This window comes from Pseudomonas sp. HC1(2025), from assembly GCF_058742075.1.
Genome location: NZ_CP196017.1, coordinates 5,071,112 through 5,126,135, shown reverse-complemented (window position 1 = coordinate 5,126,135; position 55,024 = coordinate 5,071,112). Strand labels below are relative to the sequence as shown.

Annotated in this window: 54 protein-coding genes (2 of these 54 cut by a window edge); 30 read left to right on the top strand and 24 right to left on the bottom strand. The window is 62.1% G+C overall.

The genetic code is table 11. The features are described from left to right. The 4 genes from ACSSVH_RS22990 to ACSSVH_RS22975 form a co-directional block, all read left to right on the top strand. Positions 1 to 920, top strand: partial view of a hypothetical protein gene (locus tag ACSSVH_RS22990; protein WP_262376925.1) — the 3' portion only. Its footprint begins 178 nt before the window's first position; 920 of the gene's 1,098 nt are visible here — the last part of the coding sequence; its start codon lies beyond the left edge, outside the window; its stop codon occupies positions 918 to 920. Positions 921 to 1,176: 256 nt separating this feature from the next. Beyond that, positions 1,177 to 2,526, top strand: a complete 1,350-nt coding sequence (gene mpl / locus ACSSVH_RS22985) for a UDP-N-acetylmuramate:L-alanyl-gamma-D-glutamyl-meso-diaminopimelate ligase (protein WP_492633780.1) — start codon at positions 1,177 to 1,179, stop codon at positions 2,524 to 2,526. After that, entirely contained in the window at positions 2,523 to 3,152 is a 630-nt protein-coding gene (gene ubiX, locus ACSSVH_RS22980) for a flavin prenyltransferase UbiX (RefSeq protein WP_169951254.1), read from the top strand. The genes mpl and ubiX overlap by 4 nt, the downstream gene beginning before the upstream one ends. After that, positions 3,145 to 3,429, top strand: coding sequence for a YceK/YidQ family lipoprotein (locus ACSSVH_RS22975; RefSeq protein ID WP_169951252.1), 285 nt, complete (start codon positions 3,145 to 3,147; stop codon positions 3,427 to 3,429). Before ubiX ends, ACSSVH_RS22975 begins: the two co-directional genes overlap by 8 nt. A gap of 126 nt (positions 3,430 to 3,555) precedes the next feature. On the opposite strand, the gene ACSSVH_RS22970 is transcribed toward ACSSVH_RS22975, so the two are convergent. The 3 genes from ACSSVH_RS22970 to ACSSVH_RS22960 form a co-directional block, all read right to left on the bottom strand. Further along, complete coding sequence (locus tag ACSSVH_RS22970; protein WP_170041668.1) at positions 3,556 to 4,197, bottom strand: oxidoreductase; 642 nt, start codon at positions 4,195 to 4,197, stop codon at positions 3,556 to 3,558. 29 nt (positions 4,198 to 4,226) lie between these two features. Then, a complete protein-coding gene (locus ACSSVH_RS22965; protein ID WP_169951246.1) occupies positions 4,227 to 5,945 on the bottom strand; it encodes a C13 family peptidase in 1,719 nt (572 codons plus the stop codon). A gap of 138 nt (positions 5,946 to 6,083) precedes the next feature. Beyond that, positions 6,084 to 6,539 carry a MaoC family dehydratase gene (locus ACSSVH_RS22960; RefSeq protein ID WP_169951243.1) on the bottom strand — a complete coding sequence of 152 codons (456 nt, stop codon included), beginning with the start codon at positions 6,537 to 6,539 and terminating at the stop codon, positions 6,084 to 6,086. A 206-nt stretch (positions 6,540 to 6,745) separates the two neighbouring features. Between ACSSVH_RS22960 and ACSSVH_RS22955 the strand changes: the two genes are divergently transcribed. The 4 genes from ACSSVH_RS22955 to ACSSVH_RS22940 all read left to right on the top strand — a co-directional run bounded on the left by ACSSVH_RS22955 (position 6,746) and on the right by ACSSVH_RS22940 (position 8,747). Beyond that, positions 6,746 to 7,108: a CidA/LrgA family protein gene (locus ACSSVH_RS22955; protein ID WP_057438999.1), complete on the top strand. Its 363-nt coding sequence runs from the start codon at positions 6,746 to 6,748 to the stop codon at positions 7,106 to 7,108. Then, entirely contained in the window at positions 7,105 to 7,821 is a 717-nt protein-coding gene (locus ACSSVH_RS22950; RefSeq protein WP_076964939.1) for an LrgB family protein, read from the top strand. Before ACSSVH_RS22955 ends, ACSSVH_RS22950 begins: the two co-directional genes overlap by 4 nt. A 21-nt stretch (positions 7,822 to 7,842) precedes the next feature. Next, complete coding sequence (locus ACSSVH_RS22945; protein ID WP_169951240.1) at positions 7,843 to 8,433, top strand: LON peptidase substrate-binding domain-containing protein; 591 nt, start codon at positions 7,843 to 7,845, stop codon at positions 8,431 to 8,433. Positions 8,434 to 8,540: 107 nt separating this feature from the next. Beyond that, positions 8,541 to 8,747, top strand: coding sequence for a hypothetical protein (locus tag ACSSVH_RS22940; protein WP_169951231.1), 207 nt, complete (start codon positions 8,541 to 8,543; stop codon positions 8,745 to 8,747). Between the two features lies 1 nt (position 8,748). Here the strand turns inward: ACSSVH_RS22940 and ACSSVH_RS22935 are convergent, their stop codons facing one another. Together ACSSVH_RS22935 and ACSSVH_RS22930 are read right to left on the bottom strand one after the other, a co-directional pair. After that, positions 8,749 to 10,065, bottom strand: coding sequence for a bifunctional DedA family/phosphatase PAP2 family protein (locus ACSSVH_RS22935; protein ID WP_169951229.1), 1,317 nt, complete (start codon positions 10,063 to 10,065; stop codon positions 8,749 to 8,751). 159 nt (positions 10,066 to 10,224) lie between these two features. Continuing rightward, entirely contained in the window at positions 10,225 to 10,908 is a 684-nt protein-coding gene (locus ACSSVH_RS22930; protein WP_492633779.1) for a DNA-3-methyladenine glycosylase, read from the bottom strand. A 177-nt stretch (positions 10,909 to 11,085) separates the two neighbouring features. Here ACSSVH_RS22930 and ACSSVH_RS22925 point away from each other — a divergent pair, with 177 nt between their 5' ends. The 13 genes from ACSSVH_RS22925 (at position 11,086) to ACSSVH_RS22865 (ending at position 23,583) form a co-directional block, all read left to right on the top strand. Beyond that, entirely contained in the window at positions 11,086 to 12,351 is a 1,266-nt protein-coding gene (locus tag ACSSVH_RS22925) for a glutamate-5-semialdehyde dehydrogenase (RefSeq protein ID WP_170041672.1), read from the top strand. After that, positions 12,351 to 12,995, top strand: a complete 645-nt coding sequence (gene nadD / locus ACSSVH_RS22920) for a nicotinate-nucleotide adenylyltransferase (RefSeq protein WP_169866005.1) — start codon at positions 12,351 to 12,353, stop codon at positions 12,993 to 12,995. The genes ACSSVH_RS22925 and nadD overlap by 1 nt, the downstream gene beginning before the upstream one ends. Positions 12,996 to 13,065: 70 nt before the next feature. Beyond that, positions 13,066 to 13,560 carry a ribosome silencing factor gene (rsfS, locus tag ACSSVH_RS22915; protein ID WP_032861691.1) on the top strand — a complete coding sequence of 165 codons (495 nt, stop codon included), beginning with the start codon at positions 13,066 to 13,068 and terminating at the stop codon, positions 13,558 to 13,560. Positions 13,561 to 13,569: 9 nt separating this feature from the next. Further along, entirely contained in the window at positions 13,570 to 14,037 is a 468-nt protein-coding gene (gene rlmH, locus ACSSVH_RS22910) for a 23S rRNA (pseudouridine(1915)-N(3))-methyltransferase RlmH (RefSeq protein ID WP_029292262.1), read from the top strand. 15 nt (positions 14,038 to 14,052) lie between these two features. Then, positions 14,053 to 15,948, top strand: coding sequence for a penicillin-binding protein 2 (mrdA, locus tag ACSSVH_RS22905; RefSeq protein ID WP_169951222.1), 1,896 nt, complete (start codon positions 14,053 to 14,055; stop codon positions 15,946 to 15,948). 31 nt (positions 15,949 to 15,979) lie between these two features. Next, positions 15,980 to 17,083 (top strand): rod shape-determining protein RodA, encoded by a 1,104-nt coding sequence (gene rodA / locus ACSSVH_RS22900; protein ID WP_169951409.1) that lies wholly within the window; start codon positions 15,980 to 15,982, stop codon positions 17,081 to 17,083. 17 nt (positions 17,084 to 17,100) lie between these two features. Further along, entirely contained in the window at positions 17,101 to 18,111 is a 1,011-nt protein-coding gene (gene mltB, locus ACSSVH_RS22895) for a lytic murein transglycosylase B (protein WP_169951220.1), read from the top strand. After that, entirely contained in the window at positions 18,111 to 19,106 is a 996-nt protein-coding gene (locus ACSSVH_RS22890) for a septal ring lytic transglycosylase RlpA family protein (RefSeq protein WP_099168342.1), read from the top strand. Before mltB ends, ACSSVH_RS22890 begins: the two co-directional genes overlap by 1 nt. A 183-nt stretch (positions 19,107 to 19,289) precedes the next feature. Continuing rightward, positions 19,290 to 20,447, top strand: coding sequence for a D-alanyl-D-alanine carboxypeptidase family protein (locus tag ACSSVH_RS22885; protein ID WP_029292257.1), 1,158 nt, complete (start codon positions 19,290 to 19,292; stop codon positions 20,445 to 20,447). An 85-nt stretch (positions 20,448 to 20,532) separates the two neighbouring features. Next, on the top strand, positions 20,533 to 20,808 hold the full coding sequence (locus tag ACSSVH_RS22880) for a DUF493 domain-containing protein (protein ID WP_029292256.1): 276 nt from the start codon (positions 20,533 to 20,535) through the stop codon (positions 20,806 to 20,808). Continuing rightward, positions 20,808 to 21,455, top strand: coding sequence for a lipoyl(octanoyl) transferase LipB (gene lipB, locus ACSSVH_RS22875; protein ID WP_169951215.1), 648 nt, complete (start codon positions 20,808 to 20,810; stop codon positions 21,453 to 21,455). The genes ACSSVH_RS22880 and lipB overlap by 1 nt, the downstream gene beginning before the upstream one ends. Before the next feature lie 25 nt (positions 21,456 to 21,480). Continuing rightward, positions 21,481 to 22,482, top strand: coding sequence for a lipoyl synthase (gene lipA / locus ACSSVH_RS22870; protein ID WP_162237654.1), 1,002 nt, complete (start codon positions 21,481 to 21,483; stop codon positions 22,480 to 22,482). Between the two features lie 168 nt (positions 22,483 to 22,650). Beyond that, positions 22,651 to 23,583 carry a S66 peptidase family protein gene (locus ACSSVH_RS22865; RefSeq protein WP_492633778.1) on the top strand — a complete coding sequence of 311 codons (933 nt, stop codon included), beginning with the start codon at positions 22,651 to 22,653 and terminating at the stop codon, positions 23,581 to 23,583. A gap of 95 nt (positions 23,584 to 23,678) precedes the next feature. On the opposite strand, the gene ACSSVH_RS22860 is transcribed toward ACSSVH_RS22865, so the two are convergent. From ACSSVH_RS22860 to leuS, 5 genes are all read right to left on the bottom strand, one after another. Next, the gene (locus tag ACSSVH_RS22860) at positions 23,679 to 25,004 is read right to left on the bottom strand and encodes a lytic murein transglycosylase (RefSeq protein WP_492633777.1); all 1,326 of its coding nucleotides are present in this window, start codon (positions 25,002 to 25,004) and stop codon (positions 23,679 to 23,681) included. A 61-nt stretch (positions 25,005 to 25,065) separates the two neighbouring features. Continuing rightward, entirely contained in the window at positions 25,066 to 25,230 is a 165-nt protein-coding gene (gene arfA, locus ACSSVH_RS22855; RefSeq protein ID WP_492633776.1) for an alternative ribosome rescue factor ArfA, read from the bottom strand. Between the two features lie 235 nt (positions 25,231 to 25,465). After that, positions 25,466 to 26,503 carry a DNA polymerase III subunit delta gene (gene holA, locus ACSSVH_RS22850; protein WP_492633775.1) on the bottom strand — a complete coding sequence of 346 codons (1,038 nt, stop codon included), beginning with the start codon at positions 26,501 to 26,503 and terminating at the stop codon, positions 25,466 to 25,468. A gap of 39 nt (positions 26,504 to 26,542) precedes the next feature. Then, positions 26,543 to 27,148: an LPS-assembly lipoprotein LptE gene (locus ACSSVH_RS22845; RefSeq protein WP_057960695.1), complete on the bottom strand. Its 606-nt coding sequence runs from the start codon at positions 27,146 to 27,148 to the stop codon at positions 26,543 to 26,545. A gap of 90 nt (positions 27,149 to 27,238) precedes the next feature. Beyond that, positions 27,239 to 29,845, bottom strand: coding sequence for a leucine--tRNA ligase (gene leuS / locus ACSSVH_RS22840; RefSeq protein ID WP_492633774.1), 2,607 nt, complete (start codon positions 29,843 to 29,845; stop codon positions 27,239 to 27,241). Positions 29,846 to 30,107: 262 nt separating this feature from the next. Between leuS and ACSSVH_RS22835 the strand changes: the two genes are divergently transcribed. Continuing rightward, positions 30,108 to 30,425 (top strand): hypothetical protein, encoded by a 318-nt coding sequence (locus ACSSVH_RS22835; protein WP_169951196.1) that lies wholly within the window; start codon positions 30,108 to 30,110, stop codon positions 30,423 to 30,425. An 84-nt stretch (positions 30,426 to 30,509) separates the two neighbouring features. After that, positions 30,510 to 31,271 carry a YdcF family protein gene (locus tag ACSSVH_RS22830; RefSeq protein ID WP_169951193.1) on the top strand — a complete coding sequence of 254 codons (762 nt, stop codon included), beginning with the start codon at positions 30,510 to 30,512 and terminating at the stop codon, positions 31,269 to 31,271. Between the two features lie 134 nt (positions 31,272 to 31,405). Here the strand turns inward: ACSSVH_RS22830 and lnt are convergent, their stop codons facing one another. The 5 genes from lnt to miaB form a co-directional block, all read right to left on the bottom strand. Beyond that, positions 31,406 to 32,929, bottom strand: coding sequence for an apolipoprotein N-acyltransferase (gene lnt / locus ACSSVH_RS22825; protein WP_492633773.1), 1,524 nt, complete (start codon positions 32,927 to 32,929; stop codon positions 31,406 to 31,408). 8 nt (positions 32,930 to 32,937) lie between these two features. After that, positions 32,938 to 33,777, bottom strand: a complete 840-nt coding sequence (locus ACSSVH_RS22820) for a CorC family transporter (protein ID WP_169951188.1) — start codon at positions 33,775 to 33,777, stop codon at positions 32,938 to 32,940. 42 nt (positions 33,778 to 33,819) lie between these two features. Then, positions 33,820 to 34,278 carry an rRNA maturation RNase YbeY gene (gene ybeY, locus ACSSVH_RS22815; protein ID WP_169951186.1) on the bottom strand — a complete coding sequence of 153 codons (459 nt, stop codon included), beginning with the start codon at positions 34,276 to 34,278 and terminating at the stop codon, positions 33,820 to 33,822. After that, complete coding sequence (locus ACSSVH_RS22810; protein WP_169951184.1) at positions 34,271 to 35,275, bottom strand: PhoH family protein; 1,005 nt, start codon at positions 35,273 to 35,275, stop codon at positions 34,271 to 34,273. The genes ybeY and ACSSVH_RS22810 overlap by 8 nt, the downstream gene beginning before the upstream one ends. 237 nt (positions 35,276 to 35,512) lie before the next feature. Further along, on the bottom strand, positions 35,513 to 36,841 hold the full coding sequence (gene miaB, locus ACSSVH_RS22805) for a tRNA (N6-isopentenyl adenosine(37)-C2)-methylthiotransferase MiaB (protein WP_170041675.1): 1,329 nt from the start codon (positions 36,839 to 36,841) through the stop codon (positions 35,513 to 35,515). A gap of 132 nt (positions 36,842 to 36,973) precedes the next feature. On the opposite strand from miaB, the gene ACSSVH_RS22800 reads away from it, so the two are divergent. Beyond that, positions 36,974 to 37,300 (top strand): DUF1820 family protein, encoded by a 327-nt coding sequence (locus ACSSVH_RS22800; RefSeq protein WP_003215457.1) that lies wholly within the window; start codon positions 36,974 to 36,976, stop codon positions 37,298 to 37,300. A 118-nt stretch (positions 37,301 to 37,418) separates the two neighbouring features. Here ACSSVH_RS22800 and ACSSVH_RS22795 read toward each other — a convergent pair whose 3' ends face one another. The 4 genes from ACSSVH_RS22795 to ACSSVH_RS22780 form a co-directional block, all read right to left on the bottom strand. Further along, entirely contained in the window at positions 37,419 to 37,973 is a 555-nt protein-coding gene (locus tag ACSSVH_RS22795) for a tetratricopeptide repeat protein (protein WP_492633772.1), read from the bottom strand. 225 nt (positions 37,974 to 38,198) lie between these two features. Continuing rightward, complete coding sequence (gene hemL, locus ACSSVH_RS22790; protein WP_169951180.1) at positions 38,199 to 39,482, bottom strand: glutamate-1-semialdehyde 2,1-aminomutase; 1,284 nt, start codon at positions 39,480 to 39,482, stop codon at positions 38,199 to 38,201. Between the two features lie 17 nt (positions 39,483 to 39,499). Further along, positions 39,500 to 40,123: a thiamine phosphate synthase gene (thiE, locus tag ACSSVH_RS22785; protein WP_170041677.1), complete on the bottom strand. Its 624-nt coding sequence runs from the start codon at positions 40,121 to 40,123 to the stop codon at positions 39,500 to 39,502. A gap of 18 nt (positions 40,124 to 40,141) precedes the next feature. After that, the gene (locus ACSSVH_RS22780; protein WP_492633771.1) at positions 40,142 to 40,939 is read right to left on the bottom strand and encodes a hydroxymethylpyrimidine/phosphomethylpyrimidine kinase; all 798 of its coding nucleotides are present in this window, start codon (positions 40,937 to 40,939) and stop codon (positions 40,142 to 40,144) included. Between the two features lie 287 nt (positions 40,940 to 41,226). Between ACSSVH_RS22780 and ACSSVH_RS22775 the strand changes: the two genes are divergently transcribed. From ACSSVH_RS22775 to ACSSVH_RS22760, 4 genes are all read left to right on the top strand, one after another. Further along, positions 41,227 to 43,596 carry a hybrid sensor histidine kinase/response regulator gene (locus tag ACSSVH_RS22775; RefSeq protein ID WP_492633770.1) on the top strand — a complete coding sequence of 790 codons (2,370 nt, stop codon included), beginning with the start codon at positions 41,227 to 41,229 and terminating at the stop codon, positions 43,594 to 43,596. Positions 43,597 to 43,684: 88 nt separating this feature from the next. Further along, positions 43,685 to 45,334, top strand: coding sequence for an acyl-CoA dehydrogenase family protein (locus ACSSVH_RS22770; RefSeq protein ID WP_492633769.1), 1,650 nt, complete (start codon positions 43,685 to 43,687; stop codon positions 45,332 to 45,334). A 208-nt stretch (positions 45,335 to 45,542) separates the two neighbouring features. Beyond that, positions 45,543 to 47,006 carry an AMP nucleosidase gene (gene amn / locus ACSSVH_RS22765; RefSeq protein WP_029292211.1) on the top strand — a complete coding sequence of 488 codons (1,464 nt, stop codon included), beginning with the start codon at positions 45,543 to 45,545 and terminating at the stop codon, positions 47,004 to 47,006. Between the two features lie 70 nt (positions 47,007 to 47,076). Beyond that, positions 47,077 to 47,712 (top strand): pseudouridine synthase, encoded by a 636-nt coding sequence (locus ACSSVH_RS22760; protein WP_262376926.1) that lies wholly within the window; start codon positions 47,077 to 47,079, stop codon positions 47,710 to 47,712. Here the strand turns inward: ACSSVH_RS22760 and ACSSVH_RS22755 are convergent. After that, a complete protein-coding gene (locus tag ACSSVH_RS22755; protein ID WP_038448064.1) occupies positions 47,707 to 47,916 on the bottom strand; it encodes a DUF2788 domain-containing protein in 210 nt (69 codons plus the stop codon). The two genes, ACSSVH_RS22760 and ACSSVH_RS22755, sit on opposite strands and share 6 nt — an antisense overlap. Positions 47,917 to 48,143: 227 nt before the next feature. Next, positions 48,144 to 48,623 carry an Lrp/AsnC family transcriptional regulator gene (locus tag ACSSVH_RS22750; RefSeq protein WP_003176264.1) on the bottom strand — a complete coding sequence of 160 codons (480 nt, stop codon included), beginning with the start codon at positions 48,621 to 48,623 and terminating at the stop codon, positions 48,144 to 48,146. A 417-nt stretch (positions 48,624 to 49,040) separates the two neighbouring features. Here ACSSVH_RS22750 and ACSSVH_RS22745 point away from each other — a divergent pair, with 417 nt between their 5' ends. After that, entirely contained in the window at positions 49,041 to 50,048 is a 1,008-nt protein-coding gene (locus tag ACSSVH_RS22745; protein WP_432754661.1) for a DUF6515 family protein, read from the top strand. Here the strand turns inward: ACSSVH_RS22745 and ACSSVH_RS22740 are convergent. Together ACSSVH_RS22740 and ACSSVH_RS22735 are read right to left on the bottom strand one after the other, a co-directional pair. Then, positions 50,045 to 50,938, bottom strand: coding sequence for a cation diffusion facilitator family transporter (locus ACSSVH_RS22740; protein ID WP_169951167.1), 894 nt, complete (start codon positions 50,936 to 50,938; stop codon positions 50,045 to 50,047). The two genes, ACSSVH_RS22745 and ACSSVH_RS22740, sit on opposite strands and share 4 nt — an antisense overlap. 15 nt (positions 50,939 to 50,953) lie before the next feature. Next, the gene (locus ACSSVH_RS22735) at positions 50,954 to 51,373 is read right to left on the bottom strand and encodes a polyribonucleotide nucleotidyltransferase (protein ID WP_169951165.1); all 420 of its coding nucleotides are present in this window, start codon (positions 51,371 to 51,373) and stop codon (positions 50,954 to 50,956) included. Between the two features lie 235 nt (positions 51,374 to 51,608). On the opposite strand from ACSSVH_RS22735, the gene hrpB reads away from it, so the two are divergent. Beyond that, positions 51,609 to 54,116, top strand: coding sequence for an ATP-dependent helicase HrpB (gene hrpB, locus ACSSVH_RS22730; RefSeq protein WP_432754660.1), 2,508 nt, complete (start codon positions 51,609 to 51,611; stop codon positions 54,114 to 54,116). 142 nt (positions 54,117 to 54,258) lie between these two features. Here hrpB and ACSSVH_RS22725 read toward each other — a convergent pair whose 3' ends face one another. Further along, positions 54,259 to 55,024 carry the 3' portion of an endonuclease/exonuclease/phosphatase family protein gene (locus tag ACSSVH_RS22725; protein WP_169951161.1) on the bottom strand. 323 nt of this gene lie beyond the right edge of the window, so 766 of the gene's 1,089 nt are visible here — the last part of the coding sequence; its start codon lies beyond the right edge, outside the window — the gene reads right to left on this strand; it ends in the stop codon at positions 54,259 to 54,261.

Below are 55,024 nucleotides of genomic sequence, written 5' to 3'. Positions count from 1 at the left end.
ATGGTTCTATGCGTGTTAAAAGAGGGTTTAAAGTCCGTGGTTTTCCCAGGGGAATGACCTCGGTCAGTCTTAATTCGCCCAAAATCCCAACTATTGGGCTCGAAGGCAAGTTTGTACCTACATCAAGTTTGGGCCCCCGTGTGCCTGTCGGCCCTCGCAACAGCAAGGCAATCAGTGACTTCAGGGAGATTGCGTTCAAGACGCAGCACCCCGGCTCATCGCTCTCTGGGCCGGCAAAGCCCGTGGTCGCACAACCCAAGACATTTGGTGATGTGGCAGCCAACCTGATTGCGGCAGATCGTCTAGTCAAGGCGGGTGTGTTTAAGACCGATACTTCCCTGAAGACTGTTACCCGTGATGCTTTTGTGAATGCTTCTATAAATGGGCTTGTCAGCACGCCGTTGAGTGTTGGCACTTACGCGGGGTCTGTTTGGAGTGGTGAAAGTATCAAGGGCAGTTTTACCGCTTCTACCCCATTACTACCTCCTGCTCACCTGCCAGCCCCGAGTAAACTCCCTAATGGCGTGGCGGCAGCAGGTAGTACTGGGTCGCAAGACGCCTCAATGGTGAGTTTGCGCCTGGAAAACGCCGAGATAAAATATTTGTATGCGGCTAATACGATCCAGACGTTAGCTGAAGGTGGCGAAGCCGCGGCTCTTGGAAAAAGCCCGAACTGGCCAACCGAGACCGATGCTCGCCTTGACACTCTCGAGAAACTGTACGGTGCAGCAGAGAAAAACCTGGAGGCGGTCGCCACGCAAAACGATTTTGTTTTCAGGCCCTACAAAGCAGAAGCGACGCCCGGGACCCAAGATGCTGCTGGACGATTAGACGCGCTTGATAAAAGGAATGAAGCGATCAATAAAGGGATTGGCAGGTTAGTGGCCATTCGAGAGTTGGAGACGCAGCGCAAAGAATGAGGGTTTTTAAGTAAGGCTTTCTTGTTTTCGATTCGTTAGTTTGAGTGTGATTGTATATTTCCTTGAGTCGCTTTCCAGGCCCCGGTGTTGTAGGGAAGTCCCGAACTCCGGGCCTGATTTCAGCTTATAAACACCCAATGGCGGTGGGTCCCGGCTAGCCACGATCAATGAATGAAAAGATCGCACGTCAATCGCTAAAAGAGTGCGATTTTTCCCACCCTACGCTAACCTGCCTCGATGTTTTACGAGGTCGACTATGCACATTCATATTCTCGGTATTTGCGGCACCTTCATGGGTTCGATGGCGGTCCTGGCCAAAGAGCTGGGCCATCATGTCACCGGCTCCGATGCCAACGTCTATCCGCCCATGAGCACGCAATTGCAGGCCCAGGGCATCGAGCTGACCCAAGGTTACGACCCGGCGCAGTTTGATCCGGTGCCGGACCTGGTCGTGATCGGCAACGCGATGTCCCGTGGCAACCCCGCCGTGGAATACGTGCTGAACAAAGGCCTGCCTTATGTTTCCGGACCGCAATGGCTGGCTGACCATGTGCTGCAAGGCCGTTGGGTGTTGGCGGTGGCCGGTACCCATGGCAAGACCACCACCAGCAGCATGCTGGCATGGGTGCTGGAACACGCGGGCATGAGCCCCGGCTTCCTGATTGGCGGCGTACCGCAGAACTTCTCGGTGTCGGCGCGCCTGGGCGATACCCCGTTTTTTGTTATCGAAGCCGATGAATACGACAGTGCGTTCTTCGACAAACGCTCCAAATTCGTTCACTACCGCCCGCGCACGGCGATCCTGAACAACCTGGAGTTCGATCATGCGGATATCTTCCCCGATCTGCCGGCCATCGAGCGGCAATTCCACCACCTGGTGCGCACCATTCCCAGCGAAGGCCTGGTGATTCATCCCACCACCGAGCCGGCCCTGCAGCGCGTGATCGAGATGGGCTGCTGGACCCCGGTGCAAACCACCGGCGTGGGCGGGCAATGGCAGGTCAAGCTGTTGAGCGAGGATGGCTCCAAATTCGAAGTGCTGTTTGAGGGCGAGGCCCAGGGCATTGTCGATTGGGACATGACCGGCCAGCACAACGTTGCCAACGCCTTGGTGACTCTGGCGGCAGCCCGGCATGTCGGCGTGGTGCCGGCCATGGGCATTGCCGCGCTGAGCGCGTTCAAGAGCGTCAAGCGGCGTATGGAAAAGGTCGCTGAAGTGAATGGGATTACCATCTACGACGACTTTGCCCACCACCCCACGGCGATTGCCACCACCCTCGACGGCCTGCGCAAGCGTGTCGGCGATGCGCCGGTGATCGCGATTATCGAGCCACGCTCCAATTCCATGAAACTGGGCGCGCACCGTGATGGCCTGCCGGAAAGCGTCAGCGATGCCGACCAGGTGGTGTGGTACGCGCCGGCCAACCTGGGTTGGGACCTGGCAGCCGTGGCCAGGCTTTGCACCGTGCCCTCGATTGTCAGCGACTCCCTGGAAGGCATCATCGAACGGGTCAAGAGCCAGGCCAAGCCCGGTACCCACGTGGTGATCATGAGCAACGGCGGCTTTGGCGGCCTGCACGGCAAACTCGCCGAGGCGCTGCGATGAACGGGCCGGAGCGCATCACCCTGGCGATGACCGGCGCGTCCGGCGCACCTTATGGGCTGCGCTTGCTCGATTGCCTGGTGCGCGAAGACCGCGAAGTGCATTTCCTGATCTCCAAGGCGGCGCAATTGGTGATGGCCACCGAGACTGATGTCTCGCTGCCGCCCAAGGTGCAGATGATGCAAGCCTTCCTCACTGAATACACCGGTGCGGCGGCGGGGCAGATCAAGGTCTATGGCAAGGAAGACTGGATGTCACCGGTCGCATCCGGTTCCGGTGCGCCAGCGGCGATGGTAGTGGTGCCATGTTCCACGGGCACCTTGTCGGCGATTGCCACCGGGGCGTGCAACAACCTGATCGAGCGCGCGGCGGATGTGACCTTGAAGGAGCGCCGCCAGTTGATTCTGGTGCCGCGCGAGGCGCCGTATTCGAGCATTCATCTGGAGCACATGCTCAAGTTGTCGAACATGGGCGTGACCATCTTGCCGGCGTCGCCAGGCTTTTATCACCAGCCGCAGACCATTGATGACCTGGTGGATTTTGTGGTGGCGCGGATTCTCAACCTGCTGAACATCCCTCAGGACATGCTGCCGCGCTGGGGCGAGCATCATTTGAGCAGCGATGAATAAAACCCTGCTGATCGTGCTGGCGCTGCACCTGACGGGCTGCGCCACCGCACGCACCCTGGATGCGGCGAAACCCGGTGCGCCGGTGGTGTATGCGGGCACGCGCCTGGATCTCTATGCGATGCAGGGCGGCTGTTGTGCCATGGACCGCTTCGGTGCCGAAGCGCCGAGCTATCCGGGCCTCGACCTGCCGGCGAGCGCGCTGCTTGACACGCTGCTGTTGCCGCTGTCGGCGTTGACGGTATTGGGGGTTGGGTTTAATGCGACGGGTGGGTTGTAGCCTGTAGCGGTGGGTGTTGTGTGGGTGGGCCCCATCGCAGGCAAGCCAGCTCCTACAGGTGATCGGTGAATACATTCATGTGGAGCCGGGCTTGCCCGCGATGAGGCCCGCCCGGTCAGCGCAGATTCACTTGCCGAGCTTACGCAACTCATCCGACTCGACAATCCGCACCCCATCCTGCTCTTCCAGCGCCAGGCGCCACATGGCCCGGGCCAGTTCGCACACTTCGATGCCGCGATACTTGCCGGGAATCAACCGCGACAACGGCCCCGCAAGTTTCTCCGCCAGGCGTGTCTCCAGGCGTTCGCCCAGTAGCAGCGAAGGCCTCACGATGGTCAGTTGTGGCCAGCCCTGGGCCTGCAGGGCCTGCTCCATCTCGCCCTTGACCCGGTTATAGAACACCGAGGATTTTGGGTCGGCGCCTATGGCGCTGATTACGATCAGGTGCCGTGCGCCCATGTCCCGGGCGCGCTTGCCGAATGCCACGACCAGATCCAGGTCAACCGCGCGAAAGGCCTGTTCGGAGCCAGCCTGCTTGAGGGTGGTGCCCAGGCAGCAGAAGGCCAGGTCGACCCGGCCGCTCAGTTGTGGCAGCAATACGCTGGGGTCGCCGACCGGGTTTTCCAGGTGCGGGTGTTCTGCCAGCGGGCGGCGGCTGGGCGCCAGTACGCGGGTGACGGTGGGCTCGTTGAGCAGGCGGTCCAGCAGATGTTCCCCGGTCAAGCCCGAGGCTCCGGCAAGCAATATATGCTGAGGCGTCAAGTACATGGTGTTTCCCCCCTTGATACAGTTTCAGCTTAGTTGCTCTTTGCTTCCTTGCTATTGATAGAGACGCTTTCCAGCGCCTTTCGTGCCTGCTGTTTACGCAATAATTGCCAACGCGCGATCACGCCCTTGGGCGCCCAGATCTGAGGTTCGGAGGCTTCGAAGTTGTCAGCCATTTCGCGCTCGGTCACATGCCGTTGCGCCAGCTTGAAGGCGTGCTGCAAGTCGTCGGTCTGGGTCAGGGCCTGGGCAAACAAGGCGTCGCCGAAGTAGGTGAAATTGGCCTCTTCGGAGCAGCCGAACGACACGCGATCGGCGCGGGAGGCGGTCATGATCAGGGTGTGCTCATCCTTGAGCGCCGGGATGAAACCACCGGAGTAACACGCGGAAATCACGATGACCTTGTCGCGGTTTTTCAGTGGTGCCATCACCGCAGCCAGTTCGTCGCTTGGCAGGTCGGCCAGCTCCATGCGGGGTTGGTCGAGCACCAGTTGGTGTTCATGGGTGCCGTGGCTGGTCAGGTAGATAAACACCAGGTCTTCGGGGCCGGTGCGCTCGGCCAGGGTCTGCACGGCGCGGCGCAGGCTTTCGCGGGTCGCCATCGGGCGGTCGGCGATATGGTCGCGGTGGTTGACCAGGCGGATCTGCCCGCGCGCGCCGAAGCGGCTGGCCAGCAGGTTGCTGACATAATCTGCCTCACGCAGGAATACGCTTTGCTTGCCGTCACCGGCCACCACCAGGCTGTAGAGCTCGACGGCCGGGGTGGACGCTGGCACGGCCGCGAGGGCGTCGTCGAGCAAGTGGCCCTGGGCCAGGACTCCGACTTCCAGGGCATCGGGCAACAGCTTGCCGTCGGCATCGCGTACGCGCAGGCCGTTGGCCCAGGTCCCGGCCTGCACCGTGCCATCGGTGAGCACCAGGGTGCCCTGGCCGTGATAGCTGTCGTTGTCGAAACCGCCGATATAGAAGCTGCCATCACTGAGGTTCAAGCGCCCTTGACCGGTAAAGCGCCAGTCACTGAAGTGCCCGATGTAATGGCTGCCATCCACGCCAGTCAGTTCGCCTTTGCCACTCAGGGCGCCTTCGCGGAATTCGCCGGTCCACACGTCGCCGTCGGCGTTTTCGTAGCGGCCCTTGCCGTTGAGCTGGTTCTGTTTGAAGTGGCCGATGTACATGTCGCCTTCGGCGCTATTGAAGGTGCCGTTGCCTTCCAACTGGCCGTCGACGAAGCGCCCGCTGAACTGGTTGCCGCTGTCGTCGTTGCGCTGGCCTTCGCCGTTGGGTTTGCCGTGGGCGAACAGGCCCTGGTATTGGCTGCCGTCTGCCAGCTCCAGGCGGCCGAGGCCGGAATACTGGTCGTCCTTGAATTCGCCGCGATAGGTCATCTGCCCCTCTTTGAGGGTGCCTTCGCCGTTGCGCCGGCCTTGCTTGAAACCGCCGACGTAGGTGTTGGCCGCTGTGGTCAAGGTGCCTTGGCCATCGAACAGGCCTTGCTGGAACTGGCCTTTATAGACCTCGCCATTGCTGCCATGCCATTCGCCCTGGCCGTGCCACTGGCCCTTGTCGAATTGCCCGGCGTACCAACTGCCATTGGGGTAATCCACCCGGCCCTGGCCTTGCAGCAACCCATCGACCACATCCCCGCGATAACGCCCGCCGTCCGGCAGCCGGGCATCGGGCGGCAACAGGGATTCGCCATCGCCGCAAGCGGTGAGCAACAAGGCGAGAGCAAGGGGGACGATTGGGCGCATAGCGGGATCCGGATAATTGAGCGCCGAGTATGCCGCAGCGGGCGAAGCTATACCTAGTGGTCTATGTGTGAATTAGGACTTGTCGGCGATGGCGCGCCTGCTGGCGCTATCGCCGGCAAGCCGGCTCCTACGGGTGTATCAGACGAAGCACAGTGACAACGACTCGGCGATATAGGCCGGTTTTTCCTGGCCGTCGATTTCCAGGGTGCAGGTGGCCTTGAGCAGCCACTGGCCGGGCTTTTTCTCGGTGGCGTCGGTGAGGGTCACCGCCAGGCGCACCTTGGAGTTGACCTTGACCGGCTGGATAAAACGCACGCTGTCCAGGCCGTAGTTGACCGCCATCTTCAAGCCCTCGGGCATGATCAGGATGTCTTCGATCAATTTGGGGATCAGCGACAGCGACAGGAAACCATGGGCGATGGTGCTGCCGAACGGGGTCTGGGCGGCTTTTACCGGGTCGACGTGGATGAACTGAAAATCGCCGGTCGCCTCCGCGAACAGGTTGATACGCTCCTGGTCGATGGTGAGCCATGCGGAACGTCCCAGTTCCTTGCCGACATAATCATTGAGTTGCGCTACAGGTACGAAGGGCATTGCGACTCTCCTTGGTTCATCGATCTCTCCCTGGCGGCGCGGGCACGCGTGTACCGGCAGGGGTGTTGTTGTTTTAGGTAGATTGCAGAGAACCAATGTAGATCATCATGGGCAAATGGCCCGGTCAACCCACCATGCTTTTGGCGAATGCCAGTTCATAGGGGCGGCATGCTTATAATGCCCGGGGGCTTTTGGGGAGAAGGCGGATGTTGTTACGCGGTCTTACATGGTTGGTGTTGTTTCAATTGCTCGGCACGGCGATCAATCACTTGTTCCTGCCGGTCTTGCCGGGGCCGATTGTCGGCTTGCTGTTGCTGCTGGCGTACCTGGTGTGGCGCGGCGAGGTCGGTGAACCGCTGAGCCTCGCGGCCGGCAGCCTGTTGCGTTACCTGCCATTGCTGCTGGTGCCGCCGGCGGTGGGGGTGATGGTGTATGCCAAGGACATTGCAGCCGACTTCTGGGCCATCGTCGGTGCGCTGGTGTTGTCGCTGGTGATCGCCATGGCGTTTGTCGGCGTGCTCATGCAAAAACTGGTCAAGCGCCAGGCACAGCGGGAGGAGGGGCAATGACCTTCGATTGGCAGGGTGCGTGGGCGGCGGTCATCCACCATCCGTTATTTGGCATCGGCATCACCCTGGGCGCCTATCAACTGGTGCTGGCGGGGTTCGAGAAAACCCGCTGGATTTTCCTGCAGCCGGTGCTGGTCTCGATGTTGCTGGTAATCGGCGTGCTGCTGGGGTGTGGCCTGACCTATGTCGAGTACCGCAAAAGCACCGAAATCATGAGCATCCTGCTGGGCCCGGCCACCGTGGCGCTGGCGGTGCCGCTGTATCTGAACCTGCGACGGATTCGCCAGTTGTTCTGGCCGATTTTTACTACGCTGGTGGTGGGGGGCGTGTTTGCCACTGGCCTGTGTGTATGGCTGGGTTGGTGGTTTGGTGCCGAACACATGGTGCTGATGACCATGGCGCCCAAGTCGGTGACCTCGCCGATCGCCATGCTGGTGGCCGAGCAGATCGGCGGCGTCGCGGCACTGGCGGCGGTGTTCGTGCTGATCACCGGGGTGATCGGTGCGATGATCGGCCCGGCCTTTTTGTCGCGCCTGGGGGTGCATAGCCCGGAGGCACGGGGCATGGCCCTGGGCATGACCGCCCACGCGGTCGGCACTTCGGTGGCGTTGCAGGAGAGCGAGGAGTGCGGTGCCTTTGCGGCATTGGCGATGAGTCTGATGGGCGTGGCCACGGCGGTGTTCCTGCCATTGGCCGTGTCTTTAGTGATCTAAGTCGGGTTTAAGGAACGCTTTATGAGTCTGGCACTGTTCCCTCTCAATACCGTGCTGTTCCCGGGCTGCACCCTCGACCTGCAGCTGTTCGAGGCGCGCTACCTGGACATGATCAGCCGCTGCATGAAAAAGGGCGAAGGCTTTGGCGTGGTGTGCATCCTCGATGGCCAGGAAGTCGGCCTGGCCCCGGACGGCTATGCGGTGATTGGCTGCGAAGCCCTGATTCGTGATTTCAAGCAGCAGGACAACGGCTTGCTGGGGATTCGGGTCGAGGGTGGACGCAGGTTTCGCGTGCGCGAGGCCCAGGTGCAGCGCGATCAGTTGTTGGTGGCCGATGTCGAGTGGCTGCAAGAGCAGCCCGAACGAGCGCTGGACGAAGAAGACGCCGATCTGTTGGCCCTGCTTGAGGCCCTGGCGCAACACCCGATGGTCGCTTCGCTGGACATGGGCGCCGATGCGCAAGGCCAACAGGAGTTGAGCCACCGCCTGGCCTACCTGTTGCCGTTTACCGACCCCGACAAGATCGAGTTGCTGCAACTCGACGACCCCCAGCAACGCTTGGACGCCATTCAATTGCTGCTGGACGAGTTGCAGGGCGAGCTGTTCCCGTGAGCCTGGTAGGCTCGGATTTATCCGCGCCAGCTTGGGATTTTTCAGCGGTGCCGCGTGCCCATCGCCTGAAATAGTGGAGCCTCAGCCACCACTATCAGGGAATGAACATGATTCGATTGTCGCCATCGGAGCAATTGGTCTGGGACGCTTTTTTCGTCAGTGTGACCGCACAAGTGATTCAGCAGGCAGGCGAGCGTGGCCCGGAGTACATTGCCGAGCGCGCTGCGCAAATTGTCGATGAAATGTTGCTGGAGCGCCGGGAGCGCTGCGCCGAGCGGCGTTACGCTCCCGTGGATTGGATGAGCCCGGCGTAGCTCAATAAGCGTAGCGCAGCAAGGCGTGGGAGGTGCCGGTCAGGGCAAAGAACCCCAGGACCGCCACGCACCCCGGCACGATCAACCACCACACCTTTGGCGCCATGGCCGGTAGCAGGCTGTGGCGCTGGCTCAAGGTCAGGCTGAAGGCGCAGACCGTCATGGCCAGCAAGGTGCCGGCGAGAATATCGCTCGGCCAGTGGGCCCCCAGGTACACCCGCGACAGGGCAATGGCAGCGGCCGGAATGGCGCCCAGCAGCAGCCAGGCCAGGCGCATGCGGGTCGGTTGGCCGCGACCGGCCAGCACCGCCAACGCGAGGAAGAACGCAAACGAGCCCGAGGCGTGGCCGCTGGGCATGCTGAAGCTGGTCAGCGGGTCGACGAGGATTTCTGGCCGGCCGCGGGCAAAGAACAGCTTGCTCCCGGTATTGATCAGTGCGGCGCCGAGCAGGGTGGCGCCGACGAAAATCCCCTGGCGCCATTGGCGTGCCAGCAACAGCAGGCCGGTCAGCACCGCGCTGGCGACGAACATCTTCTTGAACTCACCCAACTGGGTGATCATCACCATAGCCCGGTCCATGGCCGGGCTGCGGTGTTCCTGGACCAGGGCCATCAAGCCTTGGTCAAAATGGTTCAGGTACGGGTAGCCGATAAACATCGCGATCAACAATGCCAGGCTGGCGCAGCCCATCCACAGCGTGGCCCGGCGGTGGCCGCGCAGGGTGCTGTTGAGGGCGATGCCGAACAATACGGCCAGGCAGGCGGCGACCACCCCGGCTTCGGGCCAGAACCCTTCGGGCAGCGGCAACCGAAACGCCGCACCGGCGGCCCAGCCAGGCAGCAGATAGGCTATTGACCAACCGGTGGCGGCCAGCACGCTGACGGCGGCAAAGCGCGGGAAGGGCATGTCGCACATCCCGGCGACCATGGGCAGCATCGGCCGCAATGGCCCAATGAAACGTCCTACCAGCAAGCTGACGATGCCGTACTTCTGAAAGTAAGCCTCGGCCCCGTCCATCCACTCGGGATGATGGCGCAGGCCGGGCAGGCGCCGGATATTCTGGTGGAAATGCCGGCCCAGGTAGTAGGAAATCCCGTCGCCCAAGAGCCCACCAAGCAGGCCCAGCAGCAGGGTTTCACCCAGGGACAGCGCGCCGCTGCCGGCCAGTGCGGCAATGGCGAACAGCAACACCGTGCCTGGCACGATAATCCCGGCGATGGCCAGGCATTCCACAAAGGCGACGATAAACACCGCCGCGGCCAGCCATTGCGGGTTAAGGGTCAGCCAGCCAGTAATGCCATCGAGCCATGGGCCCATACAATCTTCTCCATCAGTGGTGATGTCCCTCTGTAGGAGCGAGCTTGTGTGGGAGCGGGCTTGCTCGCGATGCAGGCGACTCGGTATGACTGACAGACCGAGGTGATGCTATCGCGAGCAAGCCCGCTCCCACATAAGCCCATTCCTGCAGGGCATATTTCAAATCAAAACGTAATCGCGGCCTTCGACCTGACCGCGTCGCAACGGGTTCCGTGTGCAATAGGGCGCGAAGCCAGCATCGACGAAGCGATACATCAAGTGTTCATCCCGCCCACCGGGAATGCCCAGGCGGGTGGTCTGGATAATTTGCGTGGGCGCCACGCCCACATCCTCGACGTACAGCTGCTCCTGGTCGAAGCGCTTGGCGTCCCACATCGGCACCTTCAACCCCAGGGCCTTGCACAGCAGGGTTTGTCCGGCGCAGAGCTTGTGGGCCGGGCGCGGGCGGCCGTTGGCGTCGGGGTTGTTGAGGAGCATTTGCGCCAGGCTGGCAGGTCCCGAAACGTCATCTACCCAGGGGTAAGCCGACTTGATCAGCACAGCGTTGCCCGGCCCCTGCGCGCTGAAGTTCAGGGAGTCGCCGCCGCGGGCGTAGTACATATAGATGTGGCCGCCATCCAGAAACAAAGCCTTACGCTTTTCTGTGTAGCCTAAGGACGCATGACTGCCTTTTTCGGCCAGGTAATAGGCTTCGGTTTCAATAATTCGCGCCGACAGCCACAAATCGCCGACCCGATGGCGGATGACTTTGCCCAGCAAATCTTTCGCGAGCGTTTGTGCGTCGCGGTCGAAAAAGCCATCAGGCAGGGGGTTGGCGGGGATCTTGGGGGGGGAATTGGACATGACGATGGACGGTTGCACAGGCCAAATGTGACAGGATGATATCAACTTCAGCCTTAATCACCGCTGAACGTCGAGTTTTTACAGTTCATTTCGACCATCCGCCCCTCACCGCTGTCCGTAGGACGGCGCGACAGCTATAATCTGCCGCTTTCCTCTTTGCCAAGACCCCACCAGACCATGACTGAGTCCGTTCTTGACTACATGACCCGCCTGGGTCGCGCTGCCCGTCAGGCCTCGCGGTTGATCGCCCGTGCGAGCACCGCGCAGAAGAACCGTGCGCTGCTGGCCGCCGCCGACGCTCTGGATGCCGCGCGCTCCGAGCTGACCGCCGCCAACGAGGTGGACCTGGCCAACGGCCGGGCCAATGGTCTGGAGCCAGCATTGCTGGATCGCCTGGCGCTGACGCCGGCACGTATCGACGACATGATCGAAGGCCTGCGCCAGGTAGCCAAGCTGCCTGACCCCATCGGTGAAATCCGCGATATGCGCTACCTGCCCTCAGGTATCCAGGTCGGCAAGATGCGCGTGCCCCTGGGCGTGATCGGCATCATCTATGAGTCGCGTCCCAACGTGACCATCGACGCCGCGAGCCTGTGCCTGAAGTCCGGCAACGCCACCATCCTGCGTGGCGGCTCCGAAGCTATCCATTCCAACCGCGCCATCGCCGCCTGCATCCAGCAAGGCCTGGCCGTGGCCGAGTTGCCGGCTGAAGTGGTGCAAGTGGTGGAAACCACCGACCGCGCCGCCGTCGGGGCGCTGATCACCATGCCGGAATATGTCGACGTGATCGTGCCGCGCGGCGGCAAGAGCCTGATCGAACGTGTCAGCCGTGATGCCAAGGTGCCAGTTATCAAGCACCTGGATGGCGTCTGCCATGTATTTATCGACGTGGCGGCCGATCTCGACAAGGCGATCCGCATTGCCGATAACGCCAAGACCCACCGCTACGCGCCGTGCAACACCATGGAAACCCTGTTGGTCCACGCCGGCATTGCCGAGCGCGTGTTGCCGCCGCTGGCTGCAATCTACCGTGACAAGGGCGTGGAACTGCGTGGTTGCGAGCGTACCCGGGCATTGCTGGGCAGCGACGTGATCGAAGCCACCGAGCAGGACTGGTACACCGAATACACGGCGCCGATCCTGTCGATTCGTATCGTCGATGACCTGGACCAGGCCATCGAGCACATCAATACCTACGGCTCCAAGCATACCGACGCCATTGTTTCCGAGCATTTCAGCGATGCCCGGCGTTTTCTCACCGAAGTGGACTCCGCTTCGGTGATGATCAACGCCTCGACGCGTTTTGCCGACGGCTTCGAGTACGGCCTGGGGGCGGAGATCGGGATTTCCACTGATAAGCTGCATGCCCGTGGCCCGGTTGGCCTGGAAGGCCTGACGAGTGAGAAGTACGTGGTCTTTGGCGACGGTCATGTGCGCACTTGATGGGTAAACGCATCGGGCTGCTCGGCGGTACCTTCGACCCCGTGCACATCGGCCATCTGCGCAGTGCCCTGGAAGTGGCGGATACCCTCGGGCTGCAAGAGCTGCGGCTGATCCCCAATGCCCGGCCGCCGCACCGGGACACGCCACAGGTCAGCGCGCAGGAGCGCCTGGCGATGGTGCAGTGCGCGGTGGCCGGGATTGCCCCGCTGGTGGTGGACGACCGCGAGCTCAAGCGCGATAAACCGTCCTACACTATCGACACCCTGGAACAGACGCGGGCCGAGTTGGCCGCCGACGACCAGTTGTTTCTGCTTTTGGGCTGGGACGCATTTTGCGCACTGCCCACTTGGCATCGCTGGGAAGAGTTGCTCCAGCATTGCCACATCCTGGTTTTGCAACGCCCGGATGCCGACAGCGAACCGCCGGATGCCTTGCGCAACCTGCTGGCAGCGCGGTCGGTAAGTGACCCACAGGCCCTGACCGGGCCGAGCGGGAATATTGCATTCGTCTGGCAGACCCCGCTTGCGGTGTCCGCCACCCAGATCCGCCAACTGCTGGCCAGCGGTAAGTCGGTACGTTTCCTGGTGCCTGACGCGGTCCTGGCCTACATCGATGCGCACGGGCTTTACCGTGCGTCGAACTGAAAAGGCGCGCTTGAAGGCACGAATAGTCGTGTATTGAAGCGCCCGAACTAATGAGCAAAACGAGTTTTATATGACGAACAAAGACGTAAGCAAAGTTAAGCGCAAAGGCACGTTCAAGAGCGCACCGTTGCCGGTAGAAGCCCTGCTGGTCCCGGCTCCTGAAGGTGAAGCGCTGGTAGCGCTGGCTGTAGCCGCCCTGGAAGACGTGAAGGCCCAGGATATCCAGGTCCTGGACGTGCGCGACAAGCAAAGCATCACCGACTTCATGATCATCGCCACCGGTACCTCCAACCGCCAGATCGGCGCGATGCTGGACAAGGTGCGCGAAGCCGTCAAAGCCCAGGGCGTCAAGCCACTGGGTGAAGAAGGCAAGGGCGACAGCGACTGGGTGCTGGCTGACCTGGACACCGTGATCGTCCACATGATGACCAGCAACGCTCGCCAGTTCTACGACCTGGAGCGCCTGTGGAAAGGCGCCGAGCAGAGCCGTGCCGCCGATGGCAAGCACCACAGCCCTGAAGTCGGTCACGCGCACTTCGACAAGCTCAACAAAGACCAGGAATAAGGAACGGCTGTGCGCCTGCGTCTGATTGCTGTCGGTTCACGCATGCCCAAGTGGGTGGAAGAAGGCTGGCATGAATATGCCAAGCGTCTGCCATCCGAATTGGCGCTGGAGCTGGTGGAAATACCCCTCAACACCCGGGGCAAGAACGCCGATGTGGCGCGCTTTATCCGTCAGGAAGGCGAGGCGATGCTGGCCAAGGTCGGTGCCAACGAGCGCATCGTCACCCTTGAGGTGCACGGCAAACCCTGGAGCACCGAGCAGTTGGCGGTGGAACTGGATCGCTGGCGCCTGGATTCGCGCACGGTCAACTTCATGGTCGGCGGCCCCGAGGGGCTGGCGCCGGAAGTCTGCGCGCGGGCCGATCAGCGCTGGTCGCTGTCGCCCCTGACGTTGCCCCATCCGCTGGTGCGGATTCTGATTGGTGAACAGCTGTATCGCGCCTGGACAGTCCTGTCCGGGCACCCTTACCACAAATAGTCTGCGCCCTGCCTGATGACCCAGCCGATCCGCATCAAGGACCACGAGAAAGACGCACGTCTTGTACGCGCGCGCGTGATCTTTGGCGCGATCGCGGTGGTGGCGTTGATGTGTGTGTTGATCGCCCGCCTGTATTACCTGCAGGTGATCCAGTACGAGTATCACTCCACGTTGTCGGAAAACAACCGGGTGCATGTGCAGCCGATTCCGCCGACCCGTGGCCTGATTTTCGACCGCAATGGCGTGGTGATCGCCGATAACCGGCCCAGTTTCAGCCTGAGCATGACTCGCGAGCGTTCCGGTGACTGGCAGCAGGTCCTCGATGTGATTGTCGAGGTGCTGCAACTGACGCCGGAAGACCGGGTGATCTTCGAGAAACGCATGAAGCAGGGGCGGCGCCCGTTTGAACCGGTGCCGATCCTGTTTGAGCTGACCGAAGAGCAGATCGCCAGGATCGCGGTGAACCAGTTCCGTCTGCCGGGGGTGGAAGTGGTGGCGCAGTTGGTGCGCCATTACCCGCAAGGGGCGCACTTTGCCCACTCGGTCGGTTATATGGGGCGGATCAACGAAAAAGAGCTGAAAACCCTCGATCCGGTCAATTACAGCGGCACCCACCATATCGGCAAGACCGGCATCGAGCGTTTCTACGAGCCGGAACTGCACGGCCAAGTGGGTTACGAGGAGGTCGAGACCAACGCCCGTGGCCGTGTGCTGCGGGTGCTCAAGCGCACCGACCCGATTCCCGGCAAAGACATTGTCCTGAGCCTGGATATCAAGCTGCAGGAGGCCGCGGAAATGGCCCTCGGTGGCCGTCGTGGCGCGGTGGTGGCGCTGGATCCGAACACCGGCGAGGTGCTGGCGATGGTCAGCCAGCCGAGTTTCGACCCCAACCTGTTTGTCACCGGGATCAGCTTCAAGGCCTATGCCGAGCTGCGCGATTCCATCGACCGGCCGTTGTTCAACCGGGTGCTGCGCGGCCTGTATCCGCCAGGCTCGACCATCAAGCCGGCGGTGGCGATTGCCGGCCTGGATGCGGGGGTTGTCACTGCTTCCAGCCGGGTTTTCGACCCGGGTTACTACATGTTGCCCAACTACGATCACAAGTACCGTAACTGGAACCGCACCGGTGACGGCTATGTGGACCTGGATACGGCGATCATGCGATCCAACGACACCTACTTCTATGACCTGGCCCACAAGCTGGGGATCGATCGTTTATCGACCTACATGGGCAAGTTCGGCCTCGGTCAGAAAGTGTCCCTGGACATGTTTGAAGAATCCCCTGGCTTGATGCCTTCCCGCGAGTGGAAGCGTGCTACCCGGCGCCAGGCCTGGTTCCCGGGGGAAACCCTGATCCTGGGGATCGGCCAGGGCTATATGCAGGCCACGCCCTTGCAGCTGGCCCAGGCTACGGCGCTGGTCGCCAGCAAGGGCAAGTGGATCCGCCCGCACCTGGCCAAGACTATCGAGGGTGAGAAACCGGTGGATGAAAACCCGATCCCGGACATCGTCCTGCGTGATTCTTCCGACTGGACCAAGGTCAACCATGGTATGCAGCAAGTGATGCACGGCGCGCGCGGTACTGCGCGCAAGGCCGCTGCTGGCGCGCAATACCGGATCGCCGGCAAGAGCGGTACCGCCCAGGTAGTGGCGATCAAGCAGGGCGAGAAATACGACCGCTCCAAGGTTCAGGAACGCCATCGCGACCACGCCTTGTTTGTCGGTTTTGCCCCGGCCGACAACCCGAAAATCACCGTGGCGGTGATGGTCGAGAACGGCGAGTCCGGTTCCGGCGTGGCCGCCCCGGTGGTGCGCCAGATCATGGATGCCTGGTTGCTGGACCAGGACGGCAAGCTCAGGCCTGAGTTTGCCAACCCTTCAAGCGCGGAGGCTACGGCCCGTGAAGAGTAATTTCGACCGCATTCTCTCCAGTGAGGATGTGATGCGTCGCCGCGCCACCTTGTTGCAGCGCATGCACATTGATGGCCCGTTGCTGATCCTGCTGCTGACCCTGGCGGCCGGCAGCCTGTTCGTACTGTATTCGGCCAGTGGCAAGAACTGGGACCTGCTGATCAAGCAAGCGTCGTCGTTCGGCCTGGGCCTGTTGTCGATGGTGGTCATTGCCCAGCTGGAGCCGCGTTTCATGGCGCGCTGGGTGCCGCTGGGATACGTCGCAGGCGTGCTGCTGCTGGTGGTGGTGGACGTCATGGGGCATAACGCCATGGGCGCCACCCGCTGGATCAATATCCCGGGGGTGATTCGCTTCCAGCCCTCGGAATTCATGAAGATCCTGATGCCGGCGACCATCGCCTGGTACCTGGCCAAGCGCACCTTGCCGCCCCAGCTCAAGCACGTAGGCATCAGCCTGATCCTGATCGGCATTCCGTTCATCCTGATCGTGCGCCAGCCCGACCTCGGCACCGGCCTGCTGATTCTCGCCGGCGGTGCGTTCGTGCTGTTCATGGGCGGCCTGCGCTGGCGCTGGATCATCAGCGTGCTGGTGGCAGCCGTGCCGGTGGCTGTCGCCATGTGGTTCTTCTTCATGCACGATTATCAGAAGCAGCGGGTCTTGACCTTCCTCGATCCCGAGAGCGATCCGTTGGGCACCGGTTGGAACATCATCCAGTCCAAGGCGGCCATCGGTTCCGGCGGCGTGTTTGGCAAGGGCTGGTTGCTGGGCACCCAGTCGCACCTGGACTTCCTGCCGGAAAGCCACACCGACTTTATCATCGCGGTGATGGGTGAGGAGTTCGGCCTGGTGGGCATTTGCGCACTGCTGCTGATCTACTTGCTGTTGATCGGGCGTGGCCTGGTGATTACCGCGCAAGCGCAGACGTTGTTCGGCAAATTGCTCGCCGGTGCGCTGACAATGACTTTTTTTGTTTACGTTTTCGTCAACATCGGTATGGTCAGTGGCCTGCTGCCGGTGGTTGGGGTGCCGTTGCCGTTCATTAGCTACGGCGGAACTTCGCTGGTGACATTACTGTCAGCGTTTGGGGTTTTGATGTCGATCCATACCCATCGCAAGTGGATCGCACAGGTTTGAATAAGGTGAAGATGTCAATGCAAGCAATGCGCGGCTGGGCTGCTCGATATGCGTCCTGCCTGGGCTTGTTGGGCGCCTTTGGCGCTGCACAGCCAGCCCTGGCCGGCGATTACGACGGCTCGCCCCAGGTCGCCGAATTTGTCGGTGAGATGACGCGTGACTATGGTTTCGCCGGCGAACAACTGATGGGCGTGTTCCGTGAGGCGCAGCGCAAGCAGGCGATACTCGACGCCATTTCCCGCCCCGCCGAACGCGTCAAGCAGTGGAAGGACTATCGCCCGATGTTCCTCACCGACGCCCGCGTGGCGCGGGGTGTGGATTTCTGGCGGCAGCACGAGGCCGTGCTGGCCCGTGCCGAGCAGGAATATGGCGTGCCGGCCCAGGTGATCGTCTCGATCATCGGCGTTGAAACCTTTTACGGGCGCAATACCGGCAGTTACCGGGTGATCGACGCCTTGTCGACCCTGGGCTTCGATTATCCGCCCCGCGCCGAATTCTTCCGCAAGGAGCTGCGTGAGTTCCTGCTGCTGGCCCGTGAAGAGCAGGTCGACCCGCTGACCCTCAAAGGCTCCTACGCCGGGGCCATGGGCCTGCCGCAGTTCATGCCCAGCAGCTTTCGCGCCTACGCCGTGGATTTTGACGGTGATGGCCATATCAACATCTGGAGCAACCCCGATGATGCCATCGGCAGCGTTGCCAGCTACTTCAAGCGTCATGGCTGGGTGGCTGGCGAGCCGGTGGTGATCCGCGCCGATGTCACGGGCGATCGCGCCGATGAAGGCCTGACCCAGGGCATCGAGCCGGTGAAAACCGTCGGGGAGTTGCGGGCGCTGGGCTGGTCAAGTCATGATGCGCTGCGCGATGATATGCCGGTTACTGCCTTCCGCCTGGAAGGTGCAGACGGCCCGGAATACTGGATGGGCCTGAAGAATTTTTACGCAATCACGCGTTATAACCGCAGTGTGATGTACGCCATGGCCGTGCATCAGCTGTCAGACATGCTGGTTCAAGCACGGGGCGTCAAGTAATGCGGGTATCGCCGATCAATAAACCGCTCAAGCTGGTGGCGCTGGCCGCATTGTCCTTGCTGGTTGTCAGTTGCTCCACCAGCCGCGCGCCGGCGCAGAAGGCCAGTGGCCCGGTAGTCCGCGCGCAGCCGGGGCTGGATATCAACCGGGCCCACAAGGACGGCGCGCCGTGGTGGGACGTCGATGTCTCGCGCATCCCGGATGCCACGCCGACCCTGCATACCGGCAACTATAAAGCCAACCCCTACACGGTGCTGGGCAAGACCTACTTCCCGCTGCAAGAGTCCAAGAACTACGTGCAGTCGGGCACCGCATCCTGGTACGGCACCAAGTTCCACGGCCAGAACACCGCCAACGGCGAAGTGTATGACCTGTATGGCATGAGCGCGGCGCACAAGACCCTGCCGCTGCCGGCCTACGTACGGGTGACCAACCTGGACAACAACCGCGTGGTGATCCTGCGGGTCAACGACCGCGGGCCGTTCTACTCCGACCGAATTATCGACTTGTCCTACGCTGCCGCGAAAAAACTCGGCTATGCCGAAACCGGCACGGCGCGGGTCAAGGTCGAAGGCATCGATCCGGCCCAGTACTGGGCCCAGCGCGGCAAGCCAGCGCCATTGATGCTCAACGAACCACAAAGCGCACAACCGCAGATCACCGCTTCGGCGGGCAAGGTCGAGCAGTGGACGCCGCCGCCCCAGCAGCACGCCGCGCCAGTCGTGGCCGTGCCACAGGCGGCGCCGGGCAGTGCCGCGGGCGGGCAGTACCTGCAAGTCGGCGCTTTCGCCAACCCGGATGCGGCAGAACTGTTAAGGTCCAAGCTCAGCGGGATGGTCAGCGCGCCAGTGTTTATCAGCTCCATCGTGCGTAACCAGCAGACCCTGCACCGGGTACGCCTGGGCCCCATCGGCTCGGCGGGCGAGATTGCCCAGGTGCAGAACAGCGTGCGACTGGCCAACCTGGGTCAGCCCAGCGTGGTCAGCGCCGAATAAGCAGTAGCGGATCTGGGGTGCTGGCGCGTTTGCGTGCCGGGGCCCTGGTTGCAGGCTCGTCGAATAATAAAAACCCGAAGGCAAGGGTTGAGCTGGCAACTGAATACGCGACAGCCTGGCAACGGGCTGTCTGAATAGTTTTGCCCGCGAGGGCAAGTTTCCATAAGCAATTTCGAGAGACGGATGAACATCACCACCTTAGCCAAACGCCTGTGCCTGCTTGTCCCGCTGATCATCGCGCCCGCTGCCTGGGCCGTCGAAATGATGCCAGCGCCACCGCAACTGGCTGCCAAGTCCTACGTGCTCATGGATGCCGCAAGCGGCAACGTGCTGGTCGAAAACAACGGTGACCAGCGCCTGCCGCCGGCCAGCCTGACCAAGCTGATGACCGCCTACATCGCGACCCTGGAAATCCGTCGCGGCCAGATCGGTGAAAACGATCCGGTGACCGTCAGCGAAAACGCCTGGCGTACCGGCGGTTCGCGGATGTTCATCAAGGTCGGCTCCCAGGTGACTGTCAGCGACCTGCTGCACGGCATCATCATCCAGTCCGGTAACGACGCCAGCGTCGCCCTGGCCGAGCATATTGCCGGCAGCGAAGATGCATTCGCCGACATGATGAACAAAACCGTGACTGACCTGGGCATGACCAACAGCCACTTCATGAACCCGACCGGCCTGCCAAACCCAGACCACTACTCGTCGGCCCATGACATGGCGATCCTGGCCCGCGCGATCATTCGTGTCGACCCGGTGCACTACGCCATCTACTCCCAGAAAGAATTCTTCTGGAACAACATCAAGCAGCCTAACCGCAACCTGTTGCTGTGGCGCGACAAGACCGTCGATGGCCTGAAAACCGGCCACACCGACGAGGCCGGCTACTGCATGGTGTCTTCGGCTGTGCGTGATGGCCAACGCTTGATCGCCGTGGTGTTCGGCACCAACAGCGAGCAGGCCCGTGCGGCTGAAACCCAGAAGCTGCTGACCTACGGTTTCCGCTTCTTCGAAACCCAGACCTTCTACCAGAAGGGCGCTGAGCTGGCCCAGGCTCCTGTGTGGAAAGGCACCGAGCGTCAAGTCAAGGCCGGCCTGGCTGACGACCTGACCTTGACCATGCCTAAAGGCCAGCTGAAGAAACTGGCTGCCAGCATGACCATGAACCCACAACTGACCGCGCCAATCGCCAAGGGCGATGTGATCGGTAAAGTCGAAGTGAAGCTGGACGACAAAGTCGTACACAGCGCCGATCTGATCGCACTCGACGCCGTTGAGGAAGGTGGTATCTTCCGCCGCGTGTGGGATAGCATCCGTCTATTCTTCTACGGCTTGTTCAACTGATTGTGTGCACCCGCAAAGCCCTGCGTTGATCCGACGCGGGGCTTTGCTCGTCGCCACGGCTTACCGCTTACGAGGCCGTTACGCCATGACCGATAAAGAAGTAAAGGCGCCAAAGATCGAATTCCCGGTGACGGACTATCCCGTCAAGGTGATCAGCGATACCGGTGTGGGCAACAAAGACAAGATCCTCGAGATCATGCGTAAACACGCAACGATCAACGACAACCGTGTGGATGAGCGCTTGAGCACCAACGGTAAGTACACCACGATCCAGTTGCACATCGTTGCGACCGGTCAAGACCAGCTTTACGACATCAACAGCGAACTGCGAGCCACCGGTTTCGTACATATGGTGTTGTGATGTCACAGGTCCTGGGCTTTCGCGAGCTCGGCCAGATGGCGTACGAGCCTGTCTGGCACGCCATGCAGCGCTTTACCAATGAGCGCGGCAGCTCGGCTCCCGACGAAATCTGGCTGGTGGAGCACCCGCCGGTATTCACCCAGGGCCAGGCTGGCAAGGCCGAGCATCTACTACTTCCGGGTGATATTGCGGTGGTGCAGGTCGACCGGGGTGGTCAAGTGACTTACCATGGGCCCGGACAACTGGTGGCTTACTTGCTGCTGGATGTGCGCAAGCTGGGTTATGGCGTGCGTGAGCTGGTCAGTCGCATGGAGAACTGCCTGATCGAGCTGCTGGCCAGTTACGGTGTGACTGCCGCGGCCAAGCCCGATGCTCCAGGTGTGTATGTCAACGGCGCGAAAATCGCCTCCCTGGGCCTGCGTATTCGTCATGGCTGTTCCTTTCATGGCCTGGCCCTGAACGTGGACATGGACCTGGCGCCGTTTCTCCGGATCAATCCCTGTGGTTACGCCGGTTTGGCCATGACCCAGTTGAGCGATCACGCAACACCCATAGAATTTGCCGAGGTAAGTGCCCGGCTGCGCGCGCAGCTCGTCAAACACCTCGACTATGCTGAGCAGACGACCCTGACGGGCGGAATCGACTGATATGACTACTGATGTTGTGCAAACCATGATCCCGACGCTGGACATTACCGACCGTCCGGCCCCGGCTCCGCGTGCCAAGGTGGAAGCCGGCGTCAAGCTGCGCGGCGCCGAGAAGGTTGCACGCATCCCGGTGAAGATCATTCCGACCACCGAACTGCCGAAAAAGCCCGACTGGATTCGCGTGCGCATCCCGGTCTCGCCGGAAGTCGACCGTATCAAGGCGCTGCTGCGCAAACACAAACTGCACAGCGTGTGCGAAGAAGCCTCCTGCCCGAACCTGGGCGAGTGCTTCTCTGGCGGCACCGCGACCTTCATGATCATGGGTGACATCTGCACCCGTCGCTGCCCGTTCTGCGACGTTGGCCATGGCCGGCCCAAGCCACTGGACGTCAACGAGCCAGAAAGCCTGGCCATCGCCATTGCCGACCTGAAACTCAAGTATGTGGTGATCACCTCGGTAGACCGCGATGACCTGCGCGACGGCGGTGCCCAGCACTTTGCTGACTGCATCCGTGAAATCCGCAAATTGTCGCCGAATGTGATGCTCGAGACCCTGGTCCCGGACTACCGTGGCCGCATGGACGTCGCCCTGGAAATCACCGCCGCCGAGCCGCCAGATGTGTTCAACCACAACCTGGAAACCGTGCCACGCCTGTACAAGGCCGCGCGCCCGGGTTCGGACTACCAGTGGTCGCTGACCCTGCTGCAGAAATTCAAGCAGATGATGCCGCACATCCCCACCAAGTCCGGCCTGATGCTGGGCCTGGGCGAAACCGACGAAGAAGTCATCGAAGTCATGAAGCGCATGCGCGAACACGACATCGACATGCTGACCCTCGGTCAGTACCTGCAACCGTCGCGCAGCCACTTGCCGGTGCAGCGTTTCGTGCACCCGGACACCTTTGCCTGGTTTGCCGAAGAAGGTTACAAGATGGGCTTCAAGAACGTCGCCTCGGGCCCGCTGGTGCGTTCGTCGTACCACGCCGACGAGCAGGCCAAGCTGGTCAAGGCTAGCCTGGTTTCCTGAGCCTTGGCGCCCATCTGTCTGGATGGGTGTGTATGGAGCTGGCTTGTGTGGGAGCGGGCTTGCCCGCGATAGCATCGCCTCGGTGCAACTGATACACCGAGGCGTCTGCATCGCGGGCAAGCCCGCTCCCACAGTTCGTTGCGCTGTACAGAATAGGGAGAACCAAGGATGACTGACCCGCTTGCCACCGCCGTACCCGCCCTGCGCGCCGAAGGCGTGATCGGCCTCATCGCTCCCGCCGGTCCCGCCGCGCTGGATGTTGAAAAGGCCGGGCAATGGATGCGCGCCCGTGGCTACGAGCTGCGGATCTTCTCGGGGGTGTATGAGCGCGATGGCTACCTGGCCGGCAGCGATAAAGTCCGCCTGCGTGACCTGCATGCGGCCTTTGCCGACCCCGAGATCGACGCCATCTTCTGCCTGCGCGGCGGCTACGGCACCCCACGCTTGCTCGACAGCGTGGATTTCGCGCTGCTGGCGGCCAATCCCAAGCCCTTCGTCGGCTACAGCGATATCACCGCGCTGCACTTGGCGATCAGTCGCTACGCCGGCTTCGTGACTTTCCACGGCCCGATGCTGAATGCCGACCTGCTCGGTGACAAGCAACAACCCACCGAATCATCACTGTTCAGCCTGCTGCGTGGGCGGCTGGGCGCTGGCAGTGTGCTGGCGCACCCAGTGGCGTACCCGTTGACCACCGTTGAGCCTGGCATCGCCTGTGGGCGCCTGTTGGGGGGCAACCTGTCGATGATCGCGGCCGTGATGGGCACGCCCTTTGAGCTTGATGCCGACGGCATCATTCTGTTTATCGAGGACGTCAACGAGCCGATCTACCGCATCGACCGCCTGCTGACGCACTTGCGCCTGGCGGGCAAGCTGGCGCAGGTGCGCGGTGTGCTGGTGGGGGATGTGGCGGGGGTGGATAGTGTGGCGCTGGAGCGGTTGTTGAAGCAGACCTTCCAACCGTTCTGTGTTCCGGTCCTGTCCGGCTGGCGCAGCGGCCATTGCGACCCGAACCTGACCTTGCCGATGGGTGCGGTGGTGCGCCTGGATGCGGGGGAACAGCGGCTGGTGCTGGAGCAGGATGTGGTGTCTCGGCTCTGAGTGTTTTGCCGCCTGTCAGTACGCTATCGCGAGCAAGCTGGCTCCCACAGGGAATTGCATTCCAAATGTGGGAGCGGCAGTCGCCCTGCACCGATCTAGCGGCTACGCAACGACTCCAACAACTTCACTGTCGGATACCCATCCGCCGGCCAGCCCAACGACTGCTGCGCCGCCCGAATCGCCTTGCGCGTATTGGCGCCGATAATCCCGTCCGGGTTGCCAGCCTCATAGCCCTTGGCACTCAACACCGTCTGCAATTCGATACGCTGGGAGCGGGTCAGCGGCAGTTCGTCCGTTGGCCAATCCCCGCGAATCACCCCACCACCGCCAAAGCGCTCGGACAACAGGCCGACCGCCAGGGCGTAGGACGACGAGTTGTTGTACTTGAGGATTGCGCGGAAGTTGTCCAGCACCAGGAACGCCGGGCCACGATGGCCGGCCGGCAGCAGCAGGGCGGCCGATAGCGTTTCTACGTTGGGTGGCACGCTGGCCCCGACCGGCACCTGCAGCCCGAGTTTCATCCACTCGCCGACCGGCTTGCGCACTGCACCATCCGCCAGGGCATAGTCGAAGTTCACCGGCAATTGCCGCACCTCAAAGCCCCACGGTTGGCCTTTCTGCCAGCCCGAGCTTTGCAGGTAGTGCGCGGTGGAGGCGAGGGCGTCGGCCGAGCTGTTCCAGATGTCGCGGCGACCGTCGCCATCGAAGTCCACCGCGTGGGTGTTGTAGGTGGTCGGTATGAATTGGGTCTGGCCCATGGCGCCGGCCCAGGAACCGCGCATCTGTTCGGCCGGGATATCACCGTGCTGGATGATTTGCAGCGCAGCCAGCAACTGCGCCTGGGCGAATGCCGGGCGGCGGCCTTCGTAGGCCAGGGTCGCCAGGGAGCGGATCACCGAGTTATTGCCCTGGAACGAACCGAAGTTGCTTTCCATGCCCCACACCGAGACCAGTACCTGGCGATCGACACCGTAGCGCTGCTCGATGCTTTGCAGGATATCGGCGTGCTTGATCAGCAGGGCCTGGCCGTTGCGCACACGCAGCGGCGACAGGGCGCCGTTGAGGTATTCCCATACCGGGCGGGAAAACTCCGGTTGGCTGCGGTCGGCACGGATGACCGCCATGTCAGGGGTGACGTTGGCGAAGGCCGTGTCGAATACTGCAGGGGTGATACCGGCTTTCAGCGCTTCGACGCGAAAACCTGCCTGCCATTGGGCAAAGGTCTGGGTCGGCTGGATATCGAGATTGCTCACGGCCAGGGGCGCAACTACGGCGGGTGCGGCAACCGGTGCGGTCTGGAGCGTGGGCAGGGGCTGAGCGTCGGCGGCGGTGGGTTTTTCGGCGCAGGCGACTAACAGGATCAGGCTGGAGGCAGCAATCAATTGGCGAAGGTGCCAACGACGGGAAAGACTAGAGGGCATGCACAGGTCCAGGAAATACGAATCAGGTGCAGACCTTATCATGCCAGAGGGGCGCTTGCCTTCAGGAAGCCAGAAAGTAAGAAGCCTCCCAGCTATTAGACTGGAAGGCTTCGCGGCGGTAGCTGCCTTTGCCTTTGCCGGCGGGTTCCTGGCGACTGCGGAACAACGGCTGGGCGATGATGGATTTGGCCTTGTTGGGGCCATGCTTGGATGGCTTTTTGCTCATGATCGGGACTCTCCGATGGGGTGGGTGATGCGGTGCGAATCATCTGCCGAAGTTTGGCTGCTGTCCAGCCCGGCGCGATGTAGGAAATATCAAAGACCTGAATACGGCGACGATCAAACCTGTAGGAGCTGGCTTGCCAGCGATGCAAGCACCTCGGTATGTCAGTCACACCGTGGTGATGCCATCGCTGGCAAGCCAGCTCCTACATTGGATTTGTGGTGTTTGGGCGAGCGTGCTATTCGGCTGGCAGTGCCAGGCGCTGGCCGGACATCAGCAGCGACAAACGGCTCAAGCTCATCCACGGCGACCCAGCCGCCTGGCCCTTGATCTGCGCATCGATGCGCTGGGCTTCGAGCAACAGTTGCGCCCAGCGTTGCGCCGAGTGCCGTTGCAGGGCCTTGCTCATCAGGGGCTTGCGCTTGTCCCATACCGGCGGGCGGGCTTGGCTGAAAGCCTTGTCCAGCGGCGTACCCTGGCTGTATTGCAGGGCGATATTGGCCAGCAAGCGCAACTCCCGCGCCAGGGCCCAGAGAATCACCGGCGGCTCGACCCCTTCACCGCGCAGCCCTTCGAGCATGCGCAAGGCATGGGCCGCGTCGCCATTGAGGATCGCATCCACCAGCCCGAACACGTCAAAACGCGCGCTGTCGGCCACCGCGCCTTGCACTGTCTCGACGGTGATCTGGCCACCTTCGGCCATCAGCTTGAGCTTTTCGATTTCCTGGGCGGCGGCCAGCAAGTTGCCTTCAACCCGGGCGGCGATCAACTCGATCGCGTCCTGGCTGGCAGACAACCCGGCTTGGGACAGGCGTTGGCGAATCCATTGTGGCAACTGATTGCTGTCGACTGGCCAGATCTGGATGAACTGGGTTTGCGCCCCTTCCACCAGGGCCTTACCCCATTTGGTCTTCTGCGCACTGCCATCGAGCTTGGGCAGGCTGATCAGCAACAGCGTGTCCTCGGCGGGGCGGGCGCAATACTCCATCAGGGCCGCCGCGCCTTTGTCGCCGGGCTTGCCCGAGGGCAGGCGCAGCTCCAGCAGGCGTTTTTCGGCAAACAGCGACATGCTCGCCCCGGCCTGGAGCAGGGTGCCCCAGTCGAAGCTGGCATCGGCGCTGAACACCTGGCGTTCATCAAAGCCTTGCTGGCGCGCAGCCTGGCGGATGGTGTCGGCAGCTTCCTGGCACAACAGCGGATCATCGCCACTGACGATGTACACAGGCGCGAGGTTGCCTTGCAGGTGTTTGGCGAGTTGGGCGGGGGCGAGTTTCATAGGCTGGATGGACGGGGCGCATGACGCGCCCCGCCTGGTTTACTCGGCAGGGACTTCAACAGGCGATTGCTTGGGAATGCTGTTTTCGTAGTCCTGCGCGGCTTTCAGCGCCTCGGCATCTGCCTTGGCCTTGGCGTCGGCAGTCTGTTGCAAAGCGTCGAGCTGGGCCGGGCTGATCATTTGCAGGCGCAGGACCATACGCTGGACCAGGTCACGGCGCATTTCATTGCGCACCTGATTGACCTCAGTGTCGGAACCCACCAGGTTGTTGCCGTCATGCGTCACGACTTTCTGCACTTGCAGCTTGTCGCTGATCAGCGGCAATTGGTCGTGGCCCTGGATCTGGAACATGAGCACGCTGCTCAACTCGATATCCGAAGACCGGCCGGCACTGGCGTAGCTGAGGTTACGCTGGGTCTCTTTCTCGTCGATCAGTACCAGCTTGTAAGCCGCACCGTTATAGACTTTGACGCCGCTGTTTTCCAGGGTTTGGCGCAGCTGGGTCACGGTTTCGCCATAGGCGTTGCGCGCGCTGACATCCAGTTCCTTGATCGCCAGTTCCGTGGTGCCAGTGCCGCGCAGCTGGAAGCCGCAAGCGCTCAGCAGTACGGCAAGGCCCATAACCAGCAGGTTGCGTTTGATCATTTTGTTGCTCCCCTTGAAACCATGTGGGCCTTATCGAGGCCCTGGAGGTTTTGTTCGGCGCCGGGGCTCTTGCCCTGGCGCCCGATCCGATTAGCTAGCGACGATATTGACCAGTTTGCCGGGCACCACGATCACTTTGCGGATCGTCAGGCCTTCGGTGAAGCGCAGCACGTTCTCGTTGCTACGCGCGGCAGCTTCGACTTCTTCGCGGCTGGCGCTGGCAGGCATGTCGATCTGGCCGCGCAGCTTGCCGTTGACCTGAATCACCAGTTGCAGCGTGTCCTGTACCAGGGCGCTGTCATCCGCGACCGGCCATGCAGCGTCGATCACCGCGCCGCTGTGGCCCAACTGGCTCCACAGGTCGTGGCTGATGTGCGGGGTGATCGGCGCCAGCAGCAGGACGACTGCTTCCAGGCCTTCCTGCACCAGTGCGCGGTCTTGTTCGGTAGCCTGTGGCGCTTTTTCCAGCACGTTCATCAGCGTCATGACCTGGGCGATGGCGGTGTTGAACTTGTGGTGCTGGCCCACGTCCTGGCTGGCTTGCTTGATGGCCAGGTGGGTGCTGCGGCGAATGAGCTTCTGCTCGTCGCTCAACGACGCCACGTCCAGCTTGCCCGGCAAGCCCTGGCTGATATGGGCATGCGCCAGGCGCCAGACGCGCTTGAGGAAACGGTGCGAACCTTCGACACCGGAGTCCGACCATTCGGCGCTCATGTCAGGCGGCGAGGCGAACATCATGAACAGGCGGCAGGTGTCGGCGCCGAACTGGTCGATCATCGACTGTGGGTCGACGCCGTTGTTCTTCGACTTGGCCATCTTCTCGGTGCCGCCGATTTCCACCGGCAGGCCGTCGGATTTCAACTTGGCACTGATCACCTTGGCCTTGCTGTCACGCTCAAGCTCCACGTCCGCCGGGTTGAACCAGGTGTAGGCGCCATTGGCTTCGCGGCGATAGTAAGTCTCGGCGATCACCATGCCCTGGGTCAGCAGGTTCTTGAACGGCTCGTCGGAGCTGACCAGGCCTTCGTCACGCATCAGCTTGTGGAAGAAGCGTGCGTACAGCAGGTGCAGGATCGCGTGTTCGATGCCACCAATATACTGGTCCACCGGCAACCAGTGGTCGGCCGCGGATTTTTCCACCAGGCCGCCTTCATAGTGCGGCGAGGCGTAGCGGGCGTAGTACCACGAGGACTCGACGAAGGTGTCCATGGTGTCGGTTTCACGCTTGGCAGGCTGGCCGCATTTCGGGCAACTGCACTCGTAGAACTCGGGCATGCGCGCCAATGGCGAACCGGCGCCGTCCGGCACCACGTCTTCGGGCAGCACCACCGGCAATTGGTCTTCCGGTACCGGTACGTCGCCACAGCTTTCGCAGTGGATGATCGGGATCGGGCAGCCCCAGTAGCGCTGGCGGCTGATGCCCCAGTCGCGCAGGCGGAACTGGGTGCGCGAGGCACCGAGGTTTTTCTTGATCAGGGCGACTTCCATGGCGTCGAAGGCGCCTGCGAAGTCCAGGCCGTCGAACTCGCCGGAGTTGATCAGGGTGCCGTGTTCGTTATAAGCGTCCTGCCACGGGGCCGGGTTGGTTTCACCGGAGCTGGTGCGCACCACGGACTTGATCGGCAGGTTGTACTTGGTGGCGAATTCGAAATCGCGCTCGTCGTGGGCGGGCACTGCCATTACTGCGCCATCGCCGTAGTGCATCAGCACATAGTTGGCGACCCATACCGGCAGTTTTTCGCCGGTCAGTGGGTGCTCGACAAACAGCGAGGTCGGCAGGCCCTTTTTCTCCTGGGTGGCGACGTCGGCTTCGGCCACGCTGCCGCCTTTGCATTCGGCGATAAAGGCCTGCAACTCAGGGTTGTTTTTTGCGGCCAGGGTGGCCAGCGGGTGTTCGGCGGCCACGGCGACGTAGGTCGCGCCCATCAGGGTGTCTGGACGGGTGGTGAAGACTTTCAGTGCGCCAGCAACGCCTATGGAATCCACGTTGTACGGGAACTGCACTTCCATGCCCTTGGACTTGCCGATCCAGTTGCGCTGCATGGTCTTGACCTGTTCAGGCCAGCCCGGCAGGTCGTCGAGGCTCGACAAGAGCTCATCGGCATAGGCGGTGATCTTGAAGTAGTACATCGGGATTTCGCGCTTCTCGATCAGCGCGCCGGAACGCCAGCCGCGACCGTCGATCACCTGCTCGTTGGCCAAGACGGTCTGGTCGACCGGATCCCAGTTCACGGTGCCGCTTTTTTTGTAGATCACGCCTTTTTCGAACAGGCGAGTGAACAGCCATTGTTCCCAGCGGTAGTAGTCCGGCTTGCAGGTGGTCACTTCGCGCGACCAGTCCACGGCCAGGCCCAGGCTGCGCAGCTGGGTCTTCATGTAGGCGATGTTTTCGTAGGTCCACTTGGCGGGCGCCACGTTGTTTTTCATCGCGGCGTTTTCCGCAGGCATGCCGAAGGCGTCCCAACCCATAGGTTGCAGGACGTTTTTGCCGAGCATGCGCTGGTAGCGGGAAATCACGTCGCCGATGGTGTAGTTACGCACGTGCCCCATGTGTAGTTTGCCGCTGGGGTAAGGGAACATCGATAGGCAGTAGTAAGTCTCCTTGCCTGGCTGTTCACTGACTTCAAAGGACTTTTGCTCATCCCAGAAAGTTTGGGCGGCATTTTCTATTTCACGGGGCTGATATTGTTCGTGCATGGCTACTTTTGAACTGAATAGGGGTGGCCTAATCCTCTTCGGTGCATTGTCCGGGTTGATCGACACCAAAAAGCGGCGCGTCCGTGCCCAAACCCTGCGGGAAGTGGAGTTACAGGAAGCGCCGTAGCATACATGACCCCACTCTATCGAGGGAAACCCTGATTGCGCAGCGCAGGCCGTTGGTCGCGGCGCGCGGTTGGTTGCGTCAGCGCAGCTACGCTGTTTATTGGGGAGTGAGACTTATCTTTAATGAGGTGAGGGGATGGTTGATTCGCAGCGAATGAGAACGAAACCGGAAGTGTATGAAGGACTGATCGACCGCTTGGGTCGAGCACTGGACGCAGCAAGAACCGCGGGCCGATTGCGTGACGAACGGCCCGATGAGCTGGAACTGCGAGGCTTGAGCCCTGCAGAGTTTGAAGTGATCAAGGCCTACCTGGACTTGAACGCGCGCCCAATCCCGCAATGGGTGGCTCCTGTGCCAGCTAGGGAGGCGGTGCGATCGTCCAAGGTGGTATGGCTCAAGGACTTGTCGGCCGGCCGCGGCCCGGAAAAGCTGCGGTCTGTACGATTCAAGTAACCTGCTCAGCGTTATCCGCCGCTGGTAAAGATTGTCGCTAAACCCCGTTACACCTTAGGCTTCGGGCATCTTTGGAGATGCTCGATGCCTATTCGTTATTTCATCAAACAATTATTGCTGCCGCCCGGCATTCTCTTGCTGCTGCTGGCCCTTGCCTGGTGGTTTCGCCGCACTCGCCCACGCTTGGCTGGCGTGTGCTTTGCCCTGGGGTTTGGCGGGATGTGGCTGATCAGCCTGCCGGTGATGGTGGAGTGGGGCGCGCGTGCCCTGGAAACCGAGCCGCCATTGGCCCTGGACGACTGGGCCAGCCTGGCACAACGGGCCGATGCCATTGTGGTGCTGGGCTCGGGCCGCGAGCGCGGTGACCCGGCCTGGGGCGCTGATCAGCCGACAGGTGTGGGCCTGGAGCGTCAGCGCTACGCTGCGCGATTGGCCAAGGCCTCGGGCTTGCCGGTGCTGACCACCGGCGGCCTGCACTATGGCACGCCGCCCAGCGAGGCAGAGTTGATGGCGGTGTCGATGCAGCAAGACTTTGGTGTGGCCGTACGCTGGAAGGAAGAGCGCAGCCGCACCACCTGGGAAAATGCGCAGATGAGCGCCGAGATCCTGTTGCCCCAGGGCGTCAAGCGCGTGGTAGTCGTGACCCAGGCCTGGCATATGCCGCGCTCAGTGTGGAGCTTCGAGAAGGCCGGCTTTACCGTGGTGCCGGCGCCGGTCGGCTTCCTGGGAGTGGACAATGCCCGGCCGCTGGGCGGCTGGATGCCGGAGTTCAAGTCGATCTGGCAGAGCGGGCAGTTAATCAATGAGGCGGTGGGGCAGGTAGGTTACCGCCTGTTCTATCGTTGATGGCGCAAATCAAAATGTGGGGCTTGTGTGGGAGCGGGCTTGCCCGCGATGGAGGTGGGTCGGTCACTGAAAATGCTGACTGATATACCGCCATCGCGGGCAAGCCCGCTCCCACATTGGGGCTTGGGTGTCTGTTAGACGGTCTTGGCCATGCGCCCGGCCAGCAGCGCCCAGCCAAACAGCCCCAGGCACAGGATGATCAGCGGCCACGAACGCCATTGCAGGTATGGCGTCAGGTTGTGCATCGGCACCACTTCCCCATAGAGGATGCCGCGTTCGAACTGCGGGATCTGCTCGGTGATCTGCCCGAATGGGTTGATCAGGCCGGTCACGCCGTTGTTGGTCGCGCGAATCATCCAGCGGCCGGCTTCCAGGGCGCGCATCTGGGCCATTTGCAGGTGTTGCAAGGGGCCGATGGAGGTGCCGAACCAGGTGTCATTGCTGATGGTCAGCAACAAGTCGCTGCGGGCGGCGAGGCCGGCGGCAAACTCCGGGTAGACCACTTCGTAGCAGATATATGGCGCGATCTGATAACCCTTGGCTTGCAGCATGGCCTGGTCCTCAGGCCCGCGGGCAAAGTCCGACATCGGCAGGTCGAAGAACGCAATCAGGCCGCGCAGCACATCCTGCAGCGGCACGTACTCGCCAAAGGGCACCAGTTTCTGCTTCAAATAGGTGCCATCACCCTGGCCAACCACGGTGATGCCATTGAAATAGCGCTTTTCGTGGCGTACTTCCTGGCGGATCGGCACGCCGGTGATCATCGCCGCATCCCGGTCGGCGGCGAACTTGCCCATCATTGCCAGGTAGCCCTCGACGGACTCCTTGAGCACCGGCACGGCGGTTTCCGGCCAGATCAGCAGGTCCACGCGCTTGGAGGCAAAACTCATGTCGCGGTACAGCGCCAGTTGCTCATTGAGCTGCGCCGGGTCCCACTTCATGCTCTGCTCGACATTGCCCTGGATCGCCGCGACGGTCAGCGGTTCACCGGCAGGGCTGGTCCAGGCGTGGTGCTTGAGCGCCACGCCAATCGCCCAGGGCGCAACCAGCAGCACCAGGCCCGTGGCGATGAACGCGTTGCGCCTGGCCGCCAGCAAACGCGGCAGGTTGACGATCAGCGCCGCGCTCAAGGCCAGGGCAAACGAAATCAGCCACACCCCGCCCAGCGGCGCGAGCCCGGCCAGCGGGCCGTCGAGCTGGCTATAACCGGAGTACAGCCAGGGAAAGCCGGTGAGGAACCAGCCGCGAAATGCTTCCTGGCCCACCCACAGCGCGGCAAACGCCAGGGCATCGGCCAGCGGCGCTTCGTTACGGCGCAGCCAGCGGGCCCAGAGCCAGGCAGGCAGGGCAAAGAACAGGGCGATCGCGGCGGTAAAGGCGAGCATCAACAGCCCGGCCAGCAACACCGAAGCGCCACCAAAGTGGTGGATGCTGTAATAAATCCAGCTGGTGCCCGCGCCAAACAGGCCAAAACCGAAGCACCAGCCACGCCCGAAGGCCTGGCGTGGTGTCAGTTGGCGCATTCCGGCATAGAACACCCCGACCGCCACCAGTGCCAGCGGCCAGATATCGAACGGCGCCAGCGCCAGGGTGGTGATAGCACCGGCCACCACGGCCAGCAGGTTACCGGGCCAGCCGGGTGCGGTGAGACGGCGCATATCAGTCCTTAGCGGGCAATAGGTGTCAGGCGGATCAGGTGGATGCGACGGCTATCGGCATTGAGGATGCGGAAGCGATAGGCGCCGATCTCGGTGGTTTCGTTACGCTTGGGCAGATGGCCAAACGCACTCATCACCAGGCCGCCGACGGTGTCGAATTCATCGTCGGAGAATCCGCTGTCGAAGAACTCGTTGAAGTTCTCGATCGGCGTCAGTGCCTTGACCAGGAAATCACCGCTGGGCAGCGGCTTGATGTAGCTGTCTTCTTCAACATCGTGTTCGTCTTCGATATCGCCGACGATCTGTTCCAGCACGTCTTCGATGGTCACCAGGCCCGCGACGCCGCCGTATTCGTCAATGACGATGGCCATGTGATTGTGGTTGGCGCGAAACTCGCGCAGCAGCACATTCAGGCGTTTGGATTCAGGCACGAAGGTCGCAGGACGCAGCAGGTCCTTGATGTTGAAGCTGTCGCCGTTCTCCTTGAGGATCAACGGCAGCAGGTCCTTGGCCAGCAGGACACCCATGACGTCGTCATGGCTTTCGCCGATCACCGGGTAGCGCGAGTGCGCCGAGTCGATCACGGCCGGGAGGAATTCCCGTGGGGTCTGGGTCGCCTTGATGCTGATCATCTGCGAACGCGGGACCATGATGTCCCTAACTTGCAGGTCAGCTACCTGGATGGCGCCTTCGACGATGGCCAGCGCTTCGCTGTCCAGCAACTTGTTCTGATGGGCCTCGCGCAGCAGCTCCAGCAGCTCCTGGCGGTTTTTCGGCTCGTGGGCAAAAGCCTGGGTCAGTTTACCCAGCCATGACTTTTGCCCGTTGCTCGATCGGTCTTCGCTCATAGCGATTACTCTAAATCCTTGATTGTTTCAGTTGAGTGTCGATTAGTGTTCGTCGTCTGCATAGGGGTCAGGATGACCCAACTCTGCAAGCAACGTTCGTTCCAGTGCTTCCATTTCTTCGGCTTCTTCATCATCTATATGGTCGTAGCCCAACAGATGCAAGCAGCCGTGCATGACCAAATGGGCCCAGTGGGCCTCAAGGGCCTTGCCTTGTTCTTGCGCCTCGCGCTCCACCACGGCGACGCAGATCACCAGGTCACCCAGCAGCGGGATATCCAGCAGTTCGTCCGGTACATCGGCGGGGAACGACAGCACATTGGTTGCGTAGTCTTTCTGGCGCCAGGTGTGATTCAGCTCGCGGCCTTCAGGTTCGTCCACCAGACGGATGGTCAGTTCCGAGTCAGCGCTGCGCTGGCGCAGGGCCAGTGCGCACCATTGGCGGAACTGCGCTTCGCTGGGGGCTGGCGCTTCGGTGGCCAGTTGCAGGTCAAGCTCAAGCATCGCGGCGGTTGTCCTTCGACAGGCCGTCGTCGCGGTGTTCGAAACGCTCGTAGGCCTCGACAATGCGCTGTACCAACGGGTGACGCACCACGTCCTTGGGCATGAAGTGGGTAAAGCTGATCCCCGGCACGTCCTTGAGCACCTCGATTACTTGGCCCAGGCCCGACTTGGTGCCCTTGGGCAGGTCGACCTGGGTGATATCGCCGGTGATCACGGCCGTGGAGCCGAAACCGATGCGCGTCAGGAACATCTTCATCTGTTCGACCGTGGTGTTCTGGCTTTCGTCGAGGATGATGAAGCTGTTGTTCAACGTGCGGCCGCGCATATAGGCCAGCGGGGCGATCTCGATCACCTGGCGCTCGATCAGCTTGGCCACGTATTCGAAGCCGAGCATTTCATACAGTGCGTCGTACAGCGGGCGCAGGTACGGGTCGATCTTCTGGGCCAGGTCGCCGGGCAGAAAGCCCAGTTTCTCGCCCGCTTCCACCGCCGGGCGCACCAACAGGATGCGTCGCACCTGTTCGCGCTCCAGGGCGTCTACCGCACAGGCCACGGCCAGGTAGGTCTTGCCGGTACCGGCCGGGCCGATGCCGAAGTTGATGTCGTTGCCGAGGATTTCCTTGACGTACTTCTGCTGATTCAAGCCCCGTGGGCGAATCATGCCTTTTTTGGTACGCAGCGCCACGCTGGCTTCGGCCACCGGGTTGTTGGCCAGGTCTTCCACGGCCGATTCCTGCAGGTACAGGTGCACCGTTTCCGGCGACAGCTCGCTACCCTTGGTCTCGCGGTAGAGGCGACGCAGCAGGTTTTCTGCAGACGTGGTGTGCTGGGGTTCACCAATAAGCTCGAACTGGTTGCCGCGGTTGCGGATCTCGATGCTCAGGCGTTGTTCGATCAGGCGCAGGTGCTCGTCGAACTGTCCGCACAGATTGGCGAAACGACGAGCCTCAAACGGCTCGAGGAGGAAACGATGGGGTTCTGCTATGGGTGCGTTCAAGGTTGCTTTTAGCCGCCCTTTGGCTGTTTAGGTGAAATAGAGGATAACGCCAGCTGCCGGTGTGCGAAAGCACTTAAATGGACGGGCTTGGCTCTCAGGAACAACGAAGATCCACTGTGGGAGCTGGCTTGCCTGCGATAGGGCCGCCCCGTTCGAAAGAGATACTGCCTGTTACATCGCTATCGCAGGCAAGCCAGCTCCCACATTTGATCTGCATTTGCCTTCGGATCTGCTCCGTCAGTTGATCAGCGAGCCGCGCAGCGAGTGCGGTTGCGCCGCGTCGATGTGCACGTCGGCGAACTGGCCGATCAGCGTCGGGTTATCACAGCGGAAGTTGACGATCCGGTTGTTCTCGGTGCGCCCCTGCAACTCGCCCGGGTCTTTCTTCGAGTAATCGGTGACCAGGATACGCTGGGTCGAACCGACCATCTGTCGGCTGATCTCGAAGCCTTGCTGGTTGAGGCGATGTTGCAGCGCGTTCAGGCGCTCCTTTTTCAGCTCCTCCGGGGTTTCGTCGACCAGGTCGGCAGCCGGAGTGCCGGGGCGCTGGCTGTAGACGAAGGAGTAGGAGAAGTCGAAACCGACGTCTTCAATCAGCTTCATGGTCTGCTGGAAGTCTTTCTCGGTCTCGCCGGGGAACCCAACGATAAAGTCCGAGCTGATGCAGATGCCCGGCACGGCGGCGCGCAGTTTGCGCAACTTGGACTTGTACTCCAGCGCCGTGTGGTTGCGCTTCATCGCCGAAAGGATACGGTCCGAACCCGATTGCACCGGCAAGTGCAGGTGCTTGACCAGCTCCGGCACTTCGGCGTGGGCCTGGATCAGGCTGTCGGAGAACTCCAGCGGGTGCGAGGTGGTGTAGCGAATCCGCTCGATGCCATCTACCGCCGCAACCACGCGAATCAGCTCGGCCAGGTCCGCCAGGCGCCCATCGTGGGTCTGGCCGCGGTAGCCGTTGACGTTCTGCCCCAGCAGGGTCACTTCACGCACGCCGTTTTCGGCCAGGTGGATGATTTCTGCAAGCACATCGTCGAACGGCCGGCTGACTTCTTCGCCACGGGTATAAGGCACCACGCAGAAGGTGCAGTACTTGCTGCAACCTTCCATCACCGACACATAGGCGCTGGGGCCGTCGATGCGTGGCTCGGGCAAATGGTCGAATTTTTCGATTTCCGGGAACGAGACGTCCACCTGCGGCAGCTTGGTGATACGCGCAGCGTCGATCATTTCCGGCAGGCGGTGCAGGGTCTGCGGGCCGAAGACCACGTCGACGTAGGGCGCGCGGTCACGAATGGCGGCGCCTTCCTGGCTGGCCACGCAACCGCCGACGGCGATTACCATGTCCGGGTTGGCCAGTTTCAGTTCGCGCCAGCGGCCCAGCTGCGAGTAGACCCGGTCCTGGGCCCGTTCGCGGATCGAGCAGGTATTGAGCAGGATCACGTCGGCATCTTCGGCGCGAGCCGTGACTTCCAGGGCCTGATGTTCACCCAGCAGATCGACCATGCGCGAGCTGTCGTACTCGTTCATCTGGCAACCGTGGGTTTCGATGTAAAGCTTCTTGGCCATGGGAATCGTCAACTGGTGGTAAAGAACCGCGCATTATAGGGGGCATGCCCATTGGTTCCTAGCACTGTGCATCGGGTGCCATGCTATAGTTCGCGCCCTCATTTATATCCGCCGATGTGCTGCCCGCCCCCCATGACCAAACGTGAAGCTCCAATCTACAAGGTGATTTTCCTTAACCAGGGCCAGGTGTTCGAAATGTACGCCAAGCAGATCTATCAAAGTGATCTGTGGGGCTTCCTGGAAGTGGAAGAGTTCGTCTTTGGCGAGCGCACGCAACTGGTCGTCGATCCGGGCGAGGAAAAGCTCAAGGCCCAGTTCGAAGGCGTGGTGCGCAGTTTTGTGCCGATGCATTCGATTGTGCGTATCGATGAAGTCGAACGCTTGGGTACGCCGAAGATCAGCGAAGCGCGGGGCATGAGCAATGTCATGCCGTTTCCGATGCCGATGCCTGAGAAGTAGGCTTTTAGACCGCGTCGCGCCCATCCCAGGCAAGCCAGCTCGCACATTTTGATTTGTGAACGCATTCAAATGTGGGAGCTGGCTTGCCTGCGATGACGTCAGAAGGGTTTAGACAACCTCAAGGCAGCGGCGAAAAGGGCGAACGCCCATCCGCACTCTGCAATTCCTGCAAGTAATTGCGGAAAATCTGCCCCAGCACCTGGGTCGCCACTTCCAGCTCATCACGCTGCATGTGCTCGGCCACTTCGTCAGCGGTGTCGAGGGCATCCTCGGCGCCGTTGACCGCCGCCATCTTCAGCACGATATACGCCTGCACGTTATTGGCCGGCACGCCTTCGCCGTGGAAGAACATGCTGCCCAGCTTGAACTGCGCCTGGGCGTGGCCCTGCAACGAGGCTTTCTCGAAGAAGCTCAGGGCTTTGTTCAGGTCGCGGGCAGGGTTTTTGTCGTCGTAGAAGAATTCGCCCAACTCGTATTGCGCCTGCGCATCCCCGCTATCGGCCAGGGCCTGGCAGGCGCTCAGCGCCTCGGCCTGGCTGTCGGGCTGAGTATTGAGGGTGCAACGACCCATCGCTGGGATCAACAACGAGTTGCCGCCCGCTTGTGCATGTGCAAGCAGCGGTTGAAGGAGCAACAGGCAGCCCAGAACCAGGGTGCGGCCGGTGCGTTTCATGGGAATCGACTTACCTCTGACGGGGCGCGTGGAGCCACGTGGGGATCCAATAAGCGCGCATTATGAAATAAGCAGGCCTCTGCTTACAAAGTCTTTACTCGTTTTTCTGCTGCGTGGGCAAGTTATCTGCCGGATTGCAGGTGATTTCTCGAAAAAACGAGGAAATTTCTGTAAGCAAGGTAGCAAATCTGACGCCACCAGGGGCGGCGTCAGGTTGTGGCTGTCTTACTTCAAAGCGGCGAAGGCACGCTCGGCAGCATCCAGGGTCAGTTTCAGCTCGGCTTCGCCATGGGCGATGGAGGTGAAACCGGCCTCGAAGGCACTCGGTGCCAGGTACACACCGCCTTCGAGCATCAGGTGGAAGAAGCGCTTGAACAGGTTGGCATCGCTGCCCATCACATCGTCAAAGGTGACGATATCGTCGGCGCCGCTGAAATACAGGCCGAACATGCCGCCGGCCTGGGTGGTGACGAACGGGATGCCCGCCGCATCGGCGCGTTGTTGCAGGCCGTCCAACAGGCGGGTGGTGTAGTCGCTCAGTTCGGCATGGAAGCCCGGGCGGCTGATCAGGCGCAGGGTGGTCAGGCCGGCGGCCATGGCCAGCGGGTTACCGGACAGGGTGCCAGCCTGGTAGACCGGGCCCAGTGGCGCGATGTGCTGCATGATCTCGCGCTTGCCGCCGAAGCAGCCTACCGGCATGCCGCCGCCGATGATTTTGCCGAAGGTGCTGAGGTCCGGCGTTACACCGTAGTGAGCCTGGGCGCCGCCGAGGGCGACGCGAAAACCGGTCATCACTTCGTCGAAGATCAACACCACGCCGTGCTTGTCGCACTGCTCACGCAGACCTTCGAGGAATCCCGGGGCCGGTGGCACGCAGTTCATGTTGCCGGCCACCGGCTCGACGATGATGCACGCCACCTCCTGACCGACTTCGCTGAGCATCTGCTCGACGGCGCCGATGTCATTGAACGGCAGGGTCAGGGTGTGCTTGGCAAACGCTGCTGGCACGCCCGCCGAACTCGGTACGCCCTGGGTCAGCAGGCCGGAGCCGGCCTTGACCAGCAGGCTGTCGGAGTGGCCGTGGTAGCAGCCTTCGAACTTGATGATGCTGTCGCGGCCGGTGAACCCACGGGCCAGGCGAATCGCGCTCATGGTCGCTTCAGTACCGGAGCTGACCATGCGCACCATCTCCATCGACGGCACGATCGAACACACCAGGTCCGCCATCTCGGTTTCCATGGCGGTGGGTGCGCCATACGACAAACCATGCTCCAACTGCTTGCGCACCGCGTCCAGCACGTCGGGATGGCTGTGGCCGAGGATCATCGGGCCCCAGGAACCGACGTAGTCCACGTAGCGCTTGTCATCTTCGTCGGTGACGTAGGCGCCTTCGGCGTGCTTGAAGAACAGCGGCGTGCCGCCGACGCTCTTGAACGCACGCACGGGGGAGTTCACACCACCGGGGATGTGTTTCTGGGCATTGGCAAACAACGTTTCGGAACGAGACATGGGCAGGCTCTCTGAATTCAGGATTTGAGGAGTTCGTTGAAGGCGCGGGCGCGGCGCGTCACTTCCTGGGTGCTGTCGGCACCGAACAGGCCGTGGACCACCGCCAGCAGATCGGCGCCGTGCTCCACCAGGGGCGCGGCGTTTTCCAGGGTGATGCCGCCGATCACGCAGATCGGCAGCTGCAAGCGGGCGCGGGCCTGGGCGAGCATTTCAACGGTGGCCGCGGGCGCGCCGGGCTTGGTCGTGGAGTTGAAGAAACGGCCAAAGGCAACATAGCTGGCGCCTTCGCGCGCGGCTTGTTCGGCCAGTTCGATCTGGCTGTGGCAGGTGGAACCGATGATGGCATTGCGCCCGAGCAGCGCCCGGGCCGGTGTCAGCGGGCCGTCGGTCTGGCCCAGGTGGACGCCGACGCCAAGGCGCGCGGCCAGTTCGGCATCGTCATTGATGATCAACTGGGTCTTGTAGCGCGCGCACAGTTCACGCAGGGCCTCGGCTTCGCGCAGGCGACGGGCCTCGTCGCTGCTTTTGTCGCGGTATTGCAGCAAGGTCACGCCGCCTTCCAGCGCGGCCTCGACGTAGGACAGGAACTTACCGGCCAATAGTTGGCTGTCGGTAATGGCATACAGGCCACGTAATTTCATCGAGCAGGCCCCTTGGTGTTACGAACAGAAATCCAGTGGCAGGCGCCGCGGCACAAATTGCCCCTGGCCCAATTGTTCGGCGTCCCGCAGGGTGCGCCAGGTGTAGTTGAGTGCCGACTCCACGGCGCTGGCCAGGCCTTCGCCCTGGGCCAGGCGGCCGGCCAGGGCGCTTGCCAGGGTGCAGCCGGAGCCATGATAGCTACCGGGCAGGCGCTGGCAGGTGAAGGTGCGGCGCGTGCCGTCGCGGCTGTACAGGCGATTGTGCACTTCATGCTCGTCGCCGTGGCCACCGGTGATCAACAGGTGCTTGATAAACGGCAGCAGCTTTTCGGCGCATTCGTCTGCCGTGCCTTCGGGCAGTTCGGCGAGGATGCGTGCTTCAGGCAGGTTGGGCGTGGCGATCAGCGACAACGGCAACAGCCGCTCGCGCATCGCATAACCGACCTCATCCTTGCCCAGGCTGCCGCCGCCACCGGCGCGCAGCACCGGGTCGCAAACCACCGGCAGGTGCGGCTGCTGCTGGAGCAGTTCGACCACGGTATCGACCATCACGGTGGAGCCGAGCATGCCCAGCTTGACCGCCGCCACTTGCGAGTCGTCGAGCACGGCATTGGCCTGGGCCAATACCCACTCGCGGTCGAGCACGCGAAAATCACTGACATTGACGGTATTCTGCACGGTCAGCGCGGTCACGGCCGGGGCCGCATGACAGCCTTGGGCGAGCAGGGCTTCGATATCTGCCTGCAAGCCGGCGCCACCACTGGGATCATGGCCGGAGAGACAGAGGACAACGGGGCGGGAGCTGTAGATATTCATGGTGCGCGAGCTTACCACCAAACGCTTTTTGCGTGGCTGTCGGGCAGTGCTTGTATTTTACGCCGGAGCACGCGCAAAAATGGCTATAAGCCATCATTTATTTGTGGGCGATTGAACGCTGAAAGCCCCGTCCTAGAGCCTTTCAAAAAATTATTTCAATGGTGTCTTTTGGCCTTTACCGGCTATGCTAGAGTGGATCCAAACAACTTAAATGTATCGCCGGTGTACGTCATCTCAAAAGGAATGGGGGGCTTTTGACATAACCGGACAGGCCACGCTGGGGCTCTATGCGCTATTTGCTGATGTTTCTCTTGTGCGGGCTGCCGATGCTGGCCGGCGCCGTCGAGTTCAATGAAACCACCCGCAGCCTTCCCCTCGGCCGGATCATGCAAGTCCTCGAAGATCCCAGTGGCAGCGTCACTATCGCCGATGCCCGTTCCGCGGCACTGGCCAACCGCTACACCCGCCATGATAAAGACACCCTCAATGCCGGCTATTCACGCTCGGCGTTCTGGCTCAAGGTCGACCTGTATTACCTGCCCAAGGATCCCCACGCCCAGCGCACCTGGCTGCTGGAACTGGCCTATCCGCCCCTGGATCATCTTGAGTTGTACGTGCCCGATGGCGCCGGTGGCTACCGCCTGGCCGGGCGCACCGGGGATGCATTGCCGTTTGCCAGCCGGGAAATCCGCCAGAACAACTACCTGTTCAATGTCGATTTCAAGGCGGGCGAGGAGAAGACCCTCTATCTGCGCCTGCAAAGCGAAGGCTCGATCCAGGCCCCGTTGACCCTATGGTCGAGCACCGCCTACCTGGAAGACCAGCCGCTGCGCCTGTATGTGCTGGGCCTGATCTACGGTGTGCTGCTGGGGATGCTGGTATACAACCTGTTCATCTACCTCAGCGTGCGCGATACCAGCTACCTCTATTACATCCTTTATATCGCCTCGTTCGGCATGTACCAGCTTTCGGTGAATGGCGCGGCGGTGGAGTATTTCTGGCCGGACAACCCCTGGTGGGCTAATGCGGCGACACCGTTCCTGATCGGCGCGTCGGCATTGTTTGGCAGCCTGTTTGCCCGCAGCTTCCTGCATATCGCCCTCTATAGTCGCTGGGTGGACCGGCTGCTGCTGGTGCTGGTGGGCACGGGGGCGGTGGTGATGGTGTTGTCGCTGATGACCAGCTATGCCCTGGCCCTGCGCCTGGCGACCGCGCTGGCGCTGATTTTCACCGTGACCATCTTTGTCGCCGGGATCAGGGCCTGGTGCTGTGGCCAGCGCGTGGCGCGGTATTTCATCATCGCCTGGTCGGCGTTCCTGATCGGCGGGGTGGTCAACACGATGATGGTGTTGGGCTACCTGCCCAATGTGTTTCTCACCATGTACTCCAGCCAGATCGGCTCGTCCATCGAAGTCGCCCTGTTGTCCCTGGCCCTGGCCGACCGGATCAACGCGATGCGCGAACAGCAGGCGCAAATCCTGTTTGATGCCAGCCAGAAACTGGAAGTGCTCAACCAGCAACTGGCCCACAGCAACCAGTTGAAAGACGAATTCCTCGCGACCCTGACCCATGAACTGCGCACGCCGATGAACGGGGTGATTGGTTCACTGGAACTGATGCAGACCGAGCCCCTGGCCGGCGACCTCGCGCAGTACCAGCAAACCGCCGCCGGCTCGGCGCGGGACATGATGCGCATGGTCAACGGCATCCTCACCCTCACCGAGCTGCAGGCCGGCCGCCTTAGCGCGCAGCCGCAGGTGTTCAGCCTGCGCGGGGTGCTCGATACCTTGCGCCAGCAGTTCCTGGGTAATGCCCAGGGCAAGGGCCTGGAGTTTTCCATTGATGTGGCGGGCGAGTTGCCCGATCGCCTGGAGGGCGATGCTGGCAAACTGATGCAGTGCCTGGAATGCCTGCTGGATAACGCGTTCAAGTTCACCCACGAAGGTGCCGTGCGCGTACGTGTGGTGGGGGTGCCCCGGGCTGATGGCCATTTGCATCTGACCTTTATCGTCACTGACTCCGGGATTGGCTTTGCGCAGTTGGATGAGGCGACCCTGTATCAGCGTTTCTTCCAGGTGGATGGCTCGACCACCCGCGAATACGGCGGCCTGGGTATTGGCCTGGCAATCTGCCGGCAGTTGATCGAATTGCTCGGTGGGCGCCTGACCCATCATTCCGAACCGCGCAAAGGCAGCCGTTTCCAGCTGGAGGTGGCGGTTATCGCGGTGCCGCCGGAGCCGTCCCGGGCCGTGGAACTGCACCGCGCGCCACAGGACTGCACGGTACTGCTGGTGGACGACAACAGCGTCTCGCAATTGGTCTTGCGCGGCATGTTGCTCAAGTTGGGCTACCGGGTAAAAGTGGCCGACAGCGGCCCCGTAGCCCTGGCGATGCTGCAGGAAGGGGCGTTTGATGCGGTGCTGCTGGATGTGCCCGAGGACGGCTTCTCCCTGTGTTGCCAGGTCCGCGCCTTGCCAGGCTGCGCTGAGCTGCCGGTGATCGCCTTGAGCGACTCCCTGCAAGGCAGCGCGCGCCAGCATTGTCATGGCATCGGCTTGACCGAGCAGTTACTCAAGCCGGTGCGTTTCGAGCTGTTGCAGGCGGTCTTGCAGCGGCGCCTGCTGTGCCCGCTAGAGGGTGAAAGCGCCGGCAGTTAGGCGCATATGCCACTTTTTTAAGGGTGGTGACGATGCTTAACTGAATTCAAGGCCCCAATGAACGTGGCCTTTTATCAGGAGGCCCGTCATGAATCTGCACCAGTTCGCCGAAACCCACGACGTTACCAACCAGCCGCCGTCCCTGGACGGCGCCAATCTGTATCGCCTCGACCTGCCCTTGCAAGAGTGGTCGCGGCGCTTCGGGGCGGGCTGGGCCGAAGCGCGTATCGATACCTACGGCGCCTTGGCAGGCGGGCCGCTGATGGAGGCGGGGTTCCTGGCGAATCAGAACAAGCCAGTGTTCAGCAGCCATGATCGCTATGGTCACCGCATTGACCTGGTGGAGTTTCATCCGGCCTATCACGAGCTGATGCGCACCGCCGTTGAACATGGCCTGCCGTCGTTGCCCTGGGCCCATCCGCAGCCTGGCGCGCATGTTGCCCGTGCGACCATGACCTACCTGCACAGCCAGGCCGAAGCCGGCACCGGTTGCCCGCTGACCATGACCTTCGCCTGCGTGCCGGCCCTGCGCCTACAGCCAGACCTGGCTGATAGCTGGCTGCCAAAAATCCTCAACACCGAATATGACCCGCGCAATGTCGGCATCGCCCACAAGGCCGGCGCAACCATCGGCATGGCCATGACCGAGAAGCAGGGCGGCACCGATGTGCGCGCCAACACCACCCGCGCTTATCCCGTGGGCGCCGGCGGCCCTGGCCAGCCCTATGAGCTGGTAGGCCACAAGTGGTTCTGCTCGGCACCGATGTGCGATGCCTTCCTGACCTTGGCCCAGACTGACAAGGGCCTGACCTGCTTCCTACTGCCAAGACAGCGTCCGGATGACACGCGCAACCAGTTCTATATCCAGCGCCTGAAAAACAAGCTCGGCAATTGCTCCAACGCCTCCAGCGAAGTCGAATTCCGCGGGGCCCTGGCGTGGATGGTCGGCGAAGAAGGCCGTGGGGTGCCGACCATTATCGAGATGGTGGCCATGACCCGGTTCGATTGCATGGTCGGTTCCAGCTCCTTGATGCGCCAGGCGCTGACCCAGGCCAGCCATCATTGCGCTCATCGGTTGGTCGGTGGCCGCGTGCTCAGTGAGCAACCGTTGATGCAAAACGTGCTGGCCGACCTGGCCCTGGAAAGCGAGGCGGCCCTGGCCTTGAGCCTGCGCATGGGGCGGGCGCTGGATCATCTGGATGATGAGCAGGAGGCCAAGTTCGCGCGGTTGGTGACGGCGGTGGGCAAGTATTGGATCTGCAAACGTGCCCCGGCGATGATCAACGAAGCCGCCGAATGCATGGGCGGCGCCGGGTATGTCGAGGACAGCATCCTGCCGCGCCTGTACCGTGAGGCGCCGGTCAATTCGACGTGGGAAGGTTCTGGCAACGTGCAATGCCTGGACGTGCTGCGGGCCTTGTCGAAAGAGCCGGGCGTGCTGGAAACATTGTTTGTCGAGTTGGGCGACGGGCATGGCGATAAACGCCTGGCTCGGCATATCGAGCAGTTGAAATCGGCGTTTATGGACACCCAGGACATCCAGTACCGGGCGCGACAGCTGACCGAGGACATTGCCGTGGCGTTGCAGGCCAAGTTGTTGCTGGAGGCGGGCAATGCCAGTGTCAGCGATGGATTTATAGCCAGCCGCCTGGGTGAGTCGTCGGGGCGGGTATACGGCACCTTGCCACGGGGTGTGGATGTGCAGGCCATCGTCGCCCGCTCAACCCCGTCTCTCTGAATAAACCCGGTAAAAAATGTGGGAGCTGGCTTGCCTGCGATAGCGCTGGGTCAGCTACCTATGTATTGGCTGACCCGCCGCCATCGCAGGCAAGCCAGCTCCCACAGAGATTGCATTGATCTTGAGTGGGCGTGCCAATTCAGAGTTTGCGTCTGGCGTCGATGCAGGCAAGATGACCTCCTGCATGTAAGAAAACAGGAAGCCTACCGTGACCGAAGCTTTTGTTGTCGTTCAAACCGCCGAAGAGGCCGTGGACCGGCTGGCGGCTCTGCATGAGCGTGCCACTGGCGCGCTCAACCAGGCTCTCAAGCAATACCTCAAGGATCGCGTCGAGCCCGACGCCGCACAACGTGCGCTGTTTCGTTACCCGGAACTGCGCCTGACCTACCACTGCCACGGCGAAGTCCCACAGACCACTCGCGCTTACGCCAAGGTGCAGTTGCCGGGTACCTACAGCGTCACCGTCACCCATCCGGCGGCGTTCCGTAAATACTTGCTGGAACAACTGGTGCCGCTGATGCACGACTTCACCGTGACGGTGGAAGTGGGCGTCAGCCAGCAGAACATCCCTTATCCATACGTGGTGGAGCAGGGCGACGAACTGGCTGGCTCCGGGGTGACCGCCGCGACCCTGGCGCGGGTATTCCCCAGCACTGACCTGTCCGCCGCCACCGATGGCATCGCCGATGGCCTGTATGACTGGGAAAACACCGACCCACTGCCCCTGGCGCTGTTCGATGCGGCCCGCGTGGATTTCTCCCTACGCCGCCTGGTGCACTACACCGGCAGCGATTGGCGCCATGTGCAGCCGTGGATTCTGCTGACCAACTACCACCGCTATGTCGACCAGTTCATCGTCCATGGCCTGGAGCAGTTGCGCAGCGACCCACGCTTTATCCGCATGGTGCTGCCGGGCAACGTGATCATCGAAAAAGGCATGGACCATGGCGAAGCGTCTGCCATTGCCGCAGGCGTGGTCTGGCACCGTTATCAGATGCCGGCCTACCACTTGCAGGCCAGCGATGGCCACGGCGTGACCCTGGTCAACATCGGTGTCGGTCCGTCCAATGCCAAGAACATCACCGACCACCTGGCGGTGCTGCGTCCCCATTGCTGGTTGATGATTGGCCACTGTGGCGGCCTGCGCCAATCCCAGACCATCGGCGACTATGTGCTGGCCCACGCTTATATGCGGCGTGATGGCATTCTCGACCGCGTGGTGCCGCCGAACATCCCGATCCCGGCCCTGGCCGAAGTGCAGATGGCGTTGCAACAAGCGGCGGCCAACGTCACTGGCGAGAAGGGCGAAGAGCTGAAAAAACGCCTGCGCACCGGCACCGTATTGACCTACGACGACCGCAACTGGGAACTGCGCTGGGCTCAGGAGCGGCCGCTGATCAACCTGTCCCGCGCGGTGGCCGTGGATATGGAAAGCGGCACCATCGCCGCGCAAGGCTACCGCTTGCGGGTGCCTTACGGCACGTTGCTGTGTGTGTCGGACAAGCCGTTGCACAGTGAAATCAAGTTGCCTGGTTCGGCCAACGCGTTCTATGAGCGGGCCGTGAGCCAGCACCTGAAGATCGGCATCGAGGCGGTGGACTTGTTGCGCACCGAGCTCAACTCGTTGCATTCGCGCAAGCTGCGCAGCTTTGACGAGCCGCCGTTCCGCTAAATAGCGGGGTGGTTATTTAACGGTCAGGCCACTAGCATGGTCGGTCCTGACCGTTAGATATTCCGTTGCCATGTCCCGTCCGCCCCGTCCCGACTCGCGCCGCCCTGGCGTGAAACCTCCCCATGTCGCTGCTCGCCGTGTCGCCAAGGCGCCGCCGGCCGAGCCGAAGTTGATCCTGTTCAACAAACCTTTCGACGTGCTGACCCAGTTCAGTGACGAAGGCGGGCGCGCGACCCTCAAGGACTTCATCGATATCCCGGGCATCTATCCGGCCGGGCGCCTGGATCGGGACAGCGAAGGCCTGTTGCTGCTGACCAATGATGGCCAGTTGCAGGCGCGGATTGCCGATCCCAAGCACAAACTGGCGAAAACTTATTGGGTGCAAGTAGAGGGCGAGCCCACCGAGGAGCATCTGCAACGCTTGCGCGCGGGGGTGGAGTTGAATGACGGCATGACCTTGCCGGCTGAAGCCCGTCGACTGGACGAGCCGGCGCTATGGCCACGCAACCCGCCGGTACGCTTTCGTAAAAACCTGCCGACCTATTGGCTGGAACTGGTGATCCGCGAGGGGCGCAACCGTCAGGTGCGGCGCATGACCGCCGCCGTGGGTTTGCCGACGCTGCGCCTGGTGCGGGTGAAAATCGGCGACTGGTCGATTGAAGGCCTGGGCCAAGGCCAGTACCGCGAAGTGCCGGCGCGCTTATAAAGCCCCGGACTCGATCAGGCCGATGACCACGCTCTTGATGATAAACGCGGCCACGCCCAGGCCCAGCACGAAGAACAGAATCAGCGAGCCAAAGCGCCCGGCCTTGGACTTCTTCGCCAGGTCCCAGACGATAAAGCCCATGAAAATGATCAGGAGGGTGACCAGGCCGGTCATCATCCACTCTTCAAACAGCACGGGGTCAATCGAATTCATTGGGCAGTTTCCGACAAAGGCAGGCGCGAAGTATAAGGCAAGGCGGCAGGTGCAACGTTGACCTGCGTCGGTGCGTCGCACCCAGGTGTCACTGCCTGAGCGCGCTCAAAATGTGGGAGCTGGCTTGCCTGCGATAGCGGACTGTCAGCTGGCATATCAGCGACTGAAATTTCGCTATCGCAGGCAAGCCAGCTCCTACATGGGGTTAGTGGTGAGTCTTAGGTGCGCAGGTGAGTCAACGGCAACTCGGTGCTGTTGAGCACCTGGTTCAGCACAAAGCTGGAGCGCACGCTGGTCACGCCTTCGATCCGGGTCAGGTGGCCCAGCAGCAGTTTTTGATAGTGATCCATGTCCGGCACCACCACCTTCAACTGGTAGTCGGCATCCATCCCGGTGACCAGGCTGCACTCCAGCACCTGCGGCAAGGTGCGGATCGCCGCTTCAAAGTTCTCGAAACGCTCGGGTGTGTGTCGGTCCATGCCGATCAATACGTAGGCCGTCAGGCTCAGGCCGAGCATCTTGCGGTCGAGCAGGGCGACCTGGCGTGAGATGTAGCCGTCGTCTTCCAATTGCTTGACCCGGCGCGAGCAGGGTGACGGCGACAGGCCAATCCGCTCGGCCAGCTCCTGGTTGGAGATCCTCGCGTCGCGCTGTAATTCCGCCAAAATACTCAGGTCGTATCGGTCAAGTTTGCTCATGGGGCTGGCCTTTGTCATAACTATTGCTGCGAATTATCTATCCAGGGTTAAAAATTGCGCAAGCACTGTTTATTGACGCAATCTTCGCAATCATCTGCCGGCGCCTCACGCCTATGATTACCAACAGAATCACTGCCCGGACATAGAGTCCACTGCAGCCCGCCCAATCAGGCCGGCTGCGGCCCGCCAACCCCACCGGGTTGCGCCGGCCCCCGGGCTGCACACTGTCCACAAGACGGCGTGAGGTGAGCCAACGTCATAAGCGTTGAGCCAGGACGAAGTTCTCAAGGGGCGACCGACGGGTCGCCCCTTTTCTTTTGCCGGCGAAAATTGTGCGGGTGACTGATAACCTGTTGCAGAACCGGGCCCGGCTTTTCCAGTCTCATGCATAGGCCCTAATCCGCAGTGAGGAATAGCATGAAGCCCATCTGGCGTTTGGCAGGTGTAGGTGTGTTGATGGTCACCATGGGTTTTCAGGTGATGGCCGACGAACGAGACAATGCACCCCGCCAGGGCCAAGGCCCGCAGGGTGGTGGTGGGCAGCATGAGCGAGGGCCGGGGAACAACCAGCCGCGCCCGGAACACAACCAGCCCCGCCCGCAAAACCAGCAGGGCGAGCGCGGCGGCCAGAATGGCCAGTGGCAGGCTCGTCCGCAAGGCAATCAAGCCCCGCACCCAGCACCCCAGGCGGGAAGCAATCTGCCGATCCAGGCCCGGCCCGATTCTGTCGGCCAGACCCAGGAGCCGCGCCAGGGCAACTACCGTGACATTCCCCGGCGCAATGATGGCAACCCGCATTGGCAAGCTGGCGGCCCCGGCTCGCGTCCTGGCTACGACGGCCACCCCAATGACAACCGCTGGCCAGGCCGCCCCGACGGGCACGGCAATGGCTGGGGCCCGGGCCCGCAGTATCGGCCCGGCTATACGGTGGACCGCTTCCCCGACCGCAATTACCGCGTGCCCTATCGCGGCCAGGATTATTTCTTTTCGGGCGGCTATTGGTATCGCCCCCAAGGCCCGCGCTATGTTGTGGTCACGCCGCCCTATGGGATTCGTGTGCATTACCTGCCGGACTATGCGCGGGAAGTGTGGGTCGGCAGCGCGCTGTTTTTCCTCGCCGCTGGCGCCTATTACAGCTACGAGAGCAGCACCCAGCAGTACGTGGTGGTGCAACCGCCGGTGGCCAGCCTGCCGCCGCAGCCGGCGCCCCAAGGCAATGGCTATGACGTGGTGGCCTATCCCGCCAACGGCCAATCGCCCGCCCAGGTGCAGCAGGACGGTTACGATTGCTATCGCTGGGCGGTGCAGCAGAGTGGCTTCGATCCCCAGGCAGTCACCTACGCGCCTGCGCCGGCGGTGGTGCAAACCTACCGCCAGGCCCAGGGCAACTGCCTGAGCAGCCGCGGGTATCAGGTGACCTACTAGGCCTTGTTCCCCGTGACCACTTCCTGCGGGTCGGCGTGCACCAGCACTTCGGCTCGTGGATAGGCCTGGTGGATGGCATCGGCGGCCTGGTCGCTGATGCCATGGGCCACCGACAGGCTCAACTCTCCCGGTAACTCCAGGTGCAACTGCACAAACCAGTGGTTGCCGGAGATTCGCGTGCGCAAATCGTGGGCGCCCAGCACGCCAGGCACGCCCTGGGCCAGTTCGAGCATGTGCTGGCTGACTTCGGCCGGCAGCTCTTCATCCATCAGCACCGCAAAGCTTTCCCGGGCGATCTGGATCGCGCTCCAGATGATGTAGACGGCGATCCCCAGGCCAAACCAGGCATCGACTTGATGCAAGCCGAAGGCGGCCAGCACCAGCGCCAATAGAATGCTGCCATTGAGCAGCAGATCCGAACGGTAGTGCAGCGAGTCGGCGCGCACCGCATTCGAGCCGGTTTCGCGGATGACCCGGTGTTGCAGGATCAGCAGCGCCACGGTCAGCGCCAGCGACAGCACAATCACCGCAATACTCAACCAGGGCGCACCCACCGGTTCCGGGTGCTGCAAACGCTGGTACGCCTGGAAGGCGATCAACACCGCACTGCCGGCGATAAACAGCGCCTGGGCCATGCCTGCCAGGGATTCCGCCTTGCCATGCCCATAACGGTGATCGTCATCCGCCGGGCGCAGTGCGTAGTGCACCGCCAGCAGGTTGACCAGCGAGGTCACGCCATCGAGCAGCGAGTCGGTCAACCCGGCGAGCATGCTCACCGAACCACTGAGCCACCAGGCGATGGCTTTGCCGACAATCAAGACACAGGCCACGCCGACCGAGGCGCGGGTAGCCAGGCGCAAGAGCCGGGCGTGTTCGGTGCTGGTGCTCATGGGGCGCTCAAATCCTTATGCCGCAGGTTGCAGGCCCAGGGCGGCGAGTTGTTGCACGCTGCCCTTGAACTGGATCAGGCGCGGGTCGTCCAGCGGCAGGCTGCGGCCGGTTTCGTGCTCGATGATGGTTTGCAGCTTGGTGTTATCCACCTTGCCGTCGGCGCCGATGGCTTCTTGCAGTTTTTCGGGGGCCACTTGTGCGGTTTTGCCGGGCTCGAAGTAAATCGCGCCGGTGGCGAAGTCCACGCCAAAGGCGATCAGGCCGGGGATCACATAAAACAGCAAGCCGACCGCATCGAGTACGGCAATTGCCGGGTCGATCTTGCCGTCGATCTGGCCACGGCGATCAGGATAGAAAATCGAACCGCAAGCCGTCAGTTGGCTCAGCAGGGTGACGGCCAGAACACCGCCGATGACACGGGAAGCAATACGCATGGGACTCTCCTGAACACTTGTAGGGTGTGACTATAAAGCAGATCTGCCTGGTGCCATCGCTCAAATGTGGGAGCCGGCTTGCCTGCGATAGCGGTGGGTCAATGAACAAATCCGCTACTGGCCCAGCGCTATCGCAGGCAAACCAACTCCCACATGTGGCCGTATTTGAGCACCTGAGAGACCATCGATATCCAGCCGTTCGCCGTTATACTCGCCGTTCTGCCTTGGAGCCAGTATGAATTCGTTGCCAATCGATGATGTTTTACCCGCCTTGCGTGAAGCCTTGGCGACGCGCCATGAAGCGGTGCTTGAAGCACCGCCCGGCGCCGGTAAAACCACACGGGTACCGTTGGCGCTGTTGCAGGAAACCTGGCTGGCCGGGCAAACCATCCTGATGCTTGAACCGCGTCGGCTCGCCGCTCGCGCCGCCGCCGAACGCCTGGCCAGTGAGTTGGGGGAGAAGGTCGGCGAAACCGTCGGCTACCGCATCCGCCTGGACAGCAAGGTCGGCCCCAACACGCGGATCGAGGTGGTCACCGAAGGCATCCTCACCCGCCGCCTGCAGGATGATCCTGCGCTGGACGGCGTGGGTCTGCTGATCTTCGACGAATTCCACGAACGCAGCCTCGACGCCGACCTGGCGCTGGCCCTGAGCCTGAACGGCCGCGAGCTGTTTCGTGACGAGCAGCCGCTGAAAATCCTCCTGATGTCCGCCACCCTCGAAGGCGAGCGCCTGTCGGGTCTGCTGGGCGACGCGCCGATCCTGCGCAGTGAAGGGCGCATGTACCCGGTGCAGATGCGCTGGGGCCGGCCATTCCAGCCCGGTGAATTTATCGAGCCGCGGCTGGTGCAGACCATCCTTGAAGCCCTGCACGACGAAACCGGCAGCGTGCTGGTGTTCCTGCCAGGGCAGGCGGAGATTCGCCGGGTCAATCAGCAGTTGGCGGACGCCCTCGGTGAGCGCAGCGACGTGCTGCTGTGCCCGCTGCACGGCGAACTCGACCTGACAGCCCAGCGGGCAGCCATCGACCCGGCGCCGGCGGGCAAACGCAAAGTGGTGCTGGCCACCAACATTGCCGAGACCAGCCTGACCATCAATGGCGTGCGGGTGGTGATAGACGCCGGGTTGGCACGGGTCCCGCGTTTCGACCCAGGCAGTGGCATGACCCGCCTCGACACCCAGCGCATCTCCCGTGCCAGTGCCACTCAGCGCGCCGGCCGGGCCGGGCGATTGGAGCCTGGCGTATGTTATCGCCTGTGGTCCGAAGACCAGCATGAAGGGCTGGCGGCCTATGGCAGCGCAGAGATCCTCTCGGCGGACCTGGCCGGCCTGGCCCTGCAACTGACGCGTTGGGGCGTGACGCCGACGCAACTGGTGTGGCTCGATGTGCCGCCCACCGCCGCCTATGCCCAGGCCCAGGATCTGCTTGAGCGTCTGGGCGCGTTGAAGGACGCGAGCTTGACCACCCACGGGCAGAAAATGGCCAGCCTGCCGGCGCACCCACGTATCGCGCATTTGTTGTTGCGCGGTCAGGACCTGGGGTTGGCGAATATGGCCTGTGATGTCGCCGCGCTACTGGGCGAGCGCGACATCCTGCGCGGCGCGGGCGCGGATTTGCACAGTCGCCTGGCATTGCTGTCCGGCGAGGAGCGGGCCCGTGGCACTCAAGGTGGCGTGCAGCGGGCCAGGCAGTTGGCGCGGCAATATCGCGGCTATCTCAGAGGCAAGGCCGAGCAACCGGTGGCCGATCCCGATCATCCGCGCTGGCTGGGTGCCTTGCTGGCGTTGGCCTACCCGGACCGGGTGGCCCAGCAACGCCGCGCCGGCGGCGCTGAGTATCGCCTGGCCAATGGCCGCGCGGCGCTGTTTGCCGAAGCCGACAGCCTGATGAAACAGCCGTGGCTGGTCATCGCCGACCTGGGCAGCCGCCAGGGGCAGCGTGAGGAGCGGATCTACCTGGCCGCCGACTTCGATCCGGCATTGTTCGATTCGGTATTGGCCGAGCAAGTGCGCAGCTTCGATCAGCTGGATTGGGACGAACGCGAAGGTGTATTGCGTGCCGAGCGCCAGCGCAAGGTCGGTGAATTGGTGCTCAGCCGCGAGCCACTGACTGGCCTGGACGAGTCCGCCCGCAGTCAGGCGCTGGTCAACCTGGTGCGACGCAAAGGCCTGGAACTGCTGCCCTGGACCCCGGAACTGCGCCAGTGGCAGGCCCGTGTCACGTTGTTGCGCCAACTGGACGCCGGCAAACCCAGCGAATGGCCCGACGTCAGTGACAGCGCCTTGCTCGCCAGCCTGGAGCGCTGGTTGATGCCGTACCTGGGCAAGGTCTCGCGCTTGAGCCATTTCGCCAACCTGGACATCTCCAGCTTCCTGCACAACCTGTTGCCCTGGCCGCTGCCCCAGCGCCTGGACGAATTGGCGCCCCAGCATTTGAAAGTGCCGTCGGGCTCATCGGTACGCCTGGACTACAGTGAGCAGCCGCCGATTCTTGCGGTGCGCCTGCAGGAGCTGTTCGGCCTGGCCGACACTCCGCGCATTGCCGGTGGGCGGCAGGTGGTGAAGTTGCACCTGCTGTCGCCAGCGCGGCGGCCGGTGCAGGTGACCCAGGATCTGGCGAACTTCTGGCGCAGTACCTACGCCGAGGTGAAGAAGGATCTGAAAGGGCGGTACCCCAAGCATTACTGGCCGGATGACCCGCTGGTGGCAGAGGCGACTGCGCGGATCAAGCCGCGCAAATAATCATGCTTAATATCCAAATGTAGGAGCTGGCTTGCCTGCGATAGCGGTGGGTCAGCTGGTCAGGTTCTGGCTGACAGACCGCTATCGCAGGCAAGCCAGCTCCTACACAAACCCTATTCCACATCCGGTTGTGTGCTGTGGGCTATTGCGCAGCGGGCAGCAGGAACCGCGCAATCACCGGCAGGTGATTGGAAATACGCAACGTATCGTCCTGCCTCACCCGCGCTTCAACCTTCTTCAGCCTAGGGCTATAGAACAGATAATCCACCGTGCGATCCGGCCCATCGAGGCCCGGGTCGTTGGGGAAGTGGGTCAGCCACTGCGCCCGGTCAATCCCGCTGGATTGGCTGTTGCTGGGGACCATCGGATATTTGTCCCACAGCAGATGCAGTTCACTGTCCGGCGAATACTGCCCGCGTCTGCCGGCGTCCAGGCGTAGGAATTGCCCCAGCGGCAGCAGGTTGAAATCCCCGCCAATCAGCCACGGCGTGCCCCGGCTTTCGAATTTATCCAGCAGCTTGATGGTCGCCTGCACCTGCTCGCGCACTGCGCTGTGGCCGGGTGCGGCGTTGTCCAGGCGAGTGTTGAGCACCGCCAGTTGGCCGCCGTCGCTCAACGGCAGGTAGCTGAGCAGCAACGCAGGCTTGGGCTGGAACTGACGGCTGATCAGGTTGGCCGGGGCCACCGGCAGTTGCAGGCGCTCGGCATGTTCGATCTGGTAGCGGCTCAGGGTCACCAGCTTGCGGCCAACACTGCCGAAGATATGCCAGTCGGGCACAAAGTCGGCTTTCCAGTCGAAGGCCTGGACGCTGCACGGATAGAGGTCCACCAGGCGCTCCTGGAGCAGCGCCAGTTGATCCTGGTAATGGGACGGCTTGGCGCCTTCGTCCAGTTCCTGCAGCAACAGC

What these genes read in the sequence shown, in the direction of transcription:
- mpl (WP_492633780.1), top strand. Translation starts at nt 1,177, where the DNA reads ATGCACATTCATATTCTCGGTATTTGCGGCACCTTCATGGGTTCGATG.
- ubiX (WP_169951254.1), top strand. Translation starts at nt 2,523, where the DNA reads ATGAACGGGCCGGAGCGCATCACCCTGGCGATGACCGGCGCGTCCGGC.
- ACSSVH_RS22975 (WP_169951252.1), top strand. Translation starts at nt 3,145, where the DNA reads ATGAATAAAACCCTGCTGATCGTGCTGGCGCTGCACCTGACGGGCTGC.
- ACSSVH_RS22970 (WP_170041668.1), bottom strand. Translation starts at nt 4,197, where the DNA reads ATGTACTTGACGCCTCAGCATATATTGCTTGCCGGAGCCTCGGGCTTG.
- ACSSVH_RS22965 (WP_169951246.1), bottom strand. Translation starts at nt 5,945, where the DNA reads ATGCGCCCAATCGTCCCCCTTGCTCTCGCCTTGTTGCTCACCGCTTGC.
- ACSSVH_RS22960 (WP_169951243.1), bottom strand. Translation starts at nt 6,539, where the DNA reads ATGCCCTTCGTACCTGTAGCGCAACTCAATGATTATGTCGGCAAGGAA.
- ACSSVH_RS22955 (WP_057438999.1), top strand. Translation starts at nt 6,746, where the DNA reads ATGTTGTTACGCGGTCTTACATGGTTGGTGTTGTTTCAATTGCTCGGC.
- ACSSVH_RS22950 (WP_076964939.1), top strand. Translation starts at nt 7,105, where the DNA reads ATGACCTTCGATTGGCAGGGTGCGTGGGCGGCGGTCATCCACCATCCG.
- ACSSVH_RS22945 (WP_169951240.1), top strand. Translation starts at nt 7,843, where the DNA reads ATGAGTCTGGCACTGTTCCCTCTCAATACCGTGCTGTTCCCGGGCTGC.
- ACSSVH_RS22940 (WP_169951231.1), top strand. Translation starts at nt 8,541, where the DNA reads ATGATTCGATTGTCGCCATCGGAGCAATTGGTCTGGGACGCTTTTTTC.
- ACSSVH_RS22935 (WP_169951229.1), bottom strand. Translation starts at nt 10,065, where the DNA reads ATGGGCCCATGGCTCGATGGCATTACTGGCTGGCTGACCCTTAACCCG.
- ACSSVH_RS22930 (WP_492633779.1), bottom strand. Translation starts at nt 10,908, where the DNA reads ATGTCCAATTCCCCCCCCAAGATCCCCGCCAACCCCCTGCCTGATGGC.
- ACSSVH_RS22925 (WP_170041672.1), top strand. Translation starts at nt 11,086, where the DNA reads ATGACTGAGTCCGTTCTTGACTACATGACCCGCCTGGGTCGCGCTGCC.
- nadD (WP_169866005.1), top strand. Translation starts at nt 12,351, where the DNA reads ATGGGTAAACGCATCGGGCTGCTCGGCGGTACCTTCGACCCCGTGCAC.
- rsfS (WP_032861691.1), top strand. Translation starts at nt 13,066, where the DNA reads ATGACGAACAAAGACGTAAGCAAAGTTAAGCGCAAAGGCACGTTCAAG.
- mrdA (WP_169951222.1), top strand. Translation starts at nt 14,053, where the DNA reads ATGACCCAGCCGATCCGCATCAAGGACCACGAGAAAGACGCACGTCTT.
- rodA (WP_169951409.1), top strand. Translation starts at nt 15,980, where the DNA reads ATGCGTCGCCGCGCCACCTTGTTGCAGCGCATGCACATTGATGGCCCG.
- mltB (WP_169951220.1), top strand. Translation starts at nt 17,101, where the DNA reads ATGCAAGCAATGCGCGGCTGGGCTGCTCGATATGCGTCCTGCCTGGGC.
- ACSSVH_RS22890 (WP_099168342.1), top strand. Translation starts at nt 18,111, where the DNA reads ATGCGGGTATCGCCGATCAATAAACCGCTCAAGCTGGTGGCGCTGGCC.
- ACSSVH_RS22885 (WP_029292257.1), top strand. Translation starts at nt 19,290, where the DNA reads ATGAACATCACCACCTTAGCCAAACGCCTGTGCCTGCTTGTCCCGCTG.
- ACSSVH_RS22880 (WP_029292256.1), top strand. Translation starts at nt 20,533, where the DNA reads ATGACCGATAAAGAAGTAAAGGCGCCAAAGATCGAATTCCCGGTGACG.
- lipB (WP_169951215.1), top strand. Translation starts at nt 20,808, where the DNA reads ATGTCACAGGTCCTGGGCTTTCGCGAGCTCGGCCAGATGGCGTACGAG.
- lipA (WP_162237654.1), top strand. Translation starts at nt 21,481, where the DNA reads ATGATCCCGACGCTGGACATTACCGACCGTCCGGCCCCGGCTCCGCGT.
- ACSSVH_RS22865 (WP_492633778.1), top strand. Translation starts at nt 22,651, where the DNA reads ATGACTGACCCGCTTGCCACCGCCGTACCCGCCCTGCGCGCCGAAGGC.
- ACSSVH_RS22860 (WP_492633777.1), bottom strand. Translation starts at nt 25,004, where the DNA reads ATGCCCTCTAGTCTTTCCCGTCGTTGGCACCTTCGCCAATTGATTGCT.
- arfA (WP_492633776.1), bottom strand. Translation starts at nt 25,230, where the DNA reads ATGAGCAAAAAGCCATCCAAGCATGGCCCCAACAAGGCCAAATCCATC.
- holA (WP_492633775.1), bottom strand. Translation starts at nt 26,503, where the DNA reads ATGAAACTCGCCCCCGCCCAACTCGCCAAACACCTGCAAGGCAACCTC.
- ACSSVH_RS22845 (WP_057960695.1), bottom strand. Translation starts at nt 27,148, where the DNA reads ATGATCAAACGCAACCTGCTGGTTATGGGCCTTGCCGTACTGCTGAGC.
- leuS (WP_492633774.1), bottom strand. Translation starts at nt 29,845, where the DNA reads ATGCACGAACAATATCAGCCCCGTGAAATAGAAAATGCCGCCCAAACT.
- ACSSVH_RS22835 (WP_169951196.1), top strand. Translation starts at nt 30,108, where the DNA reads ATGGTTGATTCGCAGCGAATGAGAACGAAACCGGAAGTGTATGAAGGA.
- ACSSVH_RS22830 (WP_169951193.1), top strand. Translation starts at nt 30,510, where the DNA reads ATGCCTATTCGTTATTTCATCAAACAATTATTGCTGCCGCCCGGCATT.
- lnt (WP_492633773.1), bottom strand. Translation starts at nt 32,929, where the DNA reads ATGCGCCGTCTCACCGCACCCGGCTGGCCCGGTAACCTGCTGGCCGTG.
- ACSSVH_RS22820 (WP_169951188.1), bottom strand. Translation starts at nt 33,777, where the DNA reads ATGAGCGAAGACCGATCGAGCAACGGGCAAAAGTCATGGCTGGGTAAA.
- ybeY (WP_169951186.1), bottom strand. Translation starts at nt 34,278, where the DNA reads ATGCTTGAGCTTGACCTGCAACTGGCCACCGAAGCGCCAGCCCCCAGC.
- miaB (WP_170041675.1), bottom strand. Translation starts at nt 36,841, where the DNA reads ATGGCCAAGAAGCTTTACATCGAAACCCACGGTTGCCAGATGAACGAG.
- ACSSVH_RS22800 (WP_003215457.1), top strand. Translation starts at nt 36,974, where the DNA reads ATGACCAAACGTGAAGCTCCAATCTACAAGGTGATTTTCCTTAACCAG.
- ACSSVH_RS22795 (WP_492633772.1), bottom strand. Translation starts at nt 37,973, where the DNA reads ATGAAACGCACCGGCCGCACCCTGGTTCTGGGCTGCCTGTTGCTCCTT.
- hemL (WP_169951180.1), bottom strand. Translation starts at nt 39,482, where the DNA reads ATGTCTCGTTCCGAAACGTTGTTTGCCAATGCCCAGAAACACATCCCC.
- thiE (WP_170041677.1), bottom strand. Translation starts at nt 40,123, where the DNA reads ATGAAATTACGTGGCCTGTATGCCATTACCGACAGCCAACTATTGGCC.
- ACSSVH_RS22780 (WP_492633771.1), bottom strand. Translation starts at nt 40,939, where the DNA reads ATGAATATCTACAGCTCCCGCCCCGTTGTCCTCTGTCTCTCCGGCCAT.
- ACSSVH_RS22775 (WP_492633770.1), top strand. Translation starts at nt 41,227, where the DNA reads ATGCGCTATTTGCTGATGTTTCTCTTGTGCGGGCTGCCGATGCTGGCC.
- ACSSVH_RS22770 (WP_492633769.1), top strand. Translation starts at nt 43,685, where the DNA reads ATGAATCTGCACCAGTTCGCCGAAACCCACGACGTTACCAACCAGCCG.
- ACSSVH_RS22760 (WP_262376926.1), top strand. Translation starts at nt 47,077, where the DNA reads ATGTCCCGTCCGCCCCGTCCCGACTCGCGCCGCCCTGGCGTGAAACCT.
- ACSSVH_RS22750 (WP_003176264.1), bottom strand. Translation starts at nt 48,623, where the DNA reads ATGAGCAAACTTGACCGATACGACCTGAGTATTTTGGCGGAATTACAG.
- ACSSVH_RS22745 (WP_432754661.1), top strand. Translation starts at nt 49,041, where the DNA reads ATGAAGCCCATCTGGCGTTTGGCAGGTGTAGGTGTGTTGATGGTCACC.
- ACSSVH_RS22740 (WP_169951167.1), bottom strand. Translation starts at nt 50,938, where the DNA reads ATGAGCACCAGCACCGAACACGCCCGGCTCTTGCGCCTGGCTACCCGC.
- ACSSVH_RS22735 (WP_169951165.1), bottom strand. Translation starts at nt 51,373, where the DNA reads ATGCGTATTGCTTCCCGTGTCATCGGCGGTGTTCTGGCCGTCACCCTG.
- hrpB (WP_432754660.1), top strand. Translation starts at nt 51,609, where the DNA reads ATGAATTCGTTGCCAATCGATGATGTTTTACCCGCCTTGCGTGAAGCC.